Source organism: Dorea sp. AF36-15AT, from assembly GCF_003477705.1.
GTDB classification, from domain to species: domain Bacteria; phylum Bacillota; class Clostridia; order Lachnospirales; family Lachnospiraceae; genus Claveliimonas; species Claveliimonas ammoniilytica.
Window position 1 is genome coordinate 1 of sequence record NZ_QUDV01000011.1, and the last position, 43,100, is coordinate 43,100.

General features: G+C 43.6%; 44 protein-coding genes, 1 other RNA gene, 1 pseudogene and 1 riboswitch. Of the genes and pseudogenes, 3 read left to right on the plus strand and 43 right to left on the minus strand.

The window, feature by feature from the left end:
- Positions 1-164: 164 nt before the first annotated feature.
- From DWZ93_RS14885 to DWZ93_RS13465, 20 genes are all read right to left on the minus strand, one after another.
- Positions 165-308 (minus strand): hypothetical protein, encoded by a 144-nt coding sequence (locus DWZ93_RS14885; protein WP_199665554.1) that lies wholly within the window; start codon positions 306-308, stop codon positions 165-167.
- The gene (locus tag DWZ93_RS15050; protein ID WP_243061299.1) at positions 305-619 is read right to left on the minus strand and encodes a hypothetical protein; all 315 of its coding nucleotides are present in this window, start codon (positions 617-619) and stop codon (positions 305-307) included. The genes DWZ93_RS14885 and DWZ93_RS15050 overlap by 4 nt, the downstream gene beginning before the upstream one ends.
- Positions 616-1,029, minus strand: a complete 414-nt coding sequence (locus tag DWZ93_RS15055) for a zinc-ribbon domain-containing protein (protein WP_243061300.1) — start codon at positions 1,027-1,029, stop codon at positions 616-618. The genes DWZ93_RS15050 and DWZ93_RS15055 overlap by 4 nt, the downstream gene beginning before the upstream one ends.
- A gap of 133 nt (positions 1,030-1,162) precedes the next feature.
- Positions 1,163-2,047: a MerR family transcriptional regulator gene (locus tag DWZ93_RS13385; RefSeq protein WP_118453242.1), complete on the minus strand. Its 885-nt coding sequence runs from the start codon at positions 2,045-2,047 to the stop codon at positions 1,163-1,165.
- Between the two features lie 343 nt (positions 2,048-2,390).
- Positions 2,391-4,451: a lysine--tRNA ligase gene (gene lysS / locus DWZ93_RS13390; protein WP_199665968.1), complete on the minus strand. Its 2,061-nt coding sequence runs from the start codon at positions 4,449-4,451 to the stop codon at positions 2,391-2,393.
- A gap of 19 nt (positions 4,452-4,470) precedes the next feature.
- A complete protein-coding gene (gene greA, locus DWZ93_RS13395; RefSeq protein ID WP_118383174.1) occupies positions 4,471-4,953 on the minus strand; it encodes a transcription elongation factor GreA in 483 nt (160 codons plus the stop codon).
- A 64-nt stretch (positions 4,954-5,017) separates the two neighbouring features.
- Complete coding sequence (dusB, locus tag DWZ93_RS13400) at positions 5,018-5,983, minus strand: tRNA dihydrouridine synthase DusB (RefSeq protein ID WP_118453243.1); 966 nt, start codon at positions 5,981-5,983, stop codon at positions 5,018-5,020.
- Between the two features lie 34 nt (positions 5,984-6,017).
- Positions 6,018-6,806 carry a type III pantothenate kinase gene (locus DWZ93_RS13405; RefSeq protein WP_118383176.1) on the minus strand — a complete coding sequence of 263 codons (789 nt, stop codon included), beginning with the start codon at positions 6,804-6,806 and terminating at the stop codon, positions 6,018-6,020.
- A gap of 9 nt (positions 6,807-6,815) precedes the next feature.
- Positions 6,816-7,163, minus strand: coding sequence for a DUF6145 family protein (locus DWZ93_RS13410; protein WP_118453268.1), 348 nt, complete (start codon positions 7,161-7,163; stop codon positions 6,816-6,818).
- Positions 7,156-8,136: a biotin--[acetyl-CoA-carboxylase] ligase gene (locus DWZ93_RS13415; RefSeq protein WP_118453244.1), complete on the minus strand. Its 981-nt coding sequence runs from the start codon at positions 8,134-8,136 to the stop codon at positions 7,156-7,158. The genes DWZ93_RS13410 and DWZ93_RS13415 overlap by 8 nt, the downstream gene beginning before the upstream one ends.
- Complete coding sequence (argF, locus tag DWZ93_RS13420; protein WP_118453245.1) at positions 8,137-9,072, minus strand: ornithine carbamoyltransferase; 936 nt, start codon at positions 9,070-9,072, stop codon at positions 8,137-8,139.
- Positions 9,073-9,097: 25 nt separating this feature from the next.
- On the minus strand, positions 9,098-10,042 hold the full coding sequence (locus DWZ93_RS13425) for an SPFH domain-containing protein (protein WP_118383179.1): 945 nt from the start codon (positions 10,040-10,042) through the stop codon (positions 9,098-9,100).
- 2 nt (positions 10,043-10,044) lie between these two features.
- Positions 10,045-10,479 carry an NfeD family protein gene (locus DWZ93_RS13430; protein ID WP_118453246.1) on the minus strand — a complete coding sequence of 145 codons (435 nt, stop codon included), beginning with the start codon at positions 10,477-10,479 and terminating at the stop codon, positions 10,045-10,047.
- A gap of 67 nt (positions 10,480-10,546) precedes the next feature.
- Positions 10,547-11,350 carry a 23S rRNA (guanosine(2251)-2'-O)-methyltransferase RlmB gene (gene rlmB, locus DWZ93_RS13435; protein WP_118383181.1) on the minus strand — a complete coding sequence of 268 codons (804 nt, stop codon included), beginning with the start codon at positions 11,348-11,350 and terminating at the stop codon, positions 10,547-10,549.
- 77 nt (positions 11,351-11,427) lie between these two features.
- A complete protein-coding gene (locus DWZ93_RS13440) occupies positions 11,428-12,117 on the minus strand; it encodes a response regulator transcription factor (RefSeq protein WP_118453247.1) in 690 nt (229 codons plus the stop codon).
- On the minus strand, positions 12,110-13,606 hold the full coding sequence (locus DWZ93_RS13445; protein WP_118383183.1) for a sensor histidine kinase: 1,497 nt from the start codon (positions 13,604-13,606) through the stop codon (positions 12,110-12,112). Before DWZ93_RS13445 ends, DWZ93_RS13440 begins: the two co-directional genes overlap by 8 nt.
- A 315-nt stretch (positions 13,607-13,921) precedes the next feature.
- On the minus strand, positions 13,922-15,109 hold the full coding sequence (metK, locus tag DWZ93_RS13450; RefSeq protein ID WP_118453248.1) for a methionine adenosyltransferase: 1,188 nt from the start codon (positions 15,107-15,109) through the stop codon (positions 13,922-13,924).
- Positions 15,110-15,276: 167 nt separating this feature from the next.
- A riboswitch (SAM riboswitch) is annotated at positions 15,277-15,376 on the minus strand.
- Positions 15,377-15,434: 58 nt separating this feature from the next.
- Positions 15,435-16,727, minus strand: coding sequence for a UDP-N-acetylglucosamine 1-carboxyvinyltransferase (locus DWZ93_RS13455; protein WP_118453249.1), 1,293 nt, complete (start codon positions 16,725-16,727; stop codon positions 15,435-15,437).
- A gap of 165 nt (positions 16,728-16,892) precedes the next feature.
- Positions 16,893-17,402 carry a shikimate kinase gene (locus tag DWZ93_RS13460; protein WP_118453250.1) on the minus strand — a complete coding sequence of 170 codons (510 nt, stop codon included), beginning with the start codon at positions 17,400-17,402 and terminating at the stop codon, positions 16,893-16,895.
- A gap of 76 nt (positions 17,403-17,478) precedes the next feature.
- Complete coding sequence (locus DWZ93_RS13465) at positions 17,479-17,892, minus strand: hypothetical protein (protein WP_118453251.1); 414 nt, start codon at positions 17,890-17,892, stop codon at positions 17,479-17,481.
- A gap of 141 nt (positions 17,893-18,033) precedes the next feature.
- Here DWZ93_RS13465 and DWZ93_RS13470 point away from each other — a divergent pair, with 141 nt between their 5' ends.
- The gene (locus DWZ93_RS13470; protein WP_118453252.1) at positions 18,034-18,567 is read left to right on the plus strand and encodes a YcxB family protein; all 534 of its coding nucleotides are present in this window, start codon (positions 18,034-18,036) and stop codon (positions 18,565-18,567) included.
- 81 nt (positions 18,568-18,648) lie between these two features.
- Here the strand turns inward: DWZ93_RS13470 and DWZ93_RS13475 are convergent, their stop codons facing one another.
- From DWZ93_RS13475 to DWZ93_RS13540, 13 genes are all read right to left on the minus strand, one after another.
- Positions 18,649-19,146, minus strand: a complete 498-nt coding sequence (locus DWZ93_RS13475; RefSeq protein WP_118453253.1) for a tRNA (cytidine(34)-2'-O)-methyltransferase — start codon at positions 19,144-19,146, stop codon at positions 18,649-18,651.
- Between the two features lie 14 nt (positions 19,147-19,160).
- Positions 19,161-19,868 carry a FadR/GntR family transcriptional regulator gene (locus DWZ93_RS13480; RefSeq protein WP_118383190.1) on the minus strand — a complete coding sequence of 236 codons (708 nt, stop codon included), beginning with the start codon at positions 19,866-19,868 and terminating at the stop codon, positions 19,161-19,163.
- A 378-nt stretch (positions 19,869-20,246) separates the two neighbouring features.
- A complete protein-coding gene (locus tag DWZ93_RS13490; protein ID WP_118383191.1) occupies positions 20,247-21,005 on the minus strand; it encodes an SDR family NAD(P)-dependent oxidoreductase in 759 nt (252 codons plus the stop codon).
- Positions 21,006-21,037: 32 nt separating this feature from the next.
- The gene (locus tag DWZ93_RS13495) at positions 21,038-21,994 is read right to left on the minus strand and encodes a transketolase family protein (protein ID WP_118453255.1); all 957 of its coding nucleotides are present in this window, start codon (positions 21,992-21,994) and stop codon (positions 21,038-21,040) included.
- 21 nt (positions 21,995-22,015) lie between these two features.
- A complete protein-coding gene (locus DWZ93_RS13500) occupies positions 22,016-22,852 on the minus strand; it encodes a transketolase (protein WP_118383193.1) in 837 nt (278 codons plus the stop codon).
- A 158-nt stretch (positions 22,853-23,010) separates the two neighbouring features.
- A complete protein-coding gene (locus DWZ93_RS13505) occupies positions 23,011-24,294 on the minus strand; it encodes a TRAP transporter large permease (RefSeq protein ID WP_118453256.1) in 1,284 nt (427 codons plus the stop codon).
- Positions 24,295-24,756, minus strand: a complete 462-nt coding sequence (locus DWZ93_RS13510) for a TRAP transporter small permease (RefSeq protein WP_118383195.1) — start codon at positions 24,754-24,756, stop codon at positions 24,295-24,297. It lies immediately after the preceding gene.
- A 17-nt stretch (positions 24,757-24,773) separates the two neighbouring features.
- Positions 24,774-25,832, minus strand: coding sequence for a DctP family TRAP transporter solute-binding subunit (locus tag DWZ93_RS13515; RefSeq protein ID WP_243061301.1), 1,059 nt, complete (start codon positions 25,830-25,832; stop codon positions 24,774-24,776).
- Between the two features lie 407 nt (positions 25,833-26,239).
- Positions 26,240-27,415, minus strand: a complete 1,176-nt coding sequence (locus DWZ93_RS13520) for an aminotransferase class I/II-fold pyridoxal phosphate-dependent enzyme (protein WP_118383196.1) — start codon at positions 27,413-27,415, stop codon at positions 26,240-26,242.
- Positions 27,412-27,903 carry an Lrp/AsnC family transcriptional regulator gene (locus DWZ93_RS13525; protein WP_118383197.1) on the minus strand — a complete coding sequence of 164 codons (492 nt, stop codon included), beginning with the start codon at positions 27,901-27,903 and terminating at the stop codon, positions 27,412-27,414. Before DWZ93_RS13525 ends, DWZ93_RS13520 begins: the two co-directional genes overlap by 4 nt.
- 92 nt (positions 27,904-27,995) lie before the next feature.
- The gene (locus DWZ93_RS13530) at positions 27,996-28,877 is read right to left on the minus strand and encodes an AIR synthase-related protein (protein WP_118453257.1); all 882 of its coding nucleotides are present in this window, start codon (positions 28,875-28,877) and stop codon (positions 27,996-27,998) included.
- A 32-nt stretch (positions 28,878-28,909) separates the two neighbouring features.
- On the minus strand, positions 28,910-30,427 hold the full coding sequence (locus DWZ93_RS13535) for a VanW family protein (RefSeq protein ID WP_118453258.1): 1,518 nt from the start codon (positions 30,425-30,427) through the stop codon (positions 28,910-28,912).
- A gap of 254 nt (positions 30,428-30,681) precedes the next feature.
- Entirely contained in the window at positions 30,682-32,379 is a 1,698-nt protein-coding gene (locus tag DWZ93_RS13540; protein WP_118453259.1) for a B12-binding domain-containing radical SAM protein, read from the minus strand.
- A gap of 80 nt (positions 32,380-32,459) precedes the next feature.
- Between DWZ93_RS13540 and ffs the strand changes: the two genes are divergently transcribed.
- Positions 32,460-32,723, plus strand: an RNA gene (ffs, locus tag DWZ93_RS13545) — signal recognition particle sRNA large type.
- 45 nt (positions 32,724-32,768) lie between these two features.
- On the opposite strand, the gene tadA is transcribed toward ffs, so the two are convergent.
- The 5 genes from tadA to DWZ93_RS13570 form a co-directional block, all read right to left on the minus strand.
- Positions 32,769-33,269: a tRNA adenosine(34) deaminase TadA gene (gene tadA, locus DWZ93_RS13550; protein WP_199665551.1), complete on the minus strand. Its 501-nt coding sequence runs from the start codon at positions 33,267-33,269 to the stop codon at positions 32,769-32,771.
- A 30-nt stretch (positions 33,270-33,299) separates the two neighbouring features.
- A complete protein-coding gene (locus DWZ93_RS13555; protein WP_118453260.1) occupies positions 33,300-34,166 on the minus strand; it encodes a DUF6128 domain-containing protein in 867 nt (288 codons plus the stop codon).
- A 32-nt stretch (positions 34,167-34,198) separates the two neighbouring features.
- Positions 34,199-35,623 carry a deoxyguanosinetriphosphate triphosphohydrolase gene (locus DWZ93_RS13560; RefSeq protein ID WP_118453261.1) on the minus strand — a complete coding sequence of 475 codons (1,425 nt, stop codon included), beginning with the start codon at positions 35,621-35,623 and terminating at the stop codon, positions 34,199-34,201.
- A gap of 51 nt (positions 35,624-35,674) precedes the next feature.
- Entirely contained in the window at positions 35,675-36,892 is a 1,218-nt protein-coding gene (locus DWZ93_RS13565) for a hypothetical protein (RefSeq protein ID WP_118453262.1), read from the minus strand.
- Between the two features lie 191 nt (positions 36,893-37,083).
- Positions 37,084-37,716 carry a 4'-phosphopantetheinyl transferase family protein gene (locus tag DWZ93_RS13570; protein WP_158574325.1) on the minus strand — a complete coding sequence of 211 codons (633 nt, stop codon included), beginning with the start codon at positions 37,714-37,716 and terminating at the stop codon, positions 37,084-37,086.
- A gap of 338 nt (positions 37,717-38,054) precedes the next feature.
- Between DWZ93_RS13570 and DWZ93_RS14890 the strand changes: the two genes are divergently transcribed.
- Positions 38,055-38,201 carry a hypothetical protein gene (locus DWZ93_RS14890; RefSeq protein ID WP_199665970.1) on the plus strand — a complete coding sequence of 49 codons (147 nt, stop codon included), beginning with the start codon at positions 38,055-38,057 and terminating at the stop codon, positions 38,199-38,201.
- Positions 38,202-38,288: 87 nt separating this feature from the next.
- On the opposite strand, the gene DWZ93_RS13575 is transcribed toward DWZ93_RS14890, so the two are convergent.
- The 5 genes and pseudogenes from DWZ93_RS13575 to DWZ93_RS13595 all read right to left on the minus strand — a co-directional run.
- A complete protein-coding gene (locus DWZ93_RS13575; RefSeq protein WP_158574326.1) occupies positions 38,289-39,197 on the minus strand; it encodes a DUF4340 domain-containing protein in 909 nt (302 codons plus the stop codon).
- 20 nt (positions 39,198-39,217) lie between these two features.
- Positions 39,218-40,660: a Gldg family protein gene (locus DWZ93_RS13580; protein WP_118453265.1), complete on the minus strand. Its 1,443-nt coding sequence runs from the start codon at positions 40,658-40,660 to the stop codon at positions 39,218-39,220.
- A 10-nt stretch (positions 40,661-40,670) separates the two neighbouring features.
- Positions 40,671-41,537, minus strand: coding sequence for an ABC transporter permease (locus tag DWZ93_RS13585; protein WP_118453266.1), 867 nt, complete (start codon positions 41,535-41,537; stop codon positions 40,671-40,673).
- Positions 41,521-42,528, minus strand: coding sequence for an ABC transporter ATP-binding protein (locus DWZ93_RS13590; protein WP_118383209.1), 1,008 nt, complete (start codon positions 42,526-42,528; stop codon positions 41,521-41,523). The genes DWZ93_RS13585 and DWZ93_RS13590 overlap by 17 nt, the downstream gene beginning before the upstream one ends.
- A gap of 222 nt (positions 42,529-42,750) precedes the next feature.
- A pseudogene (locus tag DWZ93_RS13595) lies at positions 42,751-43,032 on the minus strand (ImmA/IrrE family metallo-endopeptidase); the annotation flags it as partial.
- Between the last annotated feature and the right edge of the window lie 68 nt (positions 43,033-43,100).

A 43,100-nucleotide genomic window follows, 5' to 3' on the forward strand; every position in this document is an offset into this window, starting at 1 on the left:
CAGAACTCAAGGCTGCTTTTTCGTTTACACCAACTCCGATTGTTTCCTTAACAGTTTGTAAGGATAATATTACCATTAAAAAGACCGCTTGCATTTCGGTGTAGGCGGTCCTCTTATATTCTGAACGATATGTAATTAGATGAAAAAATTATGCTTCTTCTTGGCTACCAATACCTTGCAGAGAACATCATCCACTGCGTCAGTATATCTGCCTTGTTCGAGAAGCTCATTTTCAGCCGGATAAGTGACTGAATAACTCTGCTCTGTTCTTCGGCTGTTAAGTAAATATGATATTTCTTTTCTCTCATTGGCTGTTCCTCCAGTTCTCATATACGTTTCTGATTGTCCCGACATCTTCTTCCGTATCGGAAGCAATAAATATATGTACACTTTGAAAGGCAGCTTTGATACGTTGAGTATAAGCACTTTCTGTTTCATTAGATTTCATAGGTAACTTGATCCGTTTAATTCCTCTCTGCTGACAGAGATGTTCTTTTAAGATTTCCATATCTTCTGAGCCGATGTTCACTTCAATCGCCACCTGTTCAGATGGGATATAAGTATCAAGCGGTATCCCTAAAACTCTGTCTGAGCCGAGTTCGATTTTCAATCCTTTCATATGTGAATAATAACTGAGGGCAAAAGCCGGAAACACTGATAAATACTCCTGCTCTTAACCGATGCTGTCCATTCATGCCCCAGTCGGCACTTCCAGATGACTTTCTTATGAGAACCTACGGTTACCTCTGTCGGTTTGATTTCATTCTTCTTGGACCACTCAGAAGCCAATCCCGGCTTCAATGTACTTAGATCGTTAATTCCTGCGACTGCTCTCGCCCCGGAGCAGATCGGGCATTTTTCTCCATTAGAACGAGCCTTAACGCTTGTCTGCCATTCGTGACCGCAAGCACCTCTCCACCATACTTTTTTATTTGAACCGAAAGTAATGTCATCAGGTGTAAGCGGTAAGTTCTTCTCCGACCACTCCGAAACAAGCTCCGGGTGTACTTCTGCTAAACTGTTGTTCATAGCCAAACCGGGGCCTCCTTGTGCTTAGAGTATATGAAGTTTTGGCTTTATCTTGTAGTTTGCGAATATCCGTATAAATAGAAAAAACCCTTTGAGAAAAGGATTTCTCCTCTCTCAAAGGGTAGTTTAATTTTTACTTAGAATTATCTTTTTTAATAACTAAGTTATAATTGCTATCATAATACAGTCCAAGTTCTCTACACATTCTATCGTTCACATTATCTAACGCTTTCTTATATTCTGCATACGTTGGAGACAGAACCATTAAATTAGGAATGAATATATCGTTATATCCTTTATTTTGTAACTCTTTCTGCATTTTTCTCTGTGCAATAAATGCTGGATGGTATTTCATTATACCGTTTTTCATTTTAGCACCTTTCCATACTTTTTCTTTTAGTCTTTCATATTCACTTTCACTCATATCACGATAATAGGCTATCATTTCATCTGCGGTTCTGGTTTCTTGTGCAATCCCACCTATCATCTTCGCACCTATTCCCATAATAAAAGGAACTTTCAATGTCGTTTCATCGCAATATTCTAATATATTCTGTAGTGCCTGCTTCTGTTCCAGAGTCTTCAACCTTACATTAAGAAATGGTTTGAAATGACTTTTAAAATAATCTCCCCATTCTTTTCCCGGTAGCAAAGACTCAATTGTATTTTCAACGGTTTGATAATCAAGTGCCTCATTTGCTTTGTCTGCGTCACCATCATCTATAAATTGCTTCAAAGCTTCAAGTTCTGAGTCTTTTAAAACTTTTTCCTGCACTTTTTCTTGATAAATACGAAGAAGAATACTTTTGTCGCCAGTTTCCAAAAGGCTCTGTATGTCTTTAATACTAATACCGAGTTTTCTATATACTGAAATCTTTTTTAAAGTTTCAACATCTTGTGCAGTATAGTTACGATAACCATTGTTATCTTTATCCACTGACAGCAATCCTTTTTCTTCATAATACTTAACTGCACGCTTTGTCATTCCAACCTCATTTATAATTTCATTTAATAACATCAGATGCACCTCCTTATGATTTATGTTGATAGTATAAGCGTATACGCTGCGTGCAGGTCAAGAGTTTTTCGTCTTTCTTCTAAAAATGGGCAATCCCGATTTCAGGACTGCCCATTCATTCTGCTAATTATGCGATTTTTTCTTGCTTGCACCGATTTCTGCATCAATTGATGTAAGTTTGATGTAAATCGCTGTTTTTTTAGTTTTTTATCAAATGAAGTACGTCCCGTCTATTTGGTAAAACGGTACATCGTTACATCACGTCGACTACCGTCTCCGTGTGTTTTTCGCCTTATGTCGGTGTTCGCAAGCGCACACCGCCGCAAGGCTCAGTTTTCTCATCTTAATAGAGCTTTGCACCTGCTGGAATGTGGTTATCAACCATGATCAGATGCAGTTCTTCATCCTCTGAGTCTTTCAGATTATTTACTGCTGATAACAACATACCACAAGACTCAATTCCCATCATCTTTCTCGGTGGAAGATTTGTGATAGCGATAAGAGTCTTTCCAACCAGTTCCTCCGGCTCATAAAAGCTATGAATACCGCTTAAAATGGTTCTGTCTGTGCCTGTTCCGTCATCAAGAGTAAACTGTAACAGTTTCTTTGACTTCGGTACTGCAACACACTCTTTCACCTTTACTGCACGGAAGTCTGACTTGCTGAATGTATCAAAATCTACCTCTTCCTCAAACAAAGGCTCAATCTTTACATTTGAAAAATCAATCTTCTCTTCTTTAGTCGCAATCTGGTCGCATTTTTCTGCTTCGTTACTCTTAGATGCCTTATTTTCCTGCTTATCTGCGCCGATAGACTTCATTGTCGGGAAGAGCAGTACGTCACGGATTGCCTCTGCCCCTGTCAGCAGCATGCAGAGACGGTCGATTCCGTATCCGATACCACCTGTCGGTGCCATACCGATCTCAAGTGCGTTTAGGAAGTCTTCATCCGTATGCTGCGCTTCCTCATCACCAGCTTCTGCATTAGCATCCTGCTGTGCAAAACGCTCTGCCTGATCGATTGGATCATTCAGCTCTGAGTATGCGTTACACATTTCCCATCCGTTCATAAACATCTCGAAACGCTCTACGTATTCCGGATTACCAGGAATCTTCTTGGTAAGCGGTGAGATTTCGATTGGATGATCCATTACAAATGTAGGCTGAAGCAAATGTTCTTCTGCATATTCTTCAAAGAACAGAGAAAGGATATCACCCTTCTTATGTCTGTCTTCGTATTCGATGTGGTGCTCATCTGCCAGTTTCTTGGCATCCTCAGTTGTCTCCACATCGTTCCAGTCAATACCGGCGTATTTCTTAACAGCATCGACCATAGTAATTCTCTCAAATGGCTTACCAAGATCCATTTCAATGCCTTTGTAGACGATCTTAGTAGTTCCGAGAACTTCCTGTGCCACATAGCGGTACATATTCTCTGTCAGATCCATCATTCCATTGTAATCTGTGTATGCCTGATAGAGCTCCATCAGCGTGAACTCTGGATTATGTCTTGTATCAAGACCTTCATTACGGAATACACGACCAATCTCGTATACCTTTTCCATACCGCCTACGATAAGTCTCTTCAGATAAAGCTCCAGAGAAATACGAAGCTTCAGGTCTTCGTTCAGTGCATTAAAGTGTGTTTCAAACGGTCTTGCAGATGCTCCGCCGGCATTACTTGTCAGGATTGGAGTCTCTACCTCCAGGAATCCCTGATCACCAAGGAATCTTCTGATTGCGCTGATGATCTTAGAACGTTTGATAAATACATCCTTTGATTCCGGATTCATAATAAGGTCAACATATCTCTGACGGTATCTCAGGTCTGTGTTGGTCATGCCATGGAACTTCTCCGGAAGGATCTGAAGACTCTTAGAGAGCAGTGTCATCTCTTCAGCATGGATAGAAACCTCACCTGTCTTTGTACGGAAGGCATAACCTTTCACACCATAAATATCACCGATGTCAGACTTCTTAAAATCTGCATATGCATCTGTACCGATCACATCTCTTGCAACATATACCTGAATGCTTCCATCCAGATCCTGAATATTGCAGAATGAAGCTTTACCCATCACACGCTTAAACATCATACGTCCCGCGATGCTTACGTGAATCGGACTTGCATCCATGATCTCTCTGCGCTCATTGTAATCGTCATTGACTGCCTGCTTTGCTTCCTGCTCATCCATACCCTCTGTATTCACAGCAGCTCTTCCTGCAAGAAGCTCTGCTTCGTGAGCATTGTACAGCTCTTTTACTTCCAGAGAGTGGTGTGTCTGATCATATTTTGTAATCTGAAATGGGTCCTTGCCCGCTTCCTGAAGGTTAGCCAGCTTCTCACGGCGAACCTTTCTTAACTGATTAATATCCTGTTCCTGTCCATTCTTCTGTCCAGCCACTTTCCTTACTCCTTATCTCTTAAATAGATCTCTCAATCTTCAATACTTTATAGGTAATATCTCCTGCCTGTGTCTCTACGACTACTTCATCGCCGACTTCACGTCCGAGAAGCGCCTTTCCAACCGGAGATTCGTTGGAAATCTTGCCCTGAAGGCTGTTAGCCTCTGTAGATCCTACGATTTTGAATTCAATCTCTTCATCAAACTCTTCATCATATACAGCTACTGTACATCCGATGTTAATCTTATCAGAGTCTACTTCATCCTCTACTACAACTTCTGCATTCTTCAGAATCTGCTCCAGCTCATCGATTCTTGCCTCGATATCGCGCTGTTCATCTTTAGCAGCATCGTACTCTGCATTCTCTGACAGATCGCCCTGTTCTCTTGCTTCTTTTATCTTTGCAGCAACTTCTTTACGCTTAACAACTTTCAGATTCTCAAGCTCATCCTCCAGTGCTTTTAAACCTGCATACGTAAGAATTTTCTTCTTTTCTTCCATGTTTCTCATCGCTCCTTACTATACTTTCGCAATTTCATAATTATACATAATTGAATCATTTCTGTCAATTGTTTCCGGTTATCATTTTTGTCAAAAGTGCTTCTAATTCTTCATATGTCTCTACCTGATTCACCATGTCTCTGAGTCTGGCGGATCCGGTCATTCCTTTGGTATACCACGCTGTGTGCTTACGCATTTCCCGGATTCCCAGATACTCACCCTTGAACTCAATCTGCAGTCTCGCATGTCGAAGTATCGTATCACATATCTGCTGAATGTTTGGACGCTCTGGAATCTGTCCGGTCTCTTCATACACCAGCAGTTCATGAAAAATCCATGGATTCCCCTGCGCTCCTCTTCCGATCATCACTCCATCACAGCCCGTCTGCTTCCGCATATCTGCTGCAAGCCTCGCCGAAGTCACATCTCCATTACCGATAACCGGAATCTTCACCGCCTCTTTCACCTGTCGGATAATCTCCCAGTCTGCCTTGCCGGAATAATACTGTTCTCTGGTTCTTCCGTGTACCGCAATTGCTGATGCCCCTGCCGCTTCTATGACCTTTGCAATCTCTACTGCATTTAGTGACTGTTCATCAAAGCCTTTACGTATCTTTACCGTCACAGGTTTTCGAATTGCTTTCACTGTTTCGGCTACAATATTATATACAAGCTTCGGGTTTTTCATGAGTGCTGATCCCTCACCATTTTTTACCACTTTCGGAACCGGACAGCCCATGTTAATATCCAATATCTGAAACGGCAGATTTTCAATCTTCTTTGCCTGTTCCGATATAATCTTCGGATCTGAGCCAAAGAGCTGTAGTGATACCGGATATTCATCAGGATGAATCGAAAGCAGTGCTTTTGTATTTTTATTCTTATACTGTAATGCCTTGGCACTGATCATTTCCATACACAACAGTCCCGCGCCCTGCTCTTTGCATAGCAGACGAAATGGCAGGTCTGTTACACCTGCCATCGGCGCCAGAATGTATGGATGCTTGATTGTCACATTTCCTATCTGCATGTCCACTCCTTATACTCCGCGCAGACATTTCCGCCTACACGCTCTCTCTGGCTGTCTTTTTATTCTTCTCATAGATCAGTTCCAGACCCTTTAATGTCAGATTCTGATCATAATAATCAATAGAGTCTGTCTCTTTATAAATGATATTGCCCAGTCCACCTGTCGCTACTACCTTCGCATCAGTAAACCCGGATTCTTCTTTCAACCGGCGAATCAGATACTCTGTCTGACCAATATATCCATATACAAGCCCCGCCTGCATACTGGAAATAGTCTCTCTCGCAAGGATCGTATCCGGCTTGCGGATCTCAATCTCCGGAAGCATCGCTGCCCCACCCCAAAGTGCTCTTGCTGATGTCCGGATACCAGGTGCCGTTACACCTATACCAAAAGTACCATCCGGTTCTACCAGGTCAAAAGTTGTTGCTGTTCCAAAGTCTACTACAATAATCGGTCCACCATATAATTTATAGGCCGCAACCGCATCCACAATTCGATCCGGCCCCGTCTGTCTTGGATTCTCTGTCGCTACTCGGATACCAGTCTTGATCCCGGCTGACACGATCACCGGCTTATGTCCAAAATATTTAATAATAGCACTACTGAATGAATGCATAATATCCGGTACAACAGACGCAATGATAACTGCATCAATCTCATCCGGATTCATATTCTGATTCCTTAAAAGCTCTCTTAGCGTAATACCATATTCATCGGAAGTTCTTGACATCATTGTTGTCATACGGAACTTTCCCAAAAGCTCTCTGTCTTCGAATACTCCCAACGTAATATTCGTATTTCCTATATCTATTGCAAGTAACATAGCGTCCTCCTATTCCTTACCAGCCAGATCCATATCTTCATTCAAAAAAAATACACGAAAATACATCTGAAGTGCTTCCAGCAGATCCGATTTCTCTGTCTGCAGCTTCTTAATCAGCAAGCGACTGCCAATATCATCAAATGTCGGATCAAAATCTTCGGATGTAACCTCAAAGCACAGTTCGCCATTTTCTTCAAACACGAGTGTTAATACGCCTCCGACATCGTGCACATACAACACACACATAATCTTTAACTCTTCTTTTACATGATCCGGAAGTCCTTCAAAATCCGGATTCAGATAATACTTCTCATTATAAGAGTTGGCTCCACAGAGCACAACTCTATCATCATACATACCCATATATTCCTCTTACCGATACCTCTCCGGCATAGATCGTCTCGACCTGCCCATTTTCCCGGCGCACCAAAAGCTCGCCATTTTTATCAATACCGATGGCATGTCCAGTATATTCATGCCCCGGCTCCAGAACACGCACCTCCCGGTCTCTGTTGACAAGCATTTCGTTATACCGCTCCCAGATCACCGACAGATCCCCTTCTTTTTCAAATTGCTCATAATATATCTCAAAACGCTTCATCACTTCTGCCACAAGTTCAGCCCGCTTTACAGACTGTGCACCAGCCAGATCCAGCGATGAGGCCTTATCTTTCAATTCCTCAGGAAATGTCTGCTGATGCACATTAATACCCACACCAATCACCACATAGTGGATCCATGTCATTTCCGTACTCATCTCAGTCAGGATTCCACAGATCTTCCTGCCATCCATTACAATGTCATTCGGCCACTTGATTCCCGGCGTAATTCCGGTCACCGTCTGTATGGCATCTGCCACGCTCTGCGCCATCAATACCGTAAGCATCGGCGCCTGTTCCGGCTTAATACCCGGTCTCAGAATTAACGTCATATAAATCCCGGTACCTTCCGGCGACTCCCAGACCCTGCCGCGTCTTCCTTTCCCGGCAGATTGATGACCTGCTACTACCAGAGTACCGTGAGATACTCCCTCTTCAGCAAGTCGCTTTGCCTTCACATTAGTAGAATCTATGACTGGACAATAAAAAACGCTGCATCCGGCCCATTTCGTCTGCAGACGACTCTCAATCTCTGCCTGCGATATCACATCCGGAACACTGACCAGATGATAGCCTTTGCCATGCACCGCTTCTATATCATACCCTTCCGCTTTCAACTGTTCTATTACTTTCCAGACAGCAGTTCTGGAAACCTTTAACTGGTTACAGAGCTGCTGTCCTGATACATATCCCTCCGCACTGCGGAGCATGGATAATATTTCTTTTTTCATTTATTCACCCAGTGTAGCCACCATAATTGCTTTGATCGTATGCAGGCGGTTCTCTGCCTCATCAAACACCTTGGATGCTTCACTTTCAAATACTTCCTCAGTTACTTCTTTTCCTTTGTTAGCTGGCAGACAGTGCGAGAAAATTGTAGTATCTTTACCTGTTCTTGCCATCAGCGCACTGTTGATCTGGTAAGGCACTGCAAGACGGATACGCTCCTGCTCTTTTCTTTCCTCACCCATAGAATACCACACGTCTGTATACAGCATATCAGCGCCTTCTACTACATCCAGCTTATCAGATACTGTTACGGTAGATCCTGCTTCTTTCGCCAGCTTCTCACAGGTCTCTACTAACCATGTTTCCGGCCACAACTGCTTCGGAGCTGAAATTGCAACATCAATACCAACCTTTGCACAGGCAACCATCAGACTGTTCGCTACGTTGTTACGTCCATCTCCAAGATACACTACCTTCAACCCCTTCAGGTATCCGAAGTGCTCTTTCAGTGTCAGCATCATTGCTAACGGCTGTGTCGGGTGCCACTGATCTGTCAGTCCGTTCCAGACAGGTACACCACTGTGTTCAGCCAGTTCTTCTACATAAGCATGGTCAAAGCCACGGTATTCGATACCATCAAACATTCTTCCCAGTACACGGGCTGTATCTTCGATACTCTCTTTTTCACCAAGCTGCAGTTCACTTCCTGCAAGGTAAGTTGCCAGAGCACCCTCTTCCTGTGCCCCGATGGTGAATGAACATCTGGTTCTGGTAGACGGTTTTTCGAAAATAAGTGCAATGTTCTTATCCTTCAGGCTGTTGCCTCTGATGCCTTTCTTTCTCTTCTCTTTCAGATCCTGCGCCAGATCTACGAGATAAACAATCTCCTCCGGTGTAAAATCAAGTAATTTCAAAAAACTGCGTCCCTTTAAATCCATGTCTTTTTCCTCTTTTCTTTATGTTTTATTCTTCTGTCGTATCTTTTCCAATCTCAGTCACGGATTTCACCAGCCCGGCGATCCCCTGAATTTCAGATGGAATAATGATCTTAGTAGCCTTACCATCTGCCGCCTTGGCAAATGCTTCCAAGCTCTTCATTGTAAGCACTGCCTCATCTGCTCCTGCTTCCTTCAGAAAACGGATACCGTCTGCATTGGCCTGCTGTACTTTCAAAATTGCCTCTGCCTGACCTTCTGCTTCTTTGATCATCTTTTCCTTCTCCGCTTCCGCGCGCAAAATTGCTGCCTGCTTCTCAGCCTCTGCATCCAGGATTGCTGATTCCTTATGTCCTTCTGCCACCAGGATCGTAGACTTCTTCTCGCCTTCTGCACGAAGGATAGCCTCACGTCTTTCACGCTCAGCTTTCATCTGCTTCTCCATCGCATCCTGGATTGCTGCCGGTGGAATAATATTCTTAAGTTCTACTCTGTTCACCTTAATGCCCCACGGATCTGTTGCCACATCCAAAGAAGCTCGCATCTTAGTATTGATCGTCTCTCTTGAGGTAAGTGTCTGGTCAAGTTCCAGATCTCCAATAATATTACGAAGTGTTGTAGCTGTCAGATTCTCAATCGCCATGATCGGATTCGCCACACCATAGCAGAACATCTTCGGATCAGTGATCTGATAAAACACAACCGTATCAATACGCATCGTTACATTATCTTTGGTAATTACCGGCTGTGGTGCAAAGTCTACTACCTGCTCCTTCAGATCCACTCGTCTTGCCACACGGTCAACGATCGGAAGCTTCACATGAAGTCCTGTTCCCCAGGTTGCCTGATAAGCACCGAGTCTCTCTATTACTAATGCCTGTGCCTGCCGTACAATACGCACACAGGATACTACAACTCCAATCACGATTAAAAGAATCAAGATTCCTAACATACTGAAAATACCTGCCACCATAACTAATCCTCCTTTGCCTTTACAATCAACTTAACTCCCTGGATTCCCTGGATCATCACAACCGTATCTTTTGCAATGAAACCAGACATCTCTTCTGTCTTCGCCGACCAGATCTGCCCGTTCACTTTTACCTGTCCTGATGCATGCAGCGTATCCACATCTTCCAGCACCAATGCCTGCTGACCGATCAGACTTTCCACATTCGTTTTCTGTCTGTTCTGGTTAAAATACTTCACCGCAATCGGTCTCGTCAGTACCAGCAGCAGAACCGATACGATGATAAATACCACAACCTGTACCGGCATCCCAAAGCCTAACACTGACATCAGAAGCGCCGCCAGCGCACCTCCGGCAAACCAGATCGTTGTAAGTCCCATGGTCAGAAGTTCGATCACAATGAGTACAATAAATATAATCAACCATCCCATTGTCTCCATAAGAATCCCTCCTTCGATTATGGTTCCATAACGGTTGGTATCATTATAATTATTCCATCTTCAAAAGTCAATGCCGACGTTGGCGCCCCGCTTCAAACATCACTACCGTAGCTGCGATCGCCGCATTCAGGGATTCCACCTGACCTGCCATTGGAATCTTAATATATGTATCCGCAAGTTCAGCTACCTGATCTCTGAGACCGTTACCCTCGTTGCCCACAAAAAATGCTGACGGTGTGCGATAATCCGGCTCATCGTAGGCAAGCTCTCCTGCCAGGTGTGTTGCATAAGTACGGATACCATGCTCTTTCATCTGCCGAATCACATCCGTTACGTTCTCCACATACACAAACGGCACACGAAACACAGATCCCATCGTTGAACGAATAACCTTCGGATTATACACATCCACACAGTCGGAGCTCATGATAATCCCTGTTACAGCTGCCGCTTCCGCAGTCCGTAATATCGTCCCCATATTCCCTGGATCCTGAAGATTATCTAACAGCATGATAAGCGGTACCTGTTCCGGTGCCTTAAGTTCCTTTTCAAGCCACGCTTCTCCCTGATTCTCCTGTGTCACCACACACAACACTCCCTGAGGCGTCTTGGTATCCGACACCAAATTCATCACGGTATCCGTCAGCACCTCCATCTGGCATCCACTCTTCTTATGCTTTGCATCCACCAGTGCTTTTTCCTTTTTATAGAAATGTTCGGTCACATAGATTTCCAGAAGTCTGTCCTCCGGCACTTCCTCGAACATCCGAAGTCCTTCTGTAAGAAATACCTTTTCTGTATCTCTGGCTTTCCTTTTCTTTCTCAAATTCACAAGTCTTTTTACCTTTGCATTGGATGTACTGGTAATCATAGTATTCTCCTAAATCTTCAAATAAATAAGCGGATTCCTGTTGGAACCCGCCCGAATAACTGTTATCAGAACTATTACTACATCTTGAATCTGTATCCTACACCCCAGATTGTCTCAATATACTGCGGGTTGGATGTATCCATCTCGATCTTCTCACGGATTTTCTTAATATGAACCGTCACCGTTGCTATATCTCCGATGGATTCCATATCCCAGATCTCGCTGAACAGTTCATCCTTAGTATACACATGATTCGGATGACTTGCAAGAAATGTGAGCAGATCAAATTCTTTTGTGGTAAATGCTTTCTCCTGACCATTAACCCACACTCTTCTGGCCGTTGTATCGATCTTCAGACCGCGGATCTCAATGACCTTGTTCACCTCTGCTGCGCTTCCGATCAGTCTCTCATATCGTGACAGATGTGCCTTAACTCTTGCCACCAATTCACTGGGACTGAACGGTTTGGTCATATAATCATCAGCTCCCAGACCCAGACCCCGGATCTTATCAATATCATCTTTCTTCGCAGATACCATGATGATTGGTGTATTCTTCTCTTCACGAAGCTTGCGGCAGATTTCAAACCCATCCATTCCCGGAAGCATCAGATCCAGGATTACCAGATTATAGTCCTCTTCCATTGCTTTCTGGTAACCGATCAGTCCGTCATTCGCCACTTCTACATCAAACCCGGACAGTTCCAGATAATCCTTTTCCAAATCTGCAATTGCTACTTCATCCTCTACTATTAATATCTTACTCATGAATCGGTACCTCCTGATATTTTCTTAATACAAAATACATGGTCGTACCAGTGCCTTCCCGGCTGGTCGCCCAGATCTTGCCACCATGCTCCTCAACGATTTTCTTTACAATAGACAAGCCAATGCCGCTTCCTCCCTTTGAAGAATTACGAGATGCATCTGTCCGGTAGAATCGTTCGAATATCTTCGTCAGATCCTTCGCTGCGATACCTTTACCATTATCTTCCAATTCCACCTGTACAAAATCTCCTACATCCTTCACACGCAGATTGATCATGCCTTTCGCTTTGTCCATATATTTGAGTGAATTATTAATAATATTGTGGATCACTCTCTTAATCTGCTCTGCATCTGCGATGATCTTCACATCACCTTCTACGTAATTAAAATATCCAAATTCTACATTTTTAGACTCAAGTTCCATGGAAAGTTCTTCCGCGCAGTCGTCAAAATATGCATTAACCGGGATAGTATTAAAATTATACGGAATACGATTCGTATCGATCTTAGAATACAACGTCAGCTCATTGATCAGCGTGTTCATCTCATTAGCCTTGTTGTAGATCGTCCGTACATACTTGTCAATCTTTTCCGGTGTATCTGCCACGCCATCCATAATACCTTCTGCATAGCCCTTAATCGTGGTCACAGGTGTCTTCAGATCGTGAGAGATATTGCTGATCAGTTCCTTATTCTCTTTATCAAACTGGATCTTCTCTTCCGCGCTCTCTTTCAGACGTATTCGCATATCTTCAAAGTTCTGATATACCTGACCAAATTCATCATTATCAGCTTTTGGCATCTCAAAATCCAGATTGCCATTCTTAATATTCTCCGCAGCCTTCTGGATCTTTGCCACCGGTCCCATGACTGCTCTGTATATCCACACGATCAGTGCTGCGATTGTAAAAAGCAGGATCAATACCACAATGATTACAATTTCTCTCGCCATCGCACGTACTTCCGGCATCACAGTTCCCACATCCGTAACAAGAAATGCACTGCCCTCTTCACCATCTTCATACTGAAAATCAATCTGCTTTACAAGCGCCTGCGCTTCACCTCCAAGATAAATACTGTTCTCCGATGGAGTTCTGTTCTCATCATATTCCGGCAACTGACTGATCACCGCTTCTGCTTCATCATAGTCTGTACCCATATATGCCATCATGTCATTCCTGCGCACCAACAGATAAGACTTCTTCTCTTCCAGTTCCTGATTAATCTTCTCCAGAAATGCCGCATCTTCCATCTTCTGTGGTGTCCGGTCGATCTCATTACACAATTCTCTGTACGGCTCCATCGTCAACTGTCCAAGTGTCTTGATTGAGTTAGACAGGCTCTCTACCGAAGTCCCACTGATACCATATGTCTTTTCTATACAATTCATCTGGTACTTTCCCACCGCAAATATAACACTTCCCGATAGAATAACCGGCAAGATCACGACTGTAAGAAATGCTACCACCAGTCTCGTCTTCAGCTTCATAATCAATAACCTCTTTATCTAAAAGTTATTCTTATCATAGCACAAAAATGGGTGCTTCTCACCAAAGCACCCATAAACATTTCTAAACTTTTTATAAAACTCCAGGCAACTATTAAGAAGCTCTTGCGCACAAGAAAAGCAAATCCGTCATGCTTGCATGTAAGGATTGCTTTTCTTGTGCGCAAGGCGGCTCGAATAGAGCTGCCGCCACCCATATGAGCAGAATTAGCTGCACAGCAGCGGGAAAGCACGAGCACTCGTGCGATTCTGCGAATATATAGGCAGGTTCTTAATAGCTGTTCTTCTATTCATCTCTTACAGATATGCTTTCAGTGCATCCACCTTGTCTGTCTTCTCCCACGGAAGATCGATATCTGTACGTCCAAAGTGTCCGTAAGCCGCTGTCTGTTTGTAAATCGGACGTCTCAGATCCAACATCTTGATCATGCCTGCCGGACGGAAGTCAAAGTTCTCTCTCAGGATCTCAACCAGCTTCTCATCCGATACTTTTCCTGTGCCGAATGTATCTACTCTGATGGAAGTCGGGCAAGCCACACCGATTGCGTAAGAAAGCTGAATCTCACACTTCTTGGCAAGTCCTGCTGCCACGACATTCTTAGCCGCATAGCGTGCTGCATAAGCTGCTGTACGGTCTACCTTTGTGCAGTCTTTACCTGAAAATGCACCACCACCATGACGAGCCATTCCGCCATAAGTGTCTACGATAATCTTACGGCCTGTCAGTCCGCTGTCTCCGTGAGGTCCGCCGATTACAAAACGTCCGGTTGGATTCACAAAGAACTTAGTATCAGCATCTACCATATTAGCCGGGATTGTCTCATCAAATACGTATTTCTTAATATCCTCATGGATCTGCTCCTGAGTCACCTCCGGATCATGCTGTGTAGAAAGTACAACAGCATCCAGACGAACCGGTCTGTCCTTCTCATCATATTCTACAGTAACCTGAGTCTTTCCATCCGGTCTCAGATATGGCAGAGTTCCATTCTTTCTTACCTCAGTAAGCTTCATAGCCATCTTCTGTGCCAGCGCGATCGGATATGGCATCAATGCTTCTGTCTCATCAGAAGCATAACCGAACATCATACCCTGATCTCCTGCTCCGATAGCGTCGATTTCTTCGTCAGACATGGTATGTTCTTTTGCTTCCAGCGCCTTATCAACACCCATAGCAATATCTGCAGACTGCTCATCCAGTGCTACTACTACACCGCAGGTATCTGCATCAAATCCATATTTGCCACGAGTATATCCAATCTCACGTACCGTGTCACGTACGATCTTCTGAATATCCACATATCCTTTTGTTGTAATCTCTCCCATAACCATAACCAGACCTGTAGTAGTGCATGTCTCACATGCCACACGGCTCATTGGATCCTGTTCCATAAGTGCATCCAGGATCGCATCTGAAATCTGGTCGCACATTTTGTCCGGATGTCCTTCAGTTACTGACTCTGATGTAAATAATCTTTTTTCCATCTTCTTGTGTTCCTTTCTGTTGTGTAAATATATCTTGTTATTAGCTGCATGATTATATATTCTCGACCAGGCTAACGCCTGACCGACGTGCAATCAATGCTCTTTCATTTATTGCACAAAAAGCAGCCCACAAGTGGACTGCTTTATTTCGTAGTTATAAACCAATCCTCTTATTGTTCGATTTGCTCGCTCAGGTTGGCACCTTCCTCCAATGGGGGTTGCCGCAGCTTCTCAGATCCTTTGTATCTCCACTGCTCTGAATAAGAGTTAGTCATAGTCAGGGACTTTTGCCCCTGCCATCATATTATTCAATTGTCTGCCGCCTCTAGCTGACTTTCAGCGTAAATCTGCGAATCTCACGTTCTGTACTGACACGCTCGATCACTGCGCCAAGGCCTCTCAACTTCTCTTCAAACCGCTCATATCCTCTCTGGATATATACGATGTCATCTACAATTGTAATACCATCTGCTGCAAGTCCTGCGATACAAAGCGCAGCTCCTGCACGGAGATCCGGTGCACTGACACGTGCTCCCGAAAGCTTCTCCACACCTTCGATCGAAGCGGAATTACCTTCTACCTTCACACATGCACCCATGCGGGCAAGTTCATCCAGATATTTGAAACGGTTTTCAAAAATACTTTCAGTAATCATACTTGTCCCTTTACAAAGAGCAAGCGTAACACCAATCTGTGGCTGCATATCTGTCGGGAATCCCGGATATGGCAAAGTCTTTACATGTGTACTGGTGAGTCCTCCCTTGGAAACCACGCGTACCGCATCATCAAACTCTTCTACTTCACAGCCAATCTCTACCAGCTTGGCAATGGTTGCTTCCAAATGCTTCGGAATGACGTTACAGACAGTCACATCACCCTTGGTTGCTGCTGCTGCAAACATAAATGTTCCGGCTTCAATCTGATCCGGAATAACAGAATATTCTGTTCTGTGCAGGGAACGCACACCTCGGATCTTGATCACATCGGTACCTGCGCCACGGATATTAGCACCCATGCTGTTCAGGAAGTTCGCCACATCTACTACATGAGGCTCTTTTGCCACATTCTCCATGATCGTCAGTCCATCGGCCATAGCCGCTGCCATCATGACATTGATCGTAGCACCTACACTGACAACGTCAAAATAAATATGCTTGCCGACAAGCTTCTCTGCCTCAGCAATGATCTTGCCATGCTCGATCTCAACCTCAGCTCCCAGAGCACGGAATCCTTTCAGATGCTGGTCAATCGGACGGCTTCCGATATTGCATCCGCCCGGAAGCGCCACAACTGCTTTCTTGTACTTGCCGAGTAACGCACCCAGCAGATAATATGACGCCCGGATCTTCTTGATATACTCATATTCGATATCAAAATTAGTAATTCCTTTACCATTGATCCTTACCGTATGTCTGTCAATACGGTGAACGGATGCGCCGATTCCGGCTATAGCGTCCAATAATACATTAATATCATTCACATCTGGCAGATTATCGATCAAAACCGTCTCGTCAGTCATAATAGCTGCCGCAAGAATAGCCAGAGCTGCATTCTTAGCGCCGCCAATCTCCACTTCCCCAACAAGCGGATTGCCGCCTTTGATAATATACTGTTCCATTTTGCACCTCAATTATTTTCTATTTATACTCTCGCCTTTATGTCCCAATATATATGGCACGTAAATCCAATTTCAATTAAATAACATTATTCGTATAGTCTAGTATACATCAGTAATAAGTATTTGTAAAATCTTTTTTACAACCCCGTAAGATTTTCGTAACATTTACCAATATGATTCCTGCCCGAAAACCTCTACTACTTTACCAATAGTTTCAGACAATGTCAATCCATCTTCGCAAATTGTAACATCTGCATACTTTTCAAACAACACTCTGCGCTCTTCATAGAGATCCTTAAGCGTCTGTCCTTCCCGCAACACAACCCCTCGCTTCTTTGGATCTCCGATTCTTTCTTTTATTGTTTGATAACTGGTCTGTAAATATACTACCGTACCAATTTCTTTGTAATGTTTCATGGCATGTTCACAGTATACCACACTTCCTCCCGGTGCGATCACTGACCGTTCCGCTTCAAGATCTGCGTTTACCTGATCTTCAATCACCAGGAAACCATCCTCCCCTTTTTCTGCAATGATCTCCCTGAGCAATGCTTGCTCCTGCTTCTGGATCAGCAGATCTGTATCTATAAATTCATAACCAAGCCTTTTTGCCAGTACAACTCCAACTGTGCTTTTGCCTGATGCCGGCATACCAATCAATATAATATTATCCATGCATCTGCTCCTTATCTTCTGCTCTGTCTCATTTTTGCGCAATCAGTATAGCATACGTTTTGTATTCTGCACAAGGCTAACCTTTTGGAAATGCGATCCCCTGATAATACTTCTGATTATATTTGCGCTGATCACTGCGACGCTTATAGATTTCCTGATAAAGCATCACTTGTATCAGATCCCGTATCCAGGATTCATCCGCACCCTTTCCTTCGCTTCGGATCAACTTTTCAATCACTTGATCTTTTTCTGCTCTGTCATACACGCGTCTTCCCATCAAGTGCAGCTGAAGCTGATCCGGATATTCATCAAACATCACACTTCCTTCATATGCAACACGGTCACATTCATCCTCTATATATGGAAGAAGCTGCTTCGCCGCATCCGGATACATACTTTTCATATATTCAAAATCCATCCGGTCTCTGCGCTCATCATCATATAAAAGTGGTGTAGGATATGCCATATAATATGGTAATTTCTGATCCATCTGTGATTCCTCCTGCGATTCGACTGTCATTCTGCTTCATTATATGCAGAATCCACGTCTGCGTGATTGCCTTTCCCTCCCACATCCGTTATAATGAAATCAATCATTACGGCTGACAGCCGCTATACTAAGGAGTTTACTATGGCATCATCATCAAAAAAATCAACCACCATTGTGAATCAGTATCAGTACACGGATCCACTAATGGTAGAAGTGCAGGACGGCTACGCCGCACAGACCTACAAGAACTATATTACACTGATCATCATTGCTCTGATCTGTGCATTCTTTACCTGGCGAGAATACAACACCCACAAAGGTGTGCTCTGTATACTCTTTGCAATCATTGTTGTATTATGTGTAATCGCTACTATTGTGTCGCTGGTCAGCACAAATAAGAGAAAAAAAGCTGAGATCCAGGCTTTCCGCGACAGTTATTCAAAAGACGGCTATGATCTCATGATCACGATTGAGGGCACGCGCATCCGCTCTTATAAGAATAATGCACCGGATGTAGATCTTCGCAAAAATGATGTGCGCGGTGTATTTGAGACAGAACGTTTCTTCGTGTTCCAGCTTACAGGCGGTATACTGCTGCCACTGAAAAAAGACGCATTCATTAAAGGAGATGTAGAAGCTTGTCGGAATTATATTCCGGAATTAAAGAAAAAATAATATTTCTTTTCATGCAAATGAGCTGGGTATCTCCATACCCAGCTCAACTTAATATATATTCGCTTTATACAGATGCTTCTGTTAATCCTTCCACTCCAATCGATGCAGATGTCCTTCCAGATTCATCCCTTTGAACCCATTCTGGCGCAACGCCTCATATAGTACGATTGCCACAGAATTGCCAAGATTCAGCGAACGGATATCTCCAAGCATCGGAATGCGGATGCTGTCTTCTTTGTGCTCTACTAATACCTCTTCCGGGATACCTGCGCTTTCTTTTCCGAACATAATATAGCAGTCCGGCTCGTACTTCACATCGGTATATACATTCGGTGCTTTGGTCGTCGCCATATAGATCTTCGCTCCCGGATTCTTTTCCATGAAATCATTAAAATCAATGTAAGTTGTTACGTCAAGATCTTTCCAATAATCCATACCCGCACGCTTCAAACTCTTTTCATCCAGTCGGAAGCCCAGCGGTTCGATCAGATGAAGCCTTGTTCCTGTTGCCACGCAGGTACGTCCGATATTCCCTGTATTTGCCGGGATTTCCGGCTCATATAATACAATATTTAACATTTGCTTAATCCTTCTTAATGTTCGTATGCGCTCAGAAAATACGTGCCTGCAATGGACTCGTATACGCCATTCACCTGTCTGCGTTCCAACATATGATATACTTCTTCATGCGCTTCATACAGTTCTTCACCACGTCCTGATTCCAACATTCCCTTTACGGAATAATATCTGGTAGAGTGAGTCAGCACACGTGTGATCGCATTGATCTTCAATACCATTGCATTGTGTCCCATATCTGCGATCATATCATGGAACTTATTGTCAATTTCAAACACTTCATCTACGTTAGGGTTCTTCTGTGTCATACTTGCTTTCATAACTCCAAGATGCTCTTTCAATTCTGCCAGTTCTTTATCGGAAGCCTTCTCAATCGCAAGACGCATAACACCGCTCTCTATCATCGTCCGCAGTTCATTCAGCTCCTGCTCATTCTGCTGATTTAATATAATTCCATAAACCATAGGATCAATCAGACTCTCGGAAAATCCGTCACAGACAAAAGTTCCATCTGCGCGGCGTATCTCCAGCACTCCAATATATACAAGTATCTTTACAGCTTCTCTGATCGAGTTCCTGGCTACTCCCATCTGCTCAGCCAGCTCCATCTCTGTCGGTATACGGTCTCCCGGTTTCAATTCTCCACTGACAATTGCTTCTGTCAGTCTATCGATCACACGCTGTACGACAGATGATCTGTTAATTTTTTTTAAGTATTCGGCCATCTGTTCATTCCTTTCTTAACATCCAATGTTATTCATTATCTGTTTATCATATTATACACAGACTCAGACTGACATTTCAACCAGTTTTACAATTAATTCAAGAATGCCTCGGCATTCTTGCTGCGAGGTGCGCGTCATGCAATTGCATGACGCGCACCTCTGCAAGTCTACACTCCGTTTCGGTCGGCGCAAAACCATTGTCCACCGGACAATGTGCGCCCTGCCGGAGGCTATATCAGCTGGGTGGATTGACTCCCAGCTGATATACATAAAACCCGCCATTCTTTCAAATAGCGGGTTCTTCAATGCACTGACTGGATGCATTGGGAGGATTATTCAGAACATAATAATACTTGGGTTGATGATTCAGCGTCTGACTTAATCCATGTGAGATCCACCGTTGATGTCGATCTCTTCACCAGTAATATAGGAAGCTTCCTTAGAAGCGAGAAATACGATTGCGTCAGCAACTTCCTGTGGCTCTCCAGGACGTCCCATTGGGATTCCATCGATAACAGCATCTGCCTGTTCCTTTGGAAGTGACTTCCAGATCTCTGTGTTGATCAGTCCAGGGCATACACAGTTTGTTGTGATACCATAAGAAGATACTTCACGGGCAAGGTTCTTAGAGAATCCAAGTACTGCGGCCTTAGAAGCTGAGTAATGAGCTCCGCCAAAAATACCGCCACCGCGTTTTCCGGATACAGATGACAGGTGTACAATACGTCCATAGTTCTGTTTCTTCATCACTTCGCATACTGCCTGTGTAATCAGGAACAGACCAAACATATTTACATTGAAGATACGTTTGATATCATCAAGTGTCATATCTGCAACAGTTACTTTCTGTGAAATACCTGCGTTATTTACAAGTACATCAATACGTCCATATTTGTCTACGATTGTGTTAACCAATTCCTTAACTGCTTCCGGATCTGTCAGGTTAGCCGCATATCCTGTAGCATCGATGCCCATTTTCTTCATTTCTTCTACATTAGCATCACATCCTGCCTGGTTGATATCACAGATAACAACCTTAGCACCCTGTTTGCCAAATGTCTGGGCAATCACACGTCCCATTCCTTTTGCAGATCCTGCTCCTGTTACTAATACTACCTGATTTGTAAAATCTAACATTTTCGTTTCCTCCTGTTTTAATCTTTATACGATTACTGCAGCTCTTCTGCTGTCTTTACGATATTTTCTACAGTGATTCCGTTCATAGCGAGCAGTCTCTCGTAAGGAGCTGACTGTCCATACTGATCCTGTACACCGATTCTTTTTACAATACCTTTGCCCATCTCAGCTGCCACTTCACATACTGCTGATCCAAGTCCGTTCAGGATGTTATGATCTTCAACTGTGATAACCTTGCCAATCTCATTGATACAAGCTGTAACTGCTTCTGTATCCAGAGGTTTGATGGTGTGCATATCCAGCACTCTTGCTGTGATTCCTTTTGCTTCCAGCTCTTTTGCTGCATCCAGTGCCAGACGTACAGTATCACCATTTGCGATAATCGCAACGTCTTTACCTTCTTTGAGCTGGTTTGCTTTACCGATTACAAATTCTGCATCCTCATCATAAATCTGTGGAATTGCATCACGTGTAAAGCGAAGATACATTGGTCCGTATGTTTCCGCTGCCTGACGTGTCAGTTTCTTAGCTGCCACATAGTCTGCCGGCATAATAACTGTCATATTAGGAAGTGTACGAAGAACGCCCATATCCTCGATTGCCTGATGTGAAGCTCCATCGTTAGCCGGAGTCAGTCCACCATGAGAGCATGCAATCTTTACATTCAGATTCGGATAGCAGATTTCCTGACGGATCATCTCGCACATACGAAGGGAACCGAATACTGCATAAGTTACTACAAATGGAACCTTTCCGCATGTAGCAAGTCCTGCTGCCACACCGGCTGCATTCTGCTCTGCAATACCTACATTTACATACTGATTCTTATCGTCATGATACTCTGAAGATAATTCCTTACGGAAGTCCCCTGTCTTACAGCTCTTTCCGATATCTGCATCGATTACAAGAATATCTGGATTTTCTTTTCCTAATTTTAATATCTCTTCACCAAATCCTGCTCTGGTTGCAACTTTCTTTAATTCGCTCATTTTCAAACCCTCCTTATGCTATTACTCAATAATCTGCGCCTGCAGTTCCTGCATTGCTTTCGCATGTTCTTCTTCATTTGGAGCTACTCCATGCCATGATACAGAATTCTCCATGAAGGATACGCCTTTACCTTTGATGGTATGTGCATAGATGCATTTCGGCTTGCCATTCTTTGATGCATAGCATTTCTCAAGTGTTGCACAGATCTCTTCCATGTTATGTCCGTCAATCTCAATTACTTCAAATCCGAAAGCACGGAACTTCTCGCCAAGATCTCTATTCGGCATAACCTGATCACAAGGTCCGTCAATCTGCAGTCCGTTGTAATCCATAAATACGATCAGGTTATCCAACTGATATTTGTGTGCTGTATTGGCTGCTTCCCAGATCTCACCTTCCTGAGCTTCACCATCACCGACTACGCTGAACACTTTATAGTCTTTGTGATTCATTTTTCCTGCAAGTGCCATTCCTACTGCACATGCAAGTCCCTGTCCCAGTGAACCGGTTGAAATGTCAATGCCAGGACACTTATTCATAGATGGATGTCCCTGTAATTTGGAACCTTCCTGTCTCAGTGTATCAAGTTCTTCTTCCGGGAAAAATCCGAGTGTTCCGAGGCATGCATACTGAATCGGGCATACATGTCCTTTGGAAAGAACCATACGGTCACGATCCTCCCACTGTGGATTCTTTGGATCTACATTCATATACTTAAAGTAGCATGCTGTCATAAAATCTGCTGCTGACAGTGATCCGCCCGGATGTCCGGACTGAGCTTTGTAGATCATATCCACTACCTTCATTCGCATCTCAGTTGCCTTGTTTTTCAATTCTTTCATTGATACATCTTTCATTTTCTTCACCTCATTTTATTCTACGTAGGATGTTAGTTGTTTTATATAAAATCGGGTAGTCAGCCCGATTCATATTCTGTTTGGAACCATGCCCCCGAGACCAGCGACATGGTCTCGGGAAGTTCCAGGAGTTCTATATGTATAAATGGATTAATGGGTTACACAAACATCAGTGAAATCGCCGGGATATAGGTGATCAGCAGCAGGATAATAAGCATTGCCACTAAGCAAGGTATAATTCCCTTCGATATATCCTCGATCGATATCTTGCCGATACCACATGCCACATACAGGTTGACGCCAACAGGCGGTGTAAACAGTCCGATTGCCAGGTTGACGATCATGACTACACCAAGGTGGATCGGATCGATTCCAAGCTGTAATGCAACTGGTGCAAACAGTGGTGTGAAAATGTACAGTGCTGATGTCGAATCCAGGAAACATCCTGCGATCAACAGTACAATATTTACAATAATGAAGAAGATAACGGTACTTCCTCCTGTTACGTTCAGCATCATGCCCTCAATTGCTTCATCCAGTCTTGCTCTTGTAAGAACATATGCGAAAAGTGACGCTCCCATGGTGATGAACATAACCGTTGCTGTTGTTGAGCAGGAATCTACCATGATATCTGACAGCTTATTCAGATTCAGATCTTTGTAGATTACGAATCCTACAAACAGTCCATAGAATACGGATACAGCAGCCGCTTCAGTTGGTGTGAAGATTCCTCCGTAAATTCCTCCAAGGATGATGACTGGCATCAGAAGTCCAGGTACTGCATCCTTAAACGCTGCTAAACGTTCTGCGCCGGAAGCCTTCGGTGACACTTTCAGGTCACATTTTCTTCCTATAACTAATGCAGTGATAATCAGTCCTACTCCCATCAGGAGCCCAGGTACCATACCTGCCTTGAACAGGCTTGTGATTGATGCATCAGCAATGGAACCATATACTACGAATGTGATAGACGGTGGAATTACTACTCCGATTGCTCCACCGGCTGCCATCAATGCACAGGAAAATGCTGCCGGATATCCTGCTTTCACCAGTGCCGGAATCATGATCAGTCCAAGCGCTGCTACGGTTGCCGGACCAGATCCTGAAATTGCTGCAAAGAAACAAGACACTACGATACATACCATAGCCATACCGCCTTTGATGTGGCCGAGACATTTCTCTGCAAGGTTGATCAATCTTCCTGAAATACCTGCTTTTTCCATTACATTACCCGAGATAATGAAGAATGGAATCGCAAGTAATACGAACTTACTACTTGAAGCAGAACAGATACGAGGCAGTACACTCATAACTGCTACGATCGGTTTTCCTGCTCCCTGAACCAGCATTGCTGCTACACTTGACATTCCCAGACATACTGCAATGGGAGCTCCACAGATCAGCAGCACTACAAATACTCCTAACAATATTACACCTGCCATTTAATTGTCCCCCTTTGCTATTTTGATCGTTCCATCCAGAAATGCGACCATTGAGAATGCTCCGCCTAACGGTACAAATAATCCGTAGATCCATTCCGGCCACTGCATAGTTGCTGTCTGCTGTCCCATCTGATACTGACTGATAACCATCTCAATACCAAAGATTACAATCAACAGACAAAACAGTGTTGCGATTGCATACATAACTGTCTGCACAATTCTTGCTGCATTCGGTGACAATTTGTCAGTCAGAAGCGTTAAACCGAGATGTGCTTTTCTTCTGGCTGCGATCGCCGTACCCATAAAGCTCATAAGTACGAATAAGTAACATGACATCTCATCAGCAACTGCCAGTGGGCTGTTAAATACAAACCGAGCAATAACATTTATAAAAACCAGGATTGCCATCACTGACACGCTTAAGCATGCTACGATTTTTTCAAATTTCTCTATATACTTCATGCCATTCTCCTCCTGATTTAATTACTGAATTTTACGCCTTCTGTATCGATACCAAACGCTTCGCATGCATCTTTGCCGTATTTTGCTTTGATCTCATTCATAGGCTCTTTAATCAACTCTTTAAATGGCTCCAGCTGTTCATCTGTCAGCTCATCCACCTGCATTCCGTTGTCTTTAAACTTCTCAACAAGAGTTTTCTCATCTTCAACGATTTTATCGTTACCCCACTCACAGGCTTCTGCAATACATTCTTTCAGAAGATCCTGTGTCTTCTCATCCAGACTGTCCCAGACTTTGGAATTGGCAATTACCAGATCAGCATCATAACAGTAGTTCCAAAGTGTCAAGTACTTCTGTACTTCATACATCTTAGCCGAGTCTGTGATCGGAACACCGTTTTCCTGTCCGTCGATGGTTCCCTGCTGGATCGCTGTAAATACTTCAGACCAGCTCATCGCTGTCGGGCTTGCGCCAACTGCCTGCCAGAATGTCATGTAAATCTCTGAACCAGGGATTCTAATCTTCAGACCTTTCAGGTCATCCGGCTTTGTAACAGCATGCTTACTGTTTGTCAGCTGACGGAAACCGTTATGAAAAGCTCCGAGATAGGTAAGTCCCTTATCATCCAACTCATCTGCATAATACTCACCGCCGGTTGTTGCAATAACTTCTGCTGCTTCTTCATAAGAATCGAATATCCAAGGCATTGTTGCGACATTCAGTAATGGATCGATCGCTGACAATGTACTGGTTGCATATGCTGCCAGGTCAGTAGATCCTGCACAGACATACTCTATTCCCTTGGTAGCATTACCGCCTGCCAGTGTGTCATTCGGAAATACATCGATCGTAATGTTACCACCAGACTTCTCTGACACCAGTTCTGCTAGCTTCTGACCAACCTGTGTGTCGATCTGTGTGTCCGTTCCGTTAACAGCCATGGAAAGATTCAATTCCGGGTATTCTGAATTTGAACCGGTGCTTTTCGTATCACCGCCGCTCCCGCATGCTGTCATGCTTGATACTATCATTGTTGTTCCTGCAAGAACCGCAAGAACTCTTTTATACCTCTTCAACAATAGTTCCTCCTCTCTTGAAATCCTTTTATTCTATTCATCCTTTTACATTCGTTCAATGTAGAACGTTGCTCTTTGCTTGTGACTTAATCATATCACTTTTGACCTAATAGTCAATAATTGTTTATTTTTTAACCACACATTTGTGTAATGTTTACAATTTCGCACTTTCTTTTTATTACTTTTAACCAACGTTCTACGTTCTATGTTTGTTAATTATAAGACAAGATTGTTATTTAATTATTCTATGTTTTCACTTGTATTTACTGCCTTTCTATAATTCCGCCTCTTTTTTCAAGGTTTTCATAACTCATAGTTTGTATTGTTTTTTAACAAAGAATAAGAGAATGAAAAAATTTCATTCTCTTGACTCACAATCTTTGAAATATTAATTCTTTTTCGATTTTCTATTTCTTTTCTGCTCTCAGACGGTTCACAAAATGTTCCAGTCTTCCGAGTGCTTCTTTCAGGTCTTCCAATGAATACGCATAAGAGATTCGCAGAAAACCTTCTCCGCAATCACCAAATGCGGAGCCCGGGACTGCTGCCACCTTCTCCTCTTCCAGAAAACGTGTCGCAAATTCTTCGGATGTCATGCCAAATTCCCTAATACATGGGAATACATAAAATGCACCGTACGGCTCAAAACATTCAATTCCCATACGTTTGAATTCACTCATCAGGAATCGTCTTCTCTGGTTATATGCATCCCGCATCTTCTTCACTTCATCCCCACAGTTGCGCAGTGCTTCCACTGCTGCATACTGGCTGTTGGTCGGTGCACACATGATCGCATACTGATGGATCTTCAGCATCTGATCCATAATGATCTGTGGTCCGCATACAAAGCCAAGTCTCCATCCTGTCATGGCAAATCCTTTGGAGAAGCCATTGATAACCAATGTTCTCTCTTTCATACCCGGCAGCGATGCTATCGAAGTATGTCCGCCTTTATAGGTCAGTTCGCCATATATCTCATCCGAAATCACATACAGATCATGTTCTTTTACCACTTCCGCAATCGGCTCCAGTTCTTCTCTGGTCATGATTGCACCGGTCGGATTATTCGGGAATGGCATGACAAGAATCTTGGTCTTTGGCGTAATAACTGCCTCTAATTCTTCTTTTGTCAGCTTAAATTCATTCTCATTTTTCAACGGAATCGATACTGGCACGCCATCAGCCAGAATCGTACACGGATCATACGACACGTACGATGGCTGGGGAATCAGAACTTCATCTCCCGGATCCAGCATCGCACGGAGTGCAATATCAATTGCCTCACTTCCGCCAACGGTCACCAGCACCTCATGCTTTGCGTCATAAGATACGCCGATCAGGCGTTCCATATATTTACTGATCTCATCCTTCAGTTCCTGCAGACCTGCATTGGATGTATAGAATGTACGTCCTCGTTCGAGTGAATAGATACCTTCTTCTCGTATTCTCCAGGGAGTATCAAAATCCGGCTCACCGACACCGAGCGAAATCGCATCTTTCATCTCGCTTACAATGTCAAAAAACTTACGGATACCAGATGGTTTGATCTCGGTAATCTTCTTAGATAATGGATTTCTTGTCATGGTGTCACCAGCATCCTTTCTTCCTGTTCCTTCTGTGCCAGGATGGTTCCGTGATCTTTATATTTCTTCAGTATGAAATGTGTTGCTGTACTTGTGATACCTTCAATCGGAGACAGTCTCTCAGATACAAAACGCGATACCTCAAGCAGTGTCTTTCCTTCCAGTGTTACAAGAAAATCATACGCGCCGGAGATCAGCGATACAGATGATACTTCCGGGTAATTATAAATACGCTCTGCCAGCTTCTCGAATCCCTTGCCGCGCTGTGGTGTCACACGCACCTCAATCAGTGCATTCACCTGCTCTACACCTGCTTTATCCCAGTCGATCATTGTATGATAACCGCAAATAATTCCTTCCTGCTCCATAGCTTTGATCTCACGAAGGACAGTAGCTTCGTCTGTTCCAAGTAAAACTGCCAGTTCCTTCGGATCTACTTTACAATTCTTTTCAATAAATTTTAATATCTGCACTCTTGTGTCTTCCATGGTGAACCCCTACTTTCTTATTACATAAAAAATGATGTTGGATGCCTACGGATTGTTCCGTGCTTTGCACTCCCACAATCCACCCTGGCATCTTAGAATACTTTCATTAATTCATCCGGAGCCGGCCGATCAATATATCGCATATCCTCTCCGTTATGAATGATCTTGTCGTTACTATCAGTTAGCTGTCCGATCACAGCTGCCTGTATACCTTTCTGATTCAGCGCATCTGCCAATGCTTCTCCATTCTCTGTTAACATCAGAAAACTTCCGCCAGAAGCAAGCTGATATGGATTCAGTCGGAAATGTTCACAAACCTCAATTGTCTCCTGTCTGACTGCAATCTTCTTCAGATCAAGATTAAGACCAAGCTCTGTATCCTTCGCCAAATCCCACAGCGACGCCAGTATTCCTCCACGAGATACCTGACGTATGACAGATACGCCCATGGCATCAGCAACTGCAATCTTTAACAGACCGCACAATTCACTGTCATAAGCTTTCATCTGTCCGATAAATGCCGGGGTAAATCTTTCCCGGAGCTCTGCTTCTTTCTCGCCAATGATCCGAAGCATTCCTTCCAGTCCTGCCCATCCGGCATATACGATGTCCTGTCCGGCTCGTGCGGTCAGCAGCGCATCTGCTATACGCTCTTTCTGATCTGTCTCGCCTGCTGCTGTAATCACAATCTGTGGTACTCGAAGCGCCGCACATTTCTCGCCTGCAATATAAAGTTCTTCCAGCTGAAAATCTTCCGTTTCAAGCTTTTCCATAGCTTTCGCTATATGATTCCGAATGGAATGCATCCTGGACTTATCCATATCCGCCGGAATCTCAATGCGGATCTCTGCTGATCCCGCATGAACGCCCTGCGCTGCCAGCTCATTAACCTCTATCAGAAGTCCGTAAGCTGCACCATCCCGCATACCTCCGTAATAGACACCTGTATGTGTCAGGAATGTCTTATAGACCATGCTTCATTCTCCTCATAATATCTATATAGTATCTATTCTTCACTTCCAGTGCTTCCAGAACTCTCTGAACTACTGGAACTATTGGAACTGCTGTAAATCCCTGCAATCGCATTATTGATCGCCGTCGAATCATTCGTCGCAACTGCGCTCTCTAACGCGCTGATCGCTGCTGCACTTCCTCCGGCGGTACCTACTTCTATCACTTCATCCGCTTTCTGGTAATAACTGGTGTTAAATACCTCACGGCTTACTTCTTCACCATCTTTATATACGACCTTCCACAACTGCGCCTCCCGCCCCGTATGCGGATTACCTGTATACTGCATTGCACCGAAATTGAGTGATGAATTAATCTTATAGGTAACAGAATACTGATCCACACTCAATGTCTCACTCTCAAATTCGATCGTTCGGTTCTTTGGTCTTGTTTCTTTTCCGTAAATAATCATACGGAGCTGATTATCAGAATCAATTTCTCCATAAATATATATCGGTGTATCATAAGAATTTTTAAAGCGGAAATCCATGAAACCACCAGCGATTGCCGCATCTCTGGATGGCTCCACGTAATCAACAGTCATAGAATGCGGATGTCTCTCTACCACTTCAAGTTCCGCATAGATCACTGCATTATATAAAGTCGTCGATACCTGACAGATTCCACCGCCATAAGACGGAACTACCTGTCCATTCTCATATGCGGTACCTTCTGCATAACCATGTTCTTCATCATACGGCGCCGTTGAATCATAGACCGACAATTCTTCACCCGGCTGTAAGATAATACCGTTCAACATAGAAGATCCTGTCTTCAGATTCGTCCAGCGTTCACCTCCGCCAGCATCTGTCGAATATGCCCCTAATTCATCCGTCATATCTTTCAGATCTGCCTTCGTCACCTCCGGCTTCTCTGTCTTAATCACAACCTGTTCTTCAAAGTCTTCATGCTTCCAGTTATCGTTCAAATCATCATTCAACTGCTTCACAGTCGCTTTATAATCAATGATCTCTCCTTCTTTTTCCGCTACGATAGAGACTTTTCCATCTTTATCCCTGGAAAGGCTTGCATTTTCCGGCCCCTGCAAAATATATCCGGCTTTCTCTTTTAATAGGGATTTAAGCTTCTTACGGCTTACGCTGTACTCTTCATCAATTACAAATGGTTCCTTCTCCAGTCGCTTCATCTGTCGATAGCGCATCCAGAGATTGCCTTTCTTACCATAGCTGACGGCCTCATCCACAAGCTGTTCTTCATCTTCCTGACCGGAGAATCCCAGTTCTTTCAGAAATGCCTCAACCTTCTCATCCCGGACTGTCAATGTTACTGTTTTGCTCTCATCCGTTGTCTTCCGGTTCTCCAATGCCTTCTGCGCCTCTTTCTTCGTCATACCTGAAAGATTGAGATCATTAATATATATATTATCACAGATAACATCATCCTTTACTTTTCCAACATAATTCTTCAACGCAGAATAAGACCCACCAAAGACAACTGCAAAAGCTGTCACGCCGATCACGATCAATGCTCTCTGCTTACGTTTACGCTTCATCGCTACTCTCCTGCTGCGATGCTTTAATTTGTTTGATGATGCCATCCTCTATCCCTCATTTACATTTCTTTATACTTTCAGCGTCTATATCATCATCGCCGGGAGTAATGTCGTTGCAACCATTGCCACTACAATTACCACGATCACAACGGCAACGATCCTTCTTGTATGCTTATTGTGGAAATTCATATTCCATGCCTCTTTTCTCTGTCTTCTTACAATTTGTTTTGTTTATTATCATACCTGTTTTAAATCTATTTTGCAATAATAACTGTACGCGCTTCGTGTGTTAACGGACTGCGTTCCCGGTAGTCGAAAAGCACCGTTTTATTAAGACACAGAAACCTTTCTAAATGCGTCATTTTCCGCATCTGATTCCGATCATATTTCTCATATCCCGGCAGGTATTTATGGCTTTCGGCCTCCTCTTCATAAAATGCACGGACTTCTGCCTTGTCCATCTGATATTCCCCGGCGAATTCCGGTCGGTTACCTGCATTCTCCCTGAGATAATAATCATAAGTAAGAAACTCTCTCACTACATCCATCTGCTCCGGTGCATACTCTTTCACAAACTCAAGCAAAATTTCGTATCTTGCCGCCCGCTTGTGATTAATCTTAAAATATCCATTCTTATCATAATATGCAGCCATGTCTGCATACATGATAAATGGATCTTTAAAATATTTTTCCAGCTCAGGCATGGTCTGCGTAAACTGTCCACTGTTATAGTAGACTTCTACCATTTCTTCGATTCCTTTTAGCCGAAGCACATCGTCATACGGAAGCCAGTCCGTGTACAACACTTCATACGGAGGTATATTTTTCACCACCAATCCGTATTCTGCCTGATGTTCCTGCATGTATGAACCTTTCAACACTTTCAAAAACCCCAGTTGTAACTGCTCCGGATGCAGTGCATATACATCATTAAAGCTTCTATGGAAACTTTTTAGATTCTCATAGGGCAGTCCTGCGATCAGATCCAGGTGCTGATGCACATTGCCATTCTTCTGCACTGCCCGCACATTCTCCGATACCTTTTCAAAATCCATTGTTCGGTGAATCTCTTTTACCGTATCCGGATTCGTAGACTGCACACCGATCTCCAACTGGATCAGTCCTGGGCGCATCGTCTGGATCAATGCAATCTCTTCTTCATTTAACAGGTCTGCTGCCACCTCAAAGTGAAAATTTGTAATGCCATTATCATGCTCTGCGATATACTTCCAGATCTCCATTGCATGCTGATGGCTACAGTTAAATGTTCTGTCCACGAATTTCACCTGCGGTACTTTATGGTCAATGAAAAACTGTAATTCCGGCTTCACTTTTTCCACATCCCGAAATCGAAGTATCTTATCTATAGACGACAGGCAGTAGCTGCATCGAAATGGACAGCCTCTGCTGCTCTCATAGTATATAATCTTATGTTCAAAATCTGCCATATCCTCATAAACAAATGGCACTTTGTTCAGATCCATGACCGGTCGCCATGGATTCTCAATAATCTCTCCGTCTTCTCTCCGCCAGGTAATTCCCTGAAGTCCGACAAGTTCCAGCCCTTCTGCCAGCTCAGCAAAAGTCTCCTCTCCTTCTCCTTTCATCACGCCTGTCACTTCCGGCAAACGCTTTAGTACGGCGATCGCATCGTAAGACACCTCCGGTCCTCCTAACCAGATTTTCGTGTCCGGAAGCACCTTGTGCACTTCCTGAAGTACCGTCTCCACATAAGAAATATTCCAGATATAGCAGGAGAAGCAGAGTACATCCGGCTTACGGCGGTAAATATCCATCAGGATGTCATCCGTCTGCTGATTGATCGTATACTCTGCCAACGCAATCTCTGTATCTGGATTTGTGACACGAGACTGCGCGTATGCCCTTAAACTATACACAGCCAGATTAGAATGTATGTACTTTGCATTAATTGCGGTTAATAATATCTTCATAATGAATTATTTTACACCAGCAGGATACGAATGGCAACGATGTGTGTTGACTTTTCCCTCGAAACACGATACAATATGACTCGTGCAGCCGGGGTGGTAGCGGTACCTTGCACCTGCAATCCGCTATAGCAGGGGTGATATTGCGCAGAGGGCATATGCTGGTGAAGCTGCCTTTGGAAAGTGACGTTGATGTCCGGGTCTCACGCGACGGAAATCTGTGAATCGTGTCAGGTCGGGAACGAAGCAGCACTAAGCGGAACCTTCCGGGTGCCGTGAGGGTGCCTGGACTGAGTTAACTACCAGAGTAACGTTTATTGGTTTTAAGTTCGAAGCGCAATGCACATAAAAAGACAAATCAGGCAGTCTGTCGGTTGACAGGCTGCCTTTTCTTATTCCATGCTTTCTGCACGCTTCTTCTCTTCTTTTTCTTCTTTTTTCCGCTGTCTCAATTCGCGGAAGAACTGTTTCATAAGCTGACTGCATTCTTCCTCCAGCACACCTGTTTCCAGTTCTGCCTGATGATTAAACTGTGCTATATGCAGCAGATCCAGTACCGATCCGGCACATCCCGCTTTCGGATTCATACATCCAACCACTACCCGCGGTATCCGGGACTGTATGATCGCGCCCGCGCACATCTGACATGGCTCCAACGTCACATATAACGTGCATTCTTCCAGCCGCCAGTCACCAAGCTTTTTACTCGCCTTTCGAATCGCTGCAATCTCTGCATGTGCCAATGGACTCTTATCCGTATTTCTCCGATTATATCCCCGACCGATAATCTTGCCCTCATGCACGATCACACAACCGATCGGTGTCTCATCCAACGCATAGGCTTTCTTAGCCTGCCGGATCGCTTCTTTCATATATTTCTCATCCATCGACATCATGACCATTCCTCCTTGCCGCATAGCGTCCTATTTACTTCGCATATGTCTTACTTTTCTGCACCAGTAGCCAAACATCTCATTTTCTTCCGACTCATCCTGCTCTGCCTGCACGAATCTGGTAAATCCAAATACTTCCGCTGCTTTCGCTTCCCTTCGGTGATAAATCCCCGGTACGCCTAACCACATCTGATTTTCCTCTTCCAACAGGATTAAGTAATGATAATTGTAATACCCATGCAGCAGAAAGCTATTATTTGCCACCCGCCATTCACACCGGGGCAGCATGGCGATCTCCTGTCTCTGGATCTTTCGTATCTGAGGTTTTGTCGGCTCAATATAACGGTCAATCTCCTCTTCTGTCAGAGGCACTTCCACGTCCTGCTTTTCTTCTTGCCCGGCTGTCTGCTCCGGTTCCACTGTTTCTTCCTGATCCTGCACAACTTTCTGCAAGATTTCTTCTGTTATAGTCACCGGAATCGGCTCCTCCTGCCAGATTCGAAGTTCACTGATCCGAAGCAGCGCATCACTCCACACCGCCGCATATCTCCGTCCGCTTTCTGACATCAGCAATATCCCGGCAATCGCCTCGTAATGTTCCGGTACTCCGGTATCCTCTGACGTATACACCAACCGATAATTAATCGTCGGATTCACATTCGTAACTTCTCCCTGATATACACACACCGGCACCTGCTCTTCAGGATAGAAAAGATACAGCTTCAATGCAGTCTCTTCTCCCAACCTGAGTCCCTTCCCATGTATATGAATCGTTGTACAATCATCGGCAGTCTCAACCTTTACAAATCCTACATTGCGAATCGGCCTGTCACTTTCGTATTCATACAAATAGCGGATAAACTGCTCCACATTCTCACTTCCGTTCGATGTATTCAAAACAGTTTATTCCGCTTATAATTCAAACATTCCTAATATACACTGGCTGTCAGTTCCTGATACAGTCGTCTCGCATAACTGTCCGTCATACCACAGATATAGTCTGTCGCCAGCAGTAATCGCAGATACAGTTTCTCTGCTTCACTCTTGCCCTGTGCATGGAAATGATAGGACCGTTTATAGTTACTGGATATAAACGATACCAGGCGACGGTCAATCGTTCCAAGTTCCTGTTCTTTATCATCATATCCGATTACCGCCCCGATAAAGCGATCCATCAGATAATTGATCATAACACTTTCCGATACTTCCATCCGATAAATAGTCTCTGTAGCAAATACTTCACGAAATGCCAGATCTCCAAGCAGATCCATCAGACGCTCCGCAAATGTCCCATGGAACAGATCATACGGATACGTTCCGTTCATGATTGCATCGTAATTAGATGTAAATCCATACGTTGCGCAGTTGATCAAAAATCCCTGTACCCGAACGATCCAGTTCTTCACAGCATATTCTTCCGGATCCTCCACATGCATATCTTCCGCTCTGCCATACAACTCCTTCAGCTTAGCAGCTGGTCGAAAACTGCTTCGCGGCTGTGCATAAAGTGTCTCCATCTCCTGTAGTTCTCTGTATAACTTAGCATAAGAAACGAATCCCTTTACAAATGCATCCTCAATATCCGCTGTCTTGTATGCGATATCATCTGCGGCTTCCAGAATAAATGTCAATGGATGACGCGATCCGTTGGTTCCTGTCGCTGTTTCCACTTCTCGGAATATTTCTTCATCTGCATGATAGAATCCCAGCTTATGACTCTTAATATCCCGACTCTTAGGCTCAATATCCAAAGACGTAACCGGATATTTTACAATTGTATTCAGCAATGCATACGTCAGATTCATTCCCCGGTCATCCACCAGATAATGAAGCTTTGTTACCAGGCGAAACGCCTGTGCATTTCCCTCAAAATGATACAGATCCTCCCGCATCTGCGGGGTCAGGATTTCATCCAGCGGTTTACCATGATATTCCAATGTATGAAGATGATCTCTGAACCACTCCCGGATCGCATCTTCTCCAAAATGTCCAAACGGTGGATTACCAATGTCATGGATCAGTCCCGCACACTGTAATACATTGCAGATATCTTCTTTCATCTGTACCGTAAACGACGGATCCTTCTTATATGTAAGAATGTTCTCTCCGATATTCTGTCCCAGAGACTTGGCAAACGAAGATACTTCCAGGGAATGCGTCAGTCTGGTACGAATAAAATCACTCTTGTCCAGCGGAAATACCTGCGTCTTATCCTGCAATCTGCGAAAGGACGCACTTCCTATAATCCGATGGTAGTCTCTCTCGAACTCACTGCGCAGATCTGATTTACCGTTGCTTTTTGCAATTTTCCCAGTTCTGTATCTCTGCGTTGATAATAATTGCTCCCAGTTCACTCCGTCACTTCCTCATAATCCCGTTATCTTTGCCGGACGATCTTTTTTCATTTAGTCCAGATAAATCGGTTCTTCGTAATCTTTGCCAAGTAACGCTTTCTTACGCTCCTGATATCCCAAGAATGCCCATTCCGTCATATCTGTCCACGCATGATCTCTACGATCATATACCTGCACATAACCGATGCGCTTTGGATGCATACGGACACTGTTGCTCTCATACTCATGTCCTGTATACGGATTCAACTCTCCGCGCTCCAGATCTTCCGCATCATCATCTTCCTCTTCTGCATAAACCGCCTGCGCGATCTCTTCTTCCTGAGCCGGCTGCTGTTCCTCATAATAAGTCTGCTCTGGCTGTACCGGTTCTTCATATTCAATAAAGTCACTTTCTTCTTCCATTGCTTCTAATGGTTCTGTGGCTTCCTCAATCTCTCGTTCGATCTTCTCTTCTTCATGCTTTTCTTCCTGACGCTCTTTTTTATTACGGCGCTGGAACATTGCTCTCCATCCGGTCAGCTTCTTCTCGTGATGAGTCTGCTCTTTCTTCTCTTCCGCGTAAGCTTCCTCATGAACTTCTTCCGGAATCTCCTGCTGAACCTCCTCCTGAACCTCCTCGTGGATTTCTTCATAACGAGGTGCTTCTGGGATCTCTTCGTGCGTTTCTTCATAGACTGCTTCGACTGCTTCCGGTGCTTCTTCTATCGGTTCTGCTTCCATTAACACCGGCTCGTCAGAGATCTCTTCCATTACAGATTCAGATTCTTCCGTCACAGGCTCTTCTATCGTCTCATTTACAATTGGAATCTCTCCAGTCTCTCTGCGTACCAGCTCCTCATGAATATCCATGTAATCGCCAAGCGTCATCTCTTTTTCAGATGCGCCGCTCATATCGGTTACCTCTGACGGAATCTGTTCCATTGCGGCATGAAGCTGTTCTGCTTCTCTCGCTTTTTTCTCCTTACGGGCCTTGGTCTTTGCAAGCTTATGCAGTTCCTTCTCTGTAGGGACAATATCCTCTACATTAGCTGCACGCTCTGCTGCCTCGCTGTCTGCAAGAATGCTCAGCTGAAATGGGCATCCAAGAATATCTGCGATCATACGCATATCCTGTTCCTGAAAGTTATCTCGTCCCAGCCTCTGCGTAAGATTCTGACGGGACATCTTCTTCCCGGTTCTCTCTTCAATTGTCTCTGCGAGTTCTTTGATGGTCATGCCTTTACGGCTTAAGATAATCTTGACTTGTTCTCCGAATGTAAGATCTAACATGATAATCTCCTCCTTATTAATCCTTCCGCCCTGCAAGATACAACGACGGACAGACAGAGTCAATGCCCTGTCTATTGTTTATACTCTCCCCACAGGTCTATCTCTCCCACAAACGAACTTATGATAACAAGTTCGTCTTGTAAACTCATAAGTTTCTTGATAAACCTATATTTTTCCCATACAATATTTTATCAAATGATATTTCGTTCGTCAAGATAATGAAGTTCACCAAATTTCTTTTCTGTACTGCATACGGCAATTCTGGCATCTCCTGCATCCGTCTGATACTCCTGATAATAGTATGTTCCCGGCACTGCCTCCGGCTGTCGCACCAGTCTCGCCCCCCGTTCATCCAGTGCTATCTCAAACTCACGCAGATCCTGTTTCATTCCCAGACGTATCGTCTTGATAAAACTCTCTTTCAACACCCAGTATCTGTAAAATCCTTCTGCCTGCTCTGCTTCTGTTGTCTGACTCTGAATCCAGGCCACTTCCCCTGGGCAGAAATATCTTTCTGCCAATCTCAGTTTGTTTTCTTTTATCATTTCCACATCGCATCCCACCTGTGCATCCGGTTGTGTGCTGACCGAACATAGCGCATATTTCCCGGAATGCGACAGATTATATGGCATCTGATCTGACAGCTCATAATAATTCCGCATCTGCTGATATAAAATCCATGCCCCTACGCTCTGCATTTTACCTTCTAAAGGTCTGATCCGGTCAGCTTTCTCCCTGCGCCAGTCCGGAAGACGGTTGTAACATCTTCTATATATCATGTCATTCTGAAGAGGCGTGACATCCATAATCCATGTGTGTACCATGCATTTTCCTTTCAATATACAAGTTATGGTAGTAACCATAATAAGCACTACCCAAAACAATTATCACCGTAACTATACCCAAGTATAACATTTACTATGTTTTATATCCATTCTTTTATTCATCCTCAATTAATCATTTTGCATTAAATAAGTATCGTATTGACAACAAATAAGATACAGGATATGATAAAAATACAATATATGCATACTACTATTTCACCATCGTTTTGCATGGTTATGGTAATTTATTTGCTTATTAACGATACGCGCAAATCACTGTATGATTGTATCATCAAATTTCTGTTTGATAATACAAGAGAGGAGTTTATATGTACGATATGACTGAAAAAGAAAGAAAAGATGCAAAGATGGCCACCTTATACGAATTACGCCTCATTTTTGCCAACGGCGAGAAAACCGAATATTCTAAAGATGAGATTGTGGAACTTCTTGATAAAATCGCTGTGGCTAAAGAACAAGAATAACACATTACCTCAAAAGAATACATAAAGACCGGGCAGCTGCATCTGACAGCCTGCCCGGTTTGCCTTTATGCTATTTTATTTCGTTAACTACTCCCCCGTTTCTTCTATGCTTATCATATTCTGTGCCACAGTTTCACTGATGCGATATACCATATCAGAGCCTTCCACCATGACGTATCTGTTCTCCCCTGCATCATCAGTCTTGCCCAGATACACGGTAAAGGTCTGCTCTTTATCTGAACTGTCAGTATATACCGCCTTCGCAGTAATTCTCTGGCTTTCATCCAGTCCATACTCCGCAAGCTGCTCTGCCGATGCATGATAATTCACACAATCTGTCAGACTCAATGTTCCAAAACCTCCGGCAAGTTCTCCGACCTGATCATCATCTTCATATACCGTATCTGTTCCATTTTCTGCAATCGCCACACTCTTCAGATTACCGCTTCCGATGGACGGAACTGTATCGTATTGAACCAGATTGGTCAGATCAAATTGCAGATGATTCTGGAAATCTGAACTGATCGTGTATACCTTTCCGCTGTCTTCCACTGTAGCATAATAGTTCTCGCCTGCGCCGTTGCCAATCAGAATCTCTGTTGTCACACCATCATTGTCCTGAAACTGAATTGTATAGGACGGTTTATCCAATCCATAATCCGACAGTTGATCCGGATTCTCCAGTTCCCTCACTGCCTCCATCTGCCGGATAGCATCTGCGGTACTCTGAACCGTGTCCTGATTCATTGGAATCTCATTATCTTCATCATATTCCCATGTATCATCCACCTTTGCAAACGACATATTCTGGCTTCCGTCACTATAAGAATATGCAGTAATATCACTGGCATCCGTCAGATATATCTTTGAAGCTTCTGCTTCCTTTTCTTTCTTCTTTTCCGACTTATCGTTCCATGCACTGGCAGCACCATTTGCTACAACAAGCAACAGAATCATAGCCAACAGAATGATTGTTTTTTTCTTCTTTCTATCCATAAGCCACCTTCCTGTCCGTGCTAAGCTTTTCGACGTTTCAGCCATTGCCGGAATCCGTAGATCAATACGATAATCGGAATACCGATAATACATGCAAATCCGATTAATCCTGTGTGCTGCATCGTATTATAAGTAATAGAAAGGCTCTTCGGCTCAATAGCCGCATTCTGTACGCCATCGAAGTTTGCTGTCACCGCATTGGCAAACAAGGTCAGATTCTCTAATGTTGAGAAAGAATCGGTAATCTGACTGTCCAGCATACTCTCAGAAGTAATCACCGTAAACCGACTCTTCACGGTCTCTGTTTCGGTATCGGAATCCTCCTCATTCTTATCTGTGACATCCTCGCCTTCAATTGTCTCCTCTGCAATTGCACCGAGTACATAAGTGCCCTTCTCCTGGCTGTCCTCCGTCACCGCATATCCATTCGATGATGTGGTCATAAATGATGTAGTCGTAATCGTATCACGTTCCGGATCTGTAAGTTCCATGCCCTGCGCATTTACCATCATTACCATCTGTGTACTCATACCGTTCATCAGATCTGAGTCCCCACTAATATCCGGGAATATATAATAGTAGTTGCCCTGATAACACCGTTCCATATCTGCAATGTAACCATTCACCCTCTGCATGCCATATTCTTTCAGCAATGCATCCAGATTAGGTACATCACCTTCTATATTACCAAGCAGCACCATCACATCACCGCCGGACTTCATGTAACTTTCAATCTGGTCCTTTTCTTCTGTTGTCAGATCTGCGGAAATACCATTCATGATCAGAAGATCACAATCATCCGGAACCGCACTTGTCATCAGCAGATTCAATTCTTCGGAAGAAACATTATTCTTATCAAGCTGATCCTGTACGGATGTGGAAAATGAACTCTCGCCATGTCCGGTTGTGTAATACACCTTATTCTGACTGTCATTCGTTACATAGTTGATCGCACTGGTAAGCTGTCCCTCGCCGTCAAACTGTGTTGCATCCGTGCTTCCTGTCGTGTAATATGCATACTCATCTGTAACCAGAATCTCGTCAAATGTGATTGTGTCACTTTTTCCGGTGTCTTTGCAAGACACTACGATCGAATTCTCTGACACATTATTCTTCGTAAGCTCTGCCGGATGAAGCACCGGATCTACCCATTTTACGGTCACGTCCTTAGACAGTGCCTGATACTTATTTAAAAATGTACGTATCCGTTCATCGGTACTGCTCTTCTCTGCATAAACGGTCACGGTTACCTTCTGGTCCAGCTTTTTCAATAATTTCTTACTGGTATCTGTAATCTCATAGATTTTATTGTCACTGACATCAACCTTCCGCACTCTTTCCGGAAGTCTGGACGCCAGCATGTTCACCAGCACTACAATACACAGCACCAGCACGATTGCACCTACACTGTAGCTGCCGTTGACTGATGCACTTTTCTTAAACTGCTCTTTCAAACGATTCATGCCGCACCTCCTAACTCCATCGTCTCTTCTGTATCATTTCCATCGTAAGAAATACAAAAAATACGATCAGACTCAGATACAGAATGATTCCACTGACATCTAACAGGTTATTGGAGGCAATGCTGTTAAATGTATCAATCAGGTTCAGCTTGCCACAAATGGTTGAAAGCAGGTTCTCGTAAACTTCTGACTTTACTACGTATACAATTCCATTTACTCCGAGATTCACAATCTCCAAGATCAGACATATCACCCAGTTCTGGGTCATGCGCCAGACAGCCCAGACTAACAACGACAGCAAAAATGCTATTCCAAATACATTAGCCATAGCTGACGAAGGCAGGAATCCTATGATTCCACTCCACAATTGAATAACCATTAGTATACCAAAGGTACCGATTGCCGCAATAATCTGACTCTCTGTCAACGATGACACGAACATTCCGATTGCAATATATACACAGCCCAGCAGAAAATATACCAGAATAGATAAGTAATCCGATAATATATAGGCCGTTCCCTGCATCTTGATTATTAAAGGAAATAACAGATATACCGCACATGGGATTCCTAAAATGGTAATCATTGCAAGGTATTTTCCCATTACGATCTGGAACAGGCTGACCGGCGCTGTCAGAAGCAATTGATCTGTTCGATTCTTACGCTCTTCCGCAAAGCTTCTCATGGTCAGTAACGGTGCTGCGATCAGCAGCATGAAGATACCGCCGGAAAGCACATAGGAAAAGTACGGATATCCGTAATTCAGATTATATGCCATAAAATATATACCTGAAAATGCAAGTAAAAATGCAATGATCACATAACCGATCATGGTATTAAAATATCCTTTTAATTCACGCCTATAAATCGCTGCCATCACCTGTCACCTCCTCTTTCCCATCATCCCGAATCTCCTGTTCTGCCAGAGACGCTGTATATTTGCCCTGGGTAAGCTCCAGGAATACTTCTTCCAGTGTAGTCTGCGACAGACTGAGTGTCGTTAACGGCTGATTATTTCTCGCAAATGCTGTAAATATCTCTTCTCTGATATCTTTCGCATTCCTTGTCTCAATCTGAGCTGTTGTCATCAGATTGTTATCCTTTCGGTAATCCACTTTCTTAATTCCGGATACTTCCTTCAGAATCTCCTGTACTCTCGTCACAGGTGCTTTTGCCTGCAGTTCAATATGTCTGCTGCTCTTAAGTCTGTTCTCCAGATTCTCCGGGGTATCACTTGCCACCAGCTTACCTCTGGAAATGATCATAATGTAATCGCACACTTCACGGATCTCTGCCAGAATATGCGAACTCAATATAATCGTATGCTTCTTAGACAGCTTACGGATCAGCTCTCGAATCTCAATAATCTGCTTCGGATCCAGACCAACTGTCGGCTCATCCAGAATGATCACCTCCGGGAATCCAAGGATTGCCTGTGCAAGCCCAACTCTCTGTCTGTATCCCTTGGACAGGTTCTGGATCAGTCGATTCTCCACTTCACGGATACCCGTCATCCGAATCACGTCATTCATCTGTTTTTCACGTTCTTTTTTAGGTATCTTCTTCAGTTCGGCTGCAAACTGCAGATACTCCCGAACTGTCATATCCATATATACCGGCGGCTGTTCCGGCAGATAGCCAATACTCTTCTTTGCAAGCTCAGGCTCTTTCAGAATATCATGCCCCTGGATTAACACCTTCCCCTCGGTTGCTCCAAGATATCCTGTCATAATGTTCATGGTTGTAGACTTGCCCGCACCATTCGGTCCGAGAAGACCATAAATATGCCCCTTTTCAATACGAAAGCTCAGATGGTCCACTGCTGTATGATCGCCATACATTTTCACCAGATTCTGCACTTCAATCACAATATCTTCCTCCTCTTCAATACTCTTAAAGTATCATTGTAAAAAGAAAGTATGACGATTCATTGTAAAAAATGTGTTTTTTGTGTGTTCAGTTTGTGAAGGTAACATTACCCGCATTCATGCTAATCTCAAACTAATTGCCAAAAAATAATCATCTGAAATATCAAAAGCAGGCATCCATGCTAATACATAGATGCCTGCTTTCACAAGTTATCTTGCTGTTTATGCTGATAATACATATTTAGTCTTTAAGTCATTGCAACGATTATAATTTATGAAACCTTCCTTTTGCAGACGTCCGACAACAATTCCACACAGGATATTTTGTTTCTGAGCAAAAGAGCAAATGGATGCTTTTGAAAAATCATTCAGAGACGTAAATGCATTAAATTCTACAGTAGGAATTAATGTCTCTTTTGCGAAGTTGTCAGCAGCTTCTTCGTCTTCATCTGTTGTACCATCAGATTGATTGATATGTCCAAGCAAAATATGACCGAGTTCATGAAATAAACTAAACTGTTAAGGAAACAATCGGAGTTGGTGTAAACGAAAAAGCAGCCTTGAGTTCTGAT

Excerpts from the sequence above, each read along its gene's own strand:
- DWZ93_RS13525 (WP_118383197.1), bottom strand. The coding sequence starts at position 27,903 with ATGGAAGACACAAGAGTGCAGATATTAAAATTTATTGAAAAGAATTGT.
- metK (WP_118453248.1), bottom strand. The coding sequence starts at position 15,109 with ATGGAAAAAAGATTATTTACATCAGAGTCAGTAACTGAAGGACATCCG.
- DWZ93_RS13410 (WP_118453268.1), bottom strand. The coding sequence starts at position 7,163 with ATGTATGATGATAGAGTTGTGCTCTGTGGAGCCAACTCTTATAATGAG.
- DWZ93_RS15050 (WP_243061299.1), bottom strand. The coding sequence starts at position 619 with ATGAAAGGATTGAAAATCGAACTCGGCTCAGACAGAGTTTTAGGGATA.
- tadA (WP_199665551.1), bottom strand. The coding sequence starts at position 33,269 with ATGTCGATGGATGAGAAATATATGAAAGAAGCGATCCGGCAGGCTAAG.
- DWZ93_RS14890 (WP_199665970.1), top strand. The coding sequence starts at position 38,055 with ATGACTGAAAAAGAAAGAAAAGATGCAAAGATGGCCACCTTATACGAA.
- DWZ93_RS13405 (WP_118383176.1), bottom strand. The coding sequence starts at position 6,806 with ATGTTACTTGCAATAGATATAGGAAATACGAATATTACGTTGGGAGTA.
- DWZ93_RS13480 (WP_118383190.1), bottom strand. The coding sequence starts at position 19,868 with ATGGCCGAATACTTAAAAAAAATTAACAGATCATCTGTCGTACAGCGT.
- DWZ93_RS13575 (WP_158574326.1), bottom strand. The coding sequence starts at position 39,197 with ATGGATAGAAAGAAGAAAAAAACAATCATTCTGTTGGCTATGATTCTG.
- DWZ93_RS13425 (WP_118383179.1), bottom strand. The coding sequence starts at position 10,042 with ATGGTGGCAGGTATTTTCAGTATGTTAGGAATCTTGATTCTTTTAATC.
- DWZ93_RS13535 (WP_118453258.1), bottom strand. The coding sequence starts at position 30,427 with ATGAAGCGTAAACGTAAGCAGAGAGCATTGATCGTGATCGGCGTGACA.
- DWZ93_RS13585 (WP_118453266.1), bottom strand. The coding sequence starts at position 41,537 with ATGGCAGCGATTTATAGGCGTGAATTAAAAGGATATTTTAATACCATG.
- DWZ93_RS14885 (WP_199665554.1), bottom strand. The coding sequence starts at position 308 with ATGAGAGAAAAGAAATATCATATTTACTTAACAGCCGAAGAACAGAGC.
- DWZ93_RS13430 (WP_118453246.1), bottom strand. The coding sequence starts at position 10,479 with ATGGAGACAATGGGATGGTTGATTATATTTATTGTACTCATTGTGATC.
- DWZ93_RS13495 (WP_118453255.1), bottom strand. The coding sequence starts at position 21,994 with ATGAGCGAATTAAAGAAAGTTGCAACCAGAGCAGGATTTGGTGAAGAG.
- DWZ93_RS13510 (WP_118383195.1), bottom strand. The coding sequence starts at position 24,756 with ATGAAGTATATAGAGAAATTTGAAAAAATCGTAGCATGCTTAAGCGTG.
- DWZ93_RS13385 (WP_118453242.1), bottom strand. The coding sequence starts at position 2,047 with ATGTTATTAAATGAAATTATAAATGAGGTTGGAATGACAAAGCGTGCA.
- DWZ93_RS13580 (WP_118453265.1), bottom strand. The coding sequence starts at position 40,660 with ATGAATCGTTTGAAAGAGCAGTTTAAGAAAAGTGCATCAGTCAACGGC.
- DWZ93_RS13475 (WP_118453253.1), bottom strand. The coding sequence starts at position 19,146 with ATGTTAAATATTGTATTATATGAGCCGGAAATCCCGGCAAATACAGGG.
- DWZ93_RS13505 (WP_118453256.1), bottom strand. The coding sequence starts at position 24,294 with ATGGCAGGTGTAATATTGTTAGGAGTATTTGTAGTGCTGCTGATCTGT.
- DWZ93_RS13455 (WP_118453249.1), bottom strand. The coding sequence starts at position 16,727 with ATGGAACAGTATATTATCAAAGGCGGCAATCCGCTTGTTGGGGAAGTG.
- DWZ93_RS13500 (WP_118383193.1), bottom strand. The coding sequence starts at position 22,852 with ATGAAAGATGTATCAATGAAAGAATTGAAAAACAAGGCAACTGAGATG.
- DWZ93_RS13415 (WP_118453244.1), bottom strand. The coding sequence starts at position 8,136 with ATGAAAAAAGAAATATTATCCATGCTCCGCAGTGCGGAGGGATATGTA.
- dusB (WP_118453243.1), bottom strand. The coding sequence starts at position 5,983 with ATGCAGATAGGAAATGTGACAATCAAGCATCCATACATTCTGGCGCCG.
- rlmB (WP_118383181.1), bottom strand. The coding sequence starts at position 11,350 with ATGATTACCAGTACATCCAATGCAAAGGTAAAAAGACTTGTGAATTTG.
- DWZ93_RS13565 (WP_118453262.1), bottom strand. The coding sequence starts at position 36,892 with ATGTTAGATCTTACATTCGGAGAACAAGTCAAGATTATCTTAAGCCGT.
- DWZ93_RS13530 (WP_118453257.1), bottom strand. The coding sequence starts at position 28,877 with ATGGTCTATAAGACATTCCTGACACATACAGGTGTCTATTACGGAGGT.
- DWZ93_RS13465 (WP_118453251.1), bottom strand. The coding sequence starts at position 17,892 with ATGGATCAGAAATTACCATATTATATGGCATATCCTACACCACTTTTA.
- greA (WP_118383174.1), bottom strand. The coding sequence starts at position 4,953 with ATGGAAGAAAAGAAGAAAATTCTTACGTATGCAGGTTTAAAAGCACTG.
- DWZ93_RS15055 (WP_243061300.1), bottom strand. The coding sequence starts at position 1,029 with ATGAACAACAGTTTAGCAGAAGTACACCCGGAGCTTGTTTCGGAGTGG.
- DWZ93_RS13540 (WP_118453259.1), bottom strand. The coding sequence starts at position 32,379 with ATGAAGATATTATTAACCGCAATTAATGCAAAGTACATACATTCTAAT.
- argF (WP_118453245.1), bottom strand. The coding sequence starts at position 9,072 with ATGGATTTAAAGGGACGCAGTTTTTTGAAATTACTTGATTTTACACCG.
- DWZ93_RS13520 (WP_118383196.1), bottom strand. The coding sequence starts at position 27,415 with ATGACAAGAAATCCATTATCTAAGAAGATTACCGAGATCAAACCATCT.
- DWZ93_RS13440 (WP_118453247.1), bottom strand. The coding sequence starts at position 12,117 with ATGAGTAAGATATTAATAGTAGAGGATGAAGTAGCAATTGCAGATTTG.
- DWZ93_RS13445 (WP_118383183.1), bottom strand. The coding sequence starts at position 13,606 with ATGAAGCTGAAGACGAGACTGGTGGTAGCATTTCTTACAGTCGTGATC.
- DWZ93_RS13460 (WP_118453250.1), bottom strand. The coding sequence starts at position 17,402 with ATGGATAATATTATATTGATTGGTATGCCGGCATCAGGCAAAAGCACA.
- DWZ93_RS13490 (WP_118383191.1), bottom strand. The coding sequence starts at position 21,005 with ATGTTAGATTTTACAAATCAGGTAGTATTAGTAACAGGAGCAGGATCT.
- DWZ93_RS13570 (WP_158574325.1), bottom strand. The coding sequence starts at position 37,716 with ATGGTACACACATGGATTATGGATGTCACGCCTCTTCAGAATGACATG.
- DWZ93_RS13470 (WP_118453252.1), top strand. The coding sequence starts at position 18,034 with ATGGCATCATCATCAAAAAAATCAACCACCATTGTGAATCAGTATCAG.